General features: G+C 33.7%; 68 protein-coding genes and 5 tRNA genes (1 of these 73 only partly in view). 34 read left to right on the forward strand and 39 right to left on the reverse strand.

Translation table 11 applies throughout. From position 1 onward, the window contains the following. Nucleotides 1-734: 734 nt before the first annotated feature. Nucleotides 735-1,928 carry a hypothetical protein gene (locus CM19_RS08145; protein ID WP_048099968.1) on the forward strand — a complete coding sequence of 398 codons (1,194 nt, stop codon included), beginning with the start codon at nt 735-737 and terminating at the stop codon, nt 1,926-1,928. Here CM19_RS08145 and CM19_RS08150 read toward each other — a convergent pair. Further along, nucleotides 1,925-3,544 (reverse strand): thiamine pyrophosphate-binding protein, encoded by a 1,620-nt coding sequence (locus CM19_RS08150; protein WP_048099969.1) that lies wholly within the window; start codon nt 3,542-3,544, stop codon nt 1,925-1,927. The genes CM19_RS08145 and CM19_RS08150 overlap by 4 nt on opposite strands. 142 nt (nt 3,545-3,686) lie before the next feature. Then, nucleotides 3,687-3,797: transfer RNA gene (locus CM19_RS08155), tRNA-Cys, on the reverse strand. 60 nt (nt 3,798-3,857) lie between these two features. Here CM19_RS08155 and CM19_RS08160 point away from each other — a divergent pair. Continuing rightward, nucleotides 3,858-4,421 carry a nucleotidyltransferase gene (locus CM19_RS08160; protein ID WP_048099970.1) on the forward strand — a complete coding sequence of 188 codons (564 nt, stop codon included), beginning with the start codon at nt 3,858-3,860 and terminating at the stop codon, nt 4,419-4,421. Here the strand turns inward: CM19_RS08160 and CM19_RS08165 are convergent. Then, nucleotides 4,408-4,578, reverse strand: a complete 171-nt coding sequence (locus CM19_RS08165; RefSeq protein WP_048099971.1) for a 50S ribosomal protein L40e — start codon at nt 4,576-4,578, stop codon at nt 4,408-4,410. The genes CM19_RS08160 and CM19_RS08165 overlap by 14 nt on opposite strands. Before the next feature lie 66 nt (nt 4,579-4,644). On the opposite strand from CM19_RS08165, the gene CM19_RS08170 reads away from it, so the two are divergent. Both CM19_RS08170 and aspS read left to right on the forward strand, forming a co-directional pair. After that, complete coding sequence (locus CM19_RS08170) at nt 4,645-5,154, forward strand: transcription elongation factor NusA (protein WP_048099972.1); 510 nt, start codon at nt 4,645-4,647, stop codon at nt 5,152-5,154. Further along, on the forward strand, nt 5,155-6,444 hold the full coding sequence (gene aspS / locus CM19_RS08175; RefSeq protein WP_048099973.1) for an aspartate--tRNA(Asn) ligase: 1,290 nt from the start codon (nt 5,155-5,157) through the stop codon (nt 6,442-6,444). A 27-nt stretch (nt 6,445-6,471) separates the two neighbouring features. Here aspS and truD read toward each other — a convergent pair whose 3' ends face one another. Both truD and pth2 read right to left on the reverse strand, forming a co-directional pair. Continuing rightward, nucleotides 6,472-7,584, reverse strand: coding sequence for a tRNA pseudouridine(13) synthase TruD (gene truD / locus CM19_RS08180; protein ID WP_048099974.1), 1,113 nt, complete (start codon nt 7,582-7,584; stop codon nt 6,472-6,474). Then, nucleotides 7,575-7,973: a peptidyl-tRNA hydrolase Pth2 gene (gene pth2, locus CM19_RS08185; RefSeq protein ID WP_048099975.1), complete on the reverse strand. Its 399-nt coding sequence runs from the start codon at nt 7,971-7,973 to the stop codon at nt 7,575-7,577. The genes truD and pth2 overlap by 10 nt, the downstream gene beginning before the upstream one ends. 127 nt (nt 7,974-8,100) lie before the next feature. On the opposite strand from pth2, the gene CM19_RS08190 reads away from it, so the two are divergent. The 15 genes from CM19_RS08190 to CM19_RS08260 all read left to right on the forward strand — a co-directional run bounded on the left by CM19_RS08190 (nt 8,101) and on the right by CM19_RS08260 (nt 22,254). Further along, nucleotides 8,101-8,298 carry a zinc finger domain-containing protein gene (locus CM19_RS08190; protein ID WP_048099976.1) on the forward strand — a complete coding sequence of 66 codons (198 nt, stop codon included), beginning with the start codon at nt 8,101-8,103 and terminating at the stop codon, nt 8,296-8,298. A gap of 9 nt (nt 8,299-8,307) precedes the next feature. Then, complete coding sequence (locus CM19_RS08195; protein WP_048099977.1) at nt 8,308-8,583, forward strand: elongation factor 1-beta; 276 nt, start codon at nt 8,308-8,310, stop codon at nt 8,581-8,583. 53 nt (nt 8,584-8,636) lie between these two features. Continuing rightward, a complete protein-coding gene (locus CM19_RS08200; RefSeq protein WP_048100056.1) occupies nt 8,637-10,940 on the forward strand; it encodes a CDC48 family AAA ATPase in 2,304 nt (767 codons plus the stop codon). Between the two features lie 5 nt (nt 10,941-10,945). After that, entirely contained in the window at nt 10,946-11,173 is a 228-nt protein-coding gene (locus tag CM19_RS08205; RefSeq protein WP_048099978.1) for a hypothetical protein, read from the forward strand. Next, a complete protein-coding gene (fen, locus tag CM19_RS08210) occupies nt 11,173-12,228 on the forward strand; it encodes a flap endonuclease-1 (protein WP_081801250.1) in 1,056 nt (351 codons plus the stop codon). Before CM19_RS08205 ends, fen begins: the two co-directional genes overlap by 1 nt. Before the next feature lie 80 nt (nt 12,229-12,308). Continuing rightward, nucleotides 12,309-12,965 carry a precorrin-2 dehydrogenase/sirohydrochlorin ferrochelatase family protein gene (locus CM19_RS08215; protein WP_048099980.1) on the forward strand — a complete coding sequence of 219 codons (657 nt, stop codon included), beginning with the start codon at nt 12,309-12,311 and terminating at the stop codon, nt 12,963-12,965. Further along, nucleotides 12,949-14,208, forward strand: a complete 1,260-nt coding sequence (locus tag CM19_RS08220; protein WP_048099981.1) for a glutamyl-tRNA reductase — start codon at nt 12,949-12,951, stop codon at nt 14,206-14,208. Before CM19_RS08215 ends, CM19_RS08220 begins: the two co-directional genes overlap by 17 nt. Continuing rightward, nucleotides 14,123-15,133, forward strand: coding sequence for a porphobilinogen synthase (hemB, locus tag CM19_RS08225; protein WP_048099982.1), 1,011 nt, complete (start codon nt 14,123-14,125; stop codon nt 15,131-15,133). Before CM19_RS08220 ends, hemB begins: the two co-directional genes overlap by 86 nt. Beyond that, a complete protein-coding gene (gene hemL / locus CM19_RS08230) occupies nt 15,106-16,380 on the forward strand; it encodes a glutamate-1-semialdehyde 2,1-aminomutase (protein WP_048099983.1) in 1,275 nt (424 codons plus the stop codon). The genes hemB and hemL overlap by 28 nt, the downstream gene beginning before the upstream one ends. Next, a complete protein-coding gene (hemC, locus tag CM19_RS08235; RefSeq protein WP_048099984.1) occupies nt 16,377-17,258 on the forward strand; it encodes a hydroxymethylbilane synthase in 882 nt (293 codons plus the stop codon). Before hemL ends, hemC begins: the two co-directional genes overlap by 4 nt. Continuing rightward, a complete protein-coding gene (locus CM19_RS08240; protein WP_048099985.1) occupies nt 17,239-17,901 on the forward strand; it encodes a uroporphyrinogen-III synthase in 663 nt (220 codons plus the stop codon). The genes hemC and CM19_RS08240 overlap by 20 nt, the downstream gene beginning before the upstream one ends. 2 nt (nt 17,902-17,903) lie before the next feature. Continuing rightward, nucleotides 17,904-18,158: a hypothetical protein gene (locus tag CM19_RS08245; RefSeq protein WP_048099986.1), complete on the forward strand. Its 255-nt coding sequence runs from the start codon at nt 17,904-17,906 to the stop codon at nt 18,156-18,158. 3 nt (nt 18,159-18,161) lie between these two features. Beyond that, nucleotides 18,162-19,766, forward strand: a complete 1,605-nt coding sequence (locus tag CM19_RS08250) for an alkaline phosphatase family protein (protein ID WP_338028284.1) — start codon at nt 18,162-18,164, stop codon at nt 19,764-19,766. Continuing rightward, a complete protein-coding gene (locus CM19_RS08255; protein WP_048099987.1) occupies nt 19,763-21,154 on the forward strand; it encodes a (2Fe-2S)-binding protein in 1,392 nt (463 codons plus the stop codon). Before CM19_RS08250 ends, CM19_RS08255 begins: the two co-directional genes overlap by 4 nt. Further along, nucleotides 21,154-22,254 carry an NAD(P)/FAD-dependent oxidoreductase gene (locus tag CM19_RS08260; protein ID WP_048099988.1) on the forward strand — a complete coding sequence of 367 codons (1,101 nt, stop codon included), beginning with the start codon at nt 21,154-21,156 and terminating at the stop codon, nt 22,252-22,254. The genes CM19_RS08255 and CM19_RS08260 overlap by 1 nt, the downstream gene beginning before the upstream one ends. Here the strand turns inward: CM19_RS08260 and CM19_RS08265 are convergent. Together CM19_RS08265 and CM19_RS08270 are read right to left on the reverse strand one after the other, a co-directional pair. After that, on the reverse strand, nt 22,251-23,240 hold the full coding sequence (locus tag CM19_RS08265) for an MBL fold metallo-hydrolase (RefSeq protein WP_048100058.1): 990 nt from the start codon (nt 23,238-23,240) through the stop codon (nt 22,251-22,253). The genes CM19_RS08260 and CM19_RS08265 overlap by 4 nt on opposite strands. Before the next feature lie 27 nt (nt 23,241-23,267). Next, complete coding sequence (locus CM19_RS08270; protein ID WP_048099989.1) at nt 23,268-25,067, reverse strand: ATP-dependent DNA ligase; 1,800 nt, start codon at nt 25,065-25,067, stop codon at nt 23,268-23,270. 156 nt (nt 25,068-25,223) lie between these two features. On the opposite strand from CM19_RS08270, the gene dcd reads away from it, so the two are divergent. Further along, nucleotides 25,224-25,754, forward strand: coding sequence for a dCTP deaminase (gene dcd / locus CM19_RS08275; protein WP_048099990.1), 531 nt, complete (start codon nt 25,224-25,226; stop codon nt 25,752-25,754). Between the two features lie 176 nt (nt 25,755-25,930). On the opposite strand, the gene CM19_RS08280 is transcribed toward dcd, so the two are convergent. The 5 genes from CM19_RS08280 to CM19_RS08300 all read right to left on the reverse strand — a co-directional run bounded on the left by CM19_RS08280 (nt 25,931) and on the right by CM19_RS08300 (nt 28,769). Continuing rightward, nucleotides 25,931-26,596 (reverse strand): hypothetical protein, encoded by a 666-nt coding sequence (locus CM19_RS08280; RefSeq protein WP_048099991.1) that lies wholly within the window; start codon nt 26,594-26,596, stop codon nt 25,931-25,933. 89 nt (nt 26,597-26,685) lie between these two features. Next, nucleotides 26,686-27,378 carry a protein disulfide oxidoreductase gene (pdo, locus tag CM19_RS08285; RefSeq protein ID WP_048100059.1) on the reverse strand — a complete coding sequence of 231 codons (693 nt, stop codon included), beginning with the start codon at nt 27,376-27,378 and terminating at the stop codon, nt 26,686-26,688. Between the two features lie 38 nt (nt 27,379-27,416). Next, complete coding sequence (locus tag CM19_RS08290) at nt 27,417-28,085, reverse strand: TIGR00296 family protein (protein ID WP_048099992.1); 669 nt, start codon at nt 28,083-28,085, stop codon at nt 27,417-27,419. Continuing rightward, nucleotides 27,985-28,518: a Mut7-C RNAse domain-containing protein gene (locus CM19_RS08295; RefSeq protein WP_048099993.1), complete on the reverse strand. Its 534-nt coding sequence runs from the start codon at nt 28,516-28,518 to the stop codon at nt 27,985-27,987. Before CM19_RS08295 ends, CM19_RS08290 begins: the two co-directional genes overlap by 101 nt. A 2-nt stretch (nt 28,519-28,520) precedes the next feature. Then, nucleotides 28,521-28,769: a hypothetical protein gene (locus CM19_RS08300; RefSeq protein ID WP_048099994.1), complete on the reverse strand. Its 249-nt coding sequence runs from the start codon at nt 28,767-28,769 to the stop codon at nt 28,521-28,523. Between the two features lie 49 nt (nt 28,770-28,818). On the opposite strand from CM19_RS08300, the gene CM19_RS08305 reads away from it, so the two are divergent. From CM19_RS08305 to CM19_RS08315, 3 genes are read left to right on the forward strand one after another with little or no spacing between them, the layout of a single operon-like run. Then, a complete protein-coding gene (locus CM19_RS08305; protein WP_048099995.1) occupies nt 28,819-30,543 on the forward strand; it encodes an Rqc2 family fibronectin-binding protein in 1,725 nt (574 codons plus the stop codon). Nucleotides 30,544-30,573: 30 nt separating this feature from the next. Further along, a complete protein-coding gene (locus tag CM19_RS08310; protein WP_048099996.1) occupies nt 30,574-31,440 on the forward strand; it encodes an RIO1 family regulatory kinase/ATPase domain-containing protein in 867 nt (288 codons plus the stop codon). Then, entirely contained in the window at nt 31,437-33,263 is a 1,827-nt protein-coding gene (locus CM19_RS08315) for a DUF460 domain-containing protein (RefSeq protein WP_048099997.1), read from the forward strand. The genes CM19_RS08310 and CM19_RS08315 overlap by 4 nt, the downstream gene beginning before the upstream one ends. Here the strand turns inward: CM19_RS08315 and CM19_RS08320 are convergent. Next, entirely contained in the window at nt 33,237-34,451 is a 1,215-nt protein-coding gene (locus tag CM19_RS08320; protein WP_048099998.1) for a methionine adenosyltransferase, read from the reverse strand. The two genes, CM19_RS08315 and CM19_RS08320, sit on opposite strands and share 27 nt — an antisense overlap. Nucleotides 34,452-34,476: 25 nt before the next feature. Next, complete coding sequence (locus CM19_RS08325; RefSeq protein ID WP_048100060.1) at nt 34,477-34,746, reverse strand: U6 snRNA-associated Sm-like protein LSm6; 270 nt, start codon at nt 34,744-34,746, stop codon at nt 34,477-34,479. A 104-nt stretch (nt 34,747-34,850) separates the two neighbouring features. On the opposite strand from CM19_RS08325, the gene CM19_RS08330 reads away from it, so the two are divergent. Continuing rightward, nucleotides 34,851-35,162: an ArsR/SmtB family transcription factor gene (locus tag CM19_RS08330; RefSeq protein WP_048099999.1), complete on the forward strand. Its 312-nt coding sequence runs from the start codon at nt 34,851-34,853 to the stop codon at nt 35,160-35,162. Here CM19_RS08330 and CM19_RS08335 read toward each other — a convergent pair. Continuing rightward, entirely contained in the window at nt 35,129-36,721 is a 1,593-nt protein-coding gene (locus CM19_RS08335; RefSeq protein WP_048100000.1) for a CTP synthase, read from the reverse strand. The two genes, CM19_RS08330 and CM19_RS08335, sit on opposite strands and share 34 nt — an antisense overlap. 90 nt (nt 36,722-36,811) lie before the next feature. Here CM19_RS08335 and CM19_RS08340 point away from each other — a divergent pair, with 90 nt between their 5' ends. Together CM19_RS08340 and CM19_RS08345 are read left to right on the forward strand one after the other, a co-directional pair. Beyond that, nucleotides 36,812-37,507 carry an orotidine 5'-phosphate decarboxylase / HUMPS family protein gene (locus CM19_RS08340; protein WP_048100001.1) on the forward strand — a complete coding sequence of 232 codons (696 nt, stop codon included), beginning with the start codon at nt 36,812-36,814 and terminating at the stop codon, nt 37,505-37,507. Nucleotide 37,508: 1 nt separating this feature from the next. Beyond that, the gene (locus tag CM19_RS08345; protein WP_048100061.1) at nt 37,509-37,991 is read left to right on the forward strand and encodes a hypothetical protein; all 483 of its coding nucleotides are present in this window, start codon (nt 37,509-37,511) and stop codon (nt 37,989-37,991) included. 5 nt (nt 37,992-37,996) lie between these two features. On the opposite strand, the gene CM19_RS08350 is transcribed toward CM19_RS08345, so the two are convergent. The 5 genes from CM19_RS08350 to CM19_RS08370 all read right to left on the reverse strand — a co-directional run bounded on the left by CM19_RS08350 (nt 37,997) and on the right by CM19_RS08370 (nt 40,986). Beyond that, complete coding sequence (locus CM19_RS08350) at nt 37,997-38,410, reverse strand: DUF2153 domain-containing protein (RefSeq protein WP_048100002.1); 414 nt, start codon at nt 38,408-38,410, stop codon at nt 37,997-37,999. Between the two features lie 46 nt (nt 38,411-38,456). Then, nucleotides 38,457-38,849: a Trm112 family protein gene (locus CM19_RS08355; RefSeq protein WP_048100003.1), complete on the reverse strand. Its 393-nt coding sequence runs from the start codon at nt 38,847-38,849 to the stop codon at nt 38,457-38,459. Continuing rightward, nucleotides 38,846-40,213, reverse strand: coding sequence for a phosphoglucosamine mutase (glmM, locus tag CM19_RS08360; protein WP_048100004.1), 1,368 nt, complete (start codon nt 40,211-40,213; stop codon nt 38,846-38,848). Before glmM ends, CM19_RS08355 begins: the two co-directional genes overlap by 4 nt. A 110-nt stretch (nt 40,214-40,323) precedes the next feature. Then, nucleotides 40,324-40,398 (reverse strand) — tRNA-Met (locus CM19_RS08365). A gap of 36 nt (nt 40,399-40,434) precedes the next feature. Beyond that, nucleotides 40,435-40,986, reverse strand: coding sequence for a hypothetical protein (locus CM19_RS08370; RefSeq protein ID WP_052349502.1), 552 nt, complete (start codon nt 40,984-40,986; stop codon nt 40,435-40,437). 125 nt (nt 40,987-41,111) lie between these two features. Between CM19_RS08370 and CM19_RS08375 the strand changes: the two genes are divergently transcribed. Genes CM19_RS08375 through CM19_RS08390 form a run of 4 tightly spaced genes read left to right on the forward strand, consistent with a single transcriptional unit; the run spans nt 41,112 to nt 44,169 of the window. Then, nucleotides 41,112-42,014, forward strand: a complete 903-nt coding sequence (locus tag CM19_RS08375) for a DUF1464 family protein (RefSeq protein WP_048100005.1) — start codon at nt 41,112-41,114, stop codon at nt 42,012-42,014. Beyond that, nucleotides 41,993-42,871: a nucleotidyltransferase domain-containing protein gene (locus CM19_RS08380; RefSeq protein ID WP_235185657.1), complete on the forward strand. Its 879-nt coding sequence runs from the start codon at nt 41,993-41,995 to the stop codon at nt 42,869-42,871. Before CM19_RS08375 ends, CM19_RS08380 begins: the two co-directional genes overlap by 22 nt. After that, on the forward strand, nt 42,846-43,742 hold the full coding sequence (locus tag CM19_RS08385; RefSeq protein WP_048100063.1) for a triphosphoribosyl-dephospho-CoA synthase: 897 nt from the start codon (nt 42,846-42,848) through the stop codon (nt 43,740-43,742). Before CM19_RS08380 ends, CM19_RS08385 begins: the two co-directional genes overlap by 26 nt. Then, nucleotides 43,684-44,169, forward strand: coding sequence for a hypothetical protein (locus tag CM19_RS08390; protein ID WP_048100007.1), 486 nt, complete (start codon nt 43,684-43,686; stop codon nt 44,167-44,169). The genes CM19_RS08385 and CM19_RS08390 overlap by 59 nt, the downstream gene beginning before the upstream one ends. On the opposite strand, the gene rimI is transcribed toward CM19_RS08390, so the two are convergent. Next, the gene (gene rimI, locus CM19_RS08395) at nt 44,149-44,649 is read right to left on the reverse strand and encodes a ribosomal protein S18-alanine N-acetyltransferase (RefSeq protein ID WP_048100008.1); all 501 of its coding nucleotides are present in this window, start codon (nt 44,647-44,649) and stop codon (nt 44,149-44,151) included. The genes CM19_RS08390 and rimI overlap by 21 nt on opposite strands. Nucleotides 44,650-44,696: 47 nt before the next feature. Between rimI and coaBC the strand changes: the two genes are divergently transcribed. The 3 genes from coaBC to CM19_RS08410 all read left to right on the forward strand — a co-directional run bounded on the left by coaBC (nt 44,697) and on the right by CM19_RS08410 (nt 46,355). Then, on the forward strand, nt 44,697-45,923 hold the full coding sequence (gene coaBC, locus CM19_RS08400; protein ID WP_048100009.1) for a bifunctional phosphopantothenoylcysteine decarboxylase/phosphopantothenate--cysteine ligase CoaBC: 1,227 nt from the start codon (nt 44,697-44,699) through the stop codon (nt 45,921-45,923). 10 nt (nt 45,924-45,933) lie between these two features. After that, nucleotides 45,934-46,007, forward strand: a tRNA-His gene (locus CM19_RS08405). Nucleotides 46,008-46,280: 273 nt separating this feature from the next. Next, nucleotides 46,281-46,355: transfer RNA gene (locus CM19_RS08410), tRNA-Asp, on the forward strand. A gap of 314 nt (nt 46,356-46,669) precedes the next feature. On the opposite strand, the gene CM19_RS08415 is transcribed toward CM19_RS08410, so the two are convergent. Then, nucleotides 46,670-46,743: transfer RNA gene (locus CM19_RS08415), tRNA-Phe, on the reverse strand. A 124-nt stretch (nt 46,744-46,867) separates the two neighbouring features. Here CM19_RS08415 and CM19_RS08420 point away from each other — a divergent pair. Further along, nucleotides 46,868-47,191, forward strand: coding sequence for a hypothetical protein (locus tag CM19_RS08420; RefSeq protein WP_048100010.1), 324 nt, complete (start codon nt 46,868-46,870; stop codon nt 47,189-47,191). Between the two features lie 18 nt (nt 47,192-47,209). Here CM19_RS08420 and CM19_RS08425 read toward each other — a convergent pair whose 3' ends face one another. From CM19_RS08425 to CM19_RS08510, 17 genes are all read right to left on the reverse strand, one after another. Beyond that, nucleotides 47,210-47,629 (reverse strand): archease, encoded by a 420-nt coding sequence (locus CM19_RS08425; protein WP_048100011.1) that lies wholly within the window; start codon nt 47,627-47,629, stop codon nt 47,210-47,212. Nucleotides 47,630-47,901: 272 nt separating this feature from the next. Then, nucleotides 47,902-48,687, reverse strand: coding sequence for a DNA import protein CedA (gene cedA, locus CM19_RS08430; RefSeq protein WP_048100012.1), 786 nt, complete (start codon nt 48,685-48,687; stop codon nt 47,902-47,904). After that, the gene (cedA1, locus tag CM19_RS08435; RefSeq protein WP_048100013.1) at nt 48,687-48,923 is read right to left on the reverse strand and encodes a DNA import protein CedA1; all 237 of its coding nucleotides are present in this window, start codon (nt 48,921-48,923) and stop codon (nt 48,687-48,689) included. Before cedA1 ends, cedA begins: the two co-directional genes overlap by 1 nt. 51 nt (nt 48,924-48,974) lie before the next feature. Further along, nucleotides 48,975-49,496, reverse strand: a complete 522-nt coding sequence (cmk, locus tag CM19_RS08440) for a (d)CMP kinase (protein ID WP_048100014.1) — start codon at nt 49,494-49,496, stop codon at nt 48,975-48,977. Continuing rightward, entirely contained in the window at nt 49,493-49,756 is a 264-nt protein-coding gene (locus tag CM19_RS08445; RefSeq protein WP_048100015.1) for a 50S ribosomal protein L34e, read from the reverse strand. The genes cmk and CM19_RS08445 overlap by 4 nt, the downstream gene beginning before the upstream one ends. Nucleotides 49,757-50,242: 486 nt before the next feature. Beyond that, entirely contained in the window at nt 50,243-50,830 is a 588-nt protein-coding gene (locus tag CM19_RS08455) for an adenylate kinase (protein WP_048100017.1), read from the reverse strand. Between the two features lie 3 nt (nt 50,831-50,833). After that, the gene (gene secY / locus CM19_RS08460; RefSeq protein ID WP_048100018.1) at nt 50,834-52,228 is read right to left on the reverse strand and encodes a preprotein translocase subunit SecY; all 1,395 of its coding nucleotides are present in this window, start codon (nt 52,226-52,228) and stop codon (nt 50,834-50,836) included. 16 nt (nt 52,229-52,244) lie between these two features. Next, nucleotides 52,245-52,679, reverse strand: coding sequence for an uL15 family ribosomal protein (locus tag CM19_RS08465; RefSeq protein ID WP_048100019.1), 435 nt, complete (start codon nt 52,677-52,679; stop codon nt 52,245-52,247). Then, a complete protein-coding gene (locus CM19_RS08470; RefSeq protein WP_048100064.1) occupies nt 52,679-53,149 on the reverse strand; it encodes a 50S ribosomal protein L30 in 471 nt (156 codons plus the stop codon). Before CM19_RS08470 ends, CM19_RS08465 begins: the two co-directional genes overlap by 1 nt. A gap of 5 nt (nt 53,150-53,154) precedes the next feature. Then, entirely contained in the window at nt 53,155-53,799 is a 645-nt protein-coding gene (locus tag CM19_RS08475) for a 30S ribosomal protein S5 (protein WP_048100020.1), read from the reverse strand. After that, the gene (locus tag CM19_RS08480; protein ID WP_048100065.1) at nt 53,792-54,385 is read right to left on the reverse strand and encodes a 50S ribosomal protein L18; all 594 of its coding nucleotides are present in this window, start codon (nt 54,383-54,385) and stop codon (nt 53,792-53,794) included. Before CM19_RS08480 ends, CM19_RS08475 begins: the two co-directional genes overlap by 8 nt. A gap of 5 nt (nt 54,386-54,390) precedes the next feature. Further along, nucleotides 54,391-54,843, reverse strand: coding sequence for a 50S ribosomal protein L19e (locus CM19_RS08485; RefSeq protein WP_048100021.1), 453 nt, complete (start codon nt 54,841-54,843; stop codon nt 54,391-54,393). Then, nucleotides 54,843-55,244 carry a 50S ribosomal protein L32e gene (locus tag CM19_RS08490; RefSeq protein ID WP_048100022.1) on the reverse strand — a complete coding sequence of 134 codons (402 nt, stop codon included), beginning with the start codon at nt 55,242-55,244 and terminating at the stop codon, nt 54,843-54,845. The genes CM19_RS08485 and CM19_RS08490 overlap by 1 nt, the downstream gene beginning before the upstream one ends. Beyond that, the gene (locus CM19_RS08495) at nt 55,241-55,786 is read right to left on the reverse strand and encodes a 50S ribosomal protein L6 (RefSeq protein ID WP_052349504.1); all 546 of its coding nucleotides are present in this window, start codon (nt 55,784-55,786) and stop codon (nt 55,241-55,243) included. Before CM19_RS08495 ends, CM19_RS08490 begins: the two co-directional genes overlap by 4 nt. Nucleotides 55,787-55,800: 14 nt before the next feature. Further along, nucleotides 55,801-56,202, reverse strand: a complete 402-nt coding sequence (locus tag CM19_RS08500) for a 30S ribosomal protein S8 (protein ID WP_048100024.1) — start codon at nt 56,200-56,202, stop codon at nt 55,801-55,803. A 5-nt stretch (nt 56,203-56,207) separates the two neighbouring features. Continuing rightward, nucleotides 56,208-56,372: a 30S ribosomal protein S14 gene (locus tag CM19_RS08505; protein ID WP_048100066.1), complete on the reverse strand. Its 165-nt coding sequence runs from the start codon at nt 56,370-56,372 to the stop codon at nt 56,208-56,210. A gap of 11 nt (nt 56,373-56,383) precedes the next feature. After that, nucleotides 56,384-56,475: the 3' end of a 50S ribosomal protein L5 gene (locus CM19_RS08510; protein WP_048100025.1), read on the reverse strand. 448 nt of this gene lie beyond the right edge of the window; only the last 92 of its 540 coding nucleotides appear in the window; its start codon lies beyond the right edge, outside the window; it ends in the stop codon at nt 56,384-56,386.

Raw genomic sequence — 56,475 nt, forward strand, 5'->3', positions numbered from 1 at the left:
TTGCTTGTCTCCCTTAACTCGAAGAACTAGTAGCCCTCGGTAATGAAGTTCACTTATATTCTACCATTCCTTGCTAGCTTGTTAGTAACACGCTTTTAACTTATCTTGAGAAAAACCTCTACCCACCCTAACGTTGAAATTCCTCGGTAAAAGAGGTAAAAGATTTTGAACTTCTTGCTTTATCTTATAATTTCTTCGACCGCTCTGCAGATATACAAGGACAATATTTATCTTCCGTCTTACGCTTCAGAAAACCAACTTTTGTTCCTCCCAAAACCCCTTAACACTTCGTAATAGCGGCCAACAGTGTTTTGGACAGTCTGGGGTGTAGTTGTTTGTGTTCCTTATCCTGTTTTTCAGATACAGGAATAGTTTTCTTAATGTATTGTTTATCCCTTTTCATCCCTTTCATAGAAGTAGATTAATGTATACCGTTGTGTTGTACAACTCATACGCTTAACTGGACTTTTTAACTTACTGTTTGAGAATAAGTATAAGATCTAAAAGAGAGGCTACAGTCACCATCTGACTACTATCTAAATACTTTATATTTTTCAGAACGAGACAATCTTCCCTCACCTAATGGATGTGGTCTACCATCTCTTAACCTTAATGGACATAGAACTAAAATCATTTATTATTTATAAAAATATAAATATATTAGCTTTAGCTAAACTAGTTCAGACAGCGTATTGAAAACATAAATAAAATCCAATAAGTTAATCATTACTTCTATGACTAGGTTAGAAATAGATGGAAAAACATATACATTTGAAAATTGTCTAGTCCTTTATGGGTACCATGATGTCCAAAACGTTGTTAATTCGTTACAAATACTCGATACTTTAGGATATCAATCTATAAGACATAGAATTGCATGGGATATATATTTCAAGATATCTAGAGAATATTCGGATGATATAAGAACTCTCTATTTCACTATTTTCGAAATATCATCCATTTTTAGAGAGTTAAACTTTAGAAATATAGATCCTTCTTATGCGTTACCCTCTATAATATCAAATATTCCTATTTCGCTCAAGTTGAAGGTTGAGAATAATACTATATACTTAAGTTCACCCATTCATCTTTCAATAGAAGCGGATTTAACTAAAATGTTAATGAAGATGATAGGGAGAAGGTTACAGGATATTAACTTACCATACTCATCGAAGGTAACCATTCCTCTACAACAACTTACAGGTATAAAAGACTTTGAAATAATACTGGAAAATGACTATAATAATAATAAAATTAATATCAATTTAGATCTAAAATTACCCCTTTATTCTAGAGGATTAAAGAGAAACTTTAGTGTGGAAGACGCAAAGAAAATTCTAATCGTTACAGCAAATGAGGTTAATAGTAAGTCCTTCGATATGAACCCAATCTTTGAAGACTTCAGTGTTAGACTTATTGAAAGTTCAATAGAACCGGCTCTCTCAGCAATTAAGGATATTCTATCAAGTGAATCTGAAATCTCAGAAATTGTTTATATTCCAGCATTAAGACCGTTTCTATTAAACGCGGAAGAATCTGCCCTTTCTCAAGAAGAAATAGCCCAACTTTTCTCAGACGGTTGTGTAATGGCAATAAATAGGATAAGAGAAGGTAAAATGAGCTTTAAGAATGACAATTTTATTAGAGAGTTAAAAGTCGAAAATAAATCTCTAAAGTATAAGAATAACTCAATAGTCCTGGCTCCTTTACATGTAAAAACAATTTCAGCGATTTTATTAGAATTATTGGCAGCTAAAGATAATTCTTTGGTAATTATTGAAAACCCTGAAGAGTTTCTGATAGAAGAGGACAAAAATCTCGTAGTAAGTGTACTAAAGGACTTCCTACATAAGAATAACGATAAAAAATTGTTAGTTATTACTGGAGATCATTATATAGAAAAAGAGATAGGAAAAATATGTAATTAAATTCTATAGAGAACAATAGAATCATACGTTGGATCAATCTTAACGTTTATAACCCTAAGCTCATTTTGACTGCTTGATAATGCTGATTTAAGTTCACTATAGCTGTAAACCGTTATTGCACCTATAGATTTTTCAAGTTGTTTATCAACGTTCAAAGTTAGATTTGCCTTACCTATAACAGGGGTATCTGCTTTAGTAGTATCTAAATATGTTAGTCCTTCATCATTAAATATAATTATTGTACCCTTAGATTTTCTTCTTGCTTGCAATAATTGCATTGTACTAAACACGCCATGAATATCAGTTATACCTATGGCACTAGAGTCATCTTCTTGTATAACTCCAGAAACTCCTAATCCTTTAGCCATTATGCTTTCAGAAGTAAACCATATTGGCATATCTACTGGAAACCTTATCATATCAAAAGTGGGAGCTGAAAGATCTATAAATATCTTAGAAAATCGATAGTTCTTTAGAAGCCTGACTACGTCATATGGCCAAAGAGTAGAATGTGGACGTAACATTTGGTCTTTCTTTGATACATAGATCTCTTTTCTAATACCTCTATCTATATTTTGGATTTTCTGCTTAAGTAAGGCAATTAATTCCTTAATAAATAGGCCAGAGTCTGATACTATAGGTAAGTGAGGCATAATAACTTTGCTTACATCTTCGCCATCGATATTATTGAACATTGTAAAACCTTTAAACTTCATTGACCATCCGCCTGTGGAAAGCTGTGTTAATCTAGTACCTATGAAGAGTATAGCATCTGACTCAGCCATTATTTTGTTCCCTATATCTGTTCCCATTAAACCTAATCCTTCACCTGCAAATAATGGATGAGATGAAGGAAAACCTCCCTTTCCTTTAATTGTAGTTATGACGGGGGCGTCTATTAATTCCGCTAGATCGATTAGATCTTTGGATGAACCACTAGCTATTACCCCATATCCCGCTACAATCAATGGTAACTTAGAATTTGAGAGAACCTCCGCTACTTTTGCTACCGTATTCTTATCTGGAGTACGTTTTTCGGGCTTTTGTTCAGCTGGATTTAGCGGATATGCCTTCATCTTGAACAGATCTTCTGCGATCTCAATATACACAGGCCGCGTTCTATTGCTTAGAGCCTCCTTATTACCTTTCTCTATAGTAAAAACTATTTCTTCAATTGTAACAACTCTCTCTCTAAGTTTAGTTACTGGAGCTAAAAGAGACATTACATCATCCGGAGTTCTTAGCTCTCCTATCCGCGCCCTACCTGTATCTCTATACGATCTTAGACCTCCTATAATTAACAATGGAACAGATTCAATGAATGATTGGGCTACTATATCTACCGCTTCTAAAATCTGAGTAGAAGGAATTTGAATAACAACACCAGCAGAATTATTGCTCATAGCATAGGCTTGAGCTAGTAAGAAAGAATCTCTAGGCGTAACTGAAGTATCGATATTTATATTATATTGAAGTAGTCTCTCTCTAAGATTATCTGGTAAATTATATGTAGTGAATATTTTCTTAATTCCAATATCATTTAACGTAAATGCTATAGCTTCATCTCCACTCATCTCTTTACCTACAGTCTCCTCTTTCCTCTTTGGTTGACTCAATATGTCACCACCAATTTTTAGATACTTAAAAGATTTAAGAATTGCATATATACGATCTTAGAAAACCCTTCTCCTACTGGCTGTCATAGTTTAGATTTTAATAGAACATTAAATTGACTCACAATTTACTTTAGACTGAAAAAGCCGGGGACGGGATTCGAACCCGTGAAATAACGGGTCTCTGCAAGACCCACTGCGGCCCTTAGCGCTATCGATGGGATAGTGCCGCCTTAGTCCGCTCGGCCACCCCGGCACATAATTTTTGCCGTTAAAAATTATAAAGTAATTGTATGTCTTAGATTGTGATGCTTATTTGATAAGCTTCTTAGACGTAGGTAAAGTTCTTAAAGAGATTAGTGAACTTACTGATTTCGTAATCATAGGTGATACTGTAGTCGATCTTTTATTAAAGAGAAAAGGAACAGAAAGCGATGTTGATATCTTTCCATTAGAACTAAGCGCAGTAGCTGAGGAGGACAAAATAAGGAATTTTTCCGAGAATAATGGCTGGGATTATGGAACTACTCCAATAGACACGCCAAGACTATTAGTACCACTAGGAGATTCACAACTCCAAGTAGATATTTATGATAATATACAGGATTTCTTTGTTCCTGAAGAGATCCTAAAGAGCGCTATAGCTATGAGTATAGGTGATTCAGAATTCAAGGTAATCCGTCTAGAAGACTACATTCTCCTGAAAGCTAATGCTTATAGAGAAGAAGATGAAGACGAACTTAAAACAATCTTACATTTTATAGGAGAAAAAAAGCTTAAGATTGATAAAAATTATTTATACAAACATACTGAATTATTTGAAGAAAATTCTGAAAATATAAAAGAAAGACTTGAGCTGATTGGCTTTAAGCTTTCTTAGTTGGTAGTTCTTTCTTCTTAGGTCTAAGGTTTCTACTATGACATCTCCTGCATTTGGTAGCCCTTATAGGATTTAATGCTCCACAGTTTCTACATACTTTTTTCATGAATATTCTGTCTTGAATTATCTTGACCTTCTCTGGTTCGTTGATAGGCATTTAAGAACCCAGTACTTATATAACTGTCTGATTCAAAAATATTGCGGTAGAACGGAGAGTGATTGGATGAAAATTCCTCTAGATTATCTATGCGTTAAAAGCGGTCTCCTTTGCAACAGGTGCCAAAGTTTGGTCGATAGAGGTGAAGTAGAAAACTTTGAAATAAAGGTTATGGAGGCCCTTCTGGATTTAGAAGAATCACAGTTTAAAGAACTAAAAGAATCAACCTATTACAAGGCAATTAAGGTAAACAACAATCTCCTTATACTTTTAGTAGGCAGTGGACCTGGAATGACGATACAAAAGTGGGTAAAAGTAGCTAAAGCCCTTCAAGATAAACTTGGTATGAAGGTCAGAATAATGGAGAAAACAAACAACATAAAGAGTAGTGCTGTTCAGTTGTTATCTCCTGCAAGAGTTTTAGGAGTTAATACAGTATGGCTTCCTGACGGTTCAGTTCAATATGTGATTAGAGTTTCTAGAAATGAGACAAGATTATTACCTGCTGATACTCTCGTACTAGAATCGGCACTTTCAAAAATCCATGACACTCGAGTAAAGATTAGGGTAGAATAAATGTATAGAACAAACTTTATAGCAGATATTACACCAGAAATGGAACAAAAGGAGATTGTAGTAGCTGGATGGATTCATAACATAAGGGATCTTGGGGCAAAGAAGTTTATATTACTTAGAGATGCTACTGGAATAGGTCAGGTAATAATAGAAAGAAATACAAAGGCTTTTGAAGCTTCAAACGATCTAAGTCTTGAATCTGCAGTCCAAATTAGAGGTATAGTTAAAAGTGATAAGAGAGCACCTCGAGGAGTTGAGGTACATGCTGAGGATATAGTAGTCTTAAGTAAGGCTAAATCACCTTTACCTTTAGATGTTTATGGCAAGGTAAAAGCAGATATAGACACAAGGCTCAGAGAAAGATTACTCGATTTAAGACGAGAGGAAATGCAGGCAGTTATAAGAATAGAGTCTGAAGCTGTTAGGTCTTTCAGAGAGAACTTGTATAAAAATAGATTCGTAGAAATATTTACGCCAAAGATTATTGCTACGGCTACTGAGGGTGGAGCACAATTATTCCCTGTGATTTACTTTGGAAAAGAGGCTTTTCTTGCTCAAAGTCCACAGCTTTACAAGGAACTATTAGCAGGAGCCGTTGAAAGAGTATTTGAGATTGGACCAGCATGGAGAGCGGAAGACTCGGATACCCCATATCACCTATCCGAGTTTATAAGTGCGGATATAGAGATGGCATTTGCAGACTATAACGATGTAATGGGTATAGTTGAGGATACTATAATTACCATGGCTAATAAACTAAAGGAGAAATGTTCGGCAGAGCTAGAAACGCTAAATTATAGGCTGCCTGATATAAGTAAACCTATAAAAAGAATAACATATACAGAGGCAATAGAGACATTACAAAGCCTTGGAGTAAAAATAAAGTTTGGAGATGATTTAGCTACGCCAGAACTAAGAACTCTTAATGAACATTTAAAAACTGATCTTTATTTTGTAATAGACTGGCCAGCCGAAGCTAGACCATTCTACACTAAAAGAAAAGATAATAAACCAGAAATTAGTGAAAGTTTCGATCTGATATTTAGATGGTTGGAGCTCGCATCTGGAAGTAGCAGAAATTTTAGAAGAGAAGTCCTTGAAAATGAGCTTAGGGTTAGAGGACTTAACACATATAACTTCGAGTATTTCCTTAAATGGTTTGATTATGGAATGCCACCACATGCAGGAGTAGGAATAGGTCTACAGAGGCTTATGTTAATGTTTACTGGGCTTCAAAATGTAAAAGAGATATCATTATTCCCAAGAGATAAGAAGAGACTTGTCCCATAATTTTAATCTCTAATATAGTTTTATTTCTCACGTTATCTTTCTTGGATCAAGTCTAAGAAGTTCCTCTAAGACGATTGTAGCATACATACCTCTATCCAAAGCAAAAGATAACGTTTCGTCCTTAAATTTTATATCTCTCACTTTCATAAACGCTTTCCTCTTTAGATATGGTCTATTAACCTTAATCTCTCTAATATTGAATTGTTTTCCTTCTATTCCTTCCTCTTCAAAAACTAATTTACAATCTTCATCACACAAATTATCTTTACTGGATATTATTATTTCAACCTTATCTTTATCATTTATTACATTATTTAACTTTCTTGATAAAATTTTATTAAATATATAACTTTGATAGGCTTCCACATAAAAACTTAATGGAATCAAAGAAGTTTTCAAGGCTTGAAATGGGTTATTTGTCTTAATATAATTCTTAAGGATTGTTCGCTCTTGTTTGAAACTGATCGGAATCTCTTTTAATGCCTCTAAGAGTTCGCCATTCATTACCATTTTTCTGGCTTTTTTTATATTCTCAGATTCATCATCAAATGGATGACCTAAAATAAACATTATAGCGTTATACCAATCCCTTTTTACCAGATACTTACCAACTATATGAGTAATCGGTCTTCTACTTCCAAAACGTTGATAACCGAAAAATGCAGGTAGATAAGGATCTGACGAAATATCTGTTACCCTTTTGCTAAGTTTATCTTTATTTACTCTTTTTAGAACTATATTAAATATATTTCCTGTATGATTAAACTTGGAATCAGTATAACCTAGAAATCTTAAATTTATTCTATCTTCTTTATATTCTTGTATCCTTATTGGAGGTCTGATATAAATAAGCTGATAAGTATGAGCAGCCGAATCTTTTATACCTATATAATTTACCTTAGTTCTCAGCAAAACGTTTAATTTTCTTAATGCTGTAAAATGGTCAATATCATTTTTTTCTAATAGATAAACTGCATATTTCCCTATATTATTTTTACCTTTCCAATTTAAACATGATAAATAATCAATTTCTTCAATTACCTCAAATCCTTGAGGTCTTGGAATCTCTGCCTCTAATGGTTCCCAATCATGAATATACCTTTCAATCCCTATTGCTATATCTACTGGGCTTACAATAATTTCAGATCACCAGTTATTGGGTCAATTAGTCCATCTTCTGTAGGGCCTATTCCTGCACATGTAATCGTACCTGGTTCTATCTGCGTTTTGCCAGCATCTTCAATAACGGAAACCGGCAATCCTTTTTCTTTGGCCATTCTCACCTTTTTATATAATTCGTCTAAATCGTTAACTTTTACCACTATTTTCGGTTGCCCCTCAACAATCCAAGAGTCCAACCAAATTTTCCACTCTCTATTAGAAGAATTAATTATTTCTAAGACTAACGATACCGCAGCGTGGGCTACTTGAGCTGCAACTTTTCCTTTTCCTATTTTAATATCATTACGTACTAAAATAACCATTTTCACTTTTATCTTTCCCTCACTAAACTCAATGAAGTATAACATATTCTATAGGCTTAAATGATTTCGATTAACTTCTAACAGTTGTTTGGAAAAAAGATGATACAAAATATATAATATGCATCAAATGTCACTTTTTTAAACTCTGCGGATACTGTATAAAGGAGTTAGAATGTCAACAAACCTAAGCTTAAAAGAGGAAATAGTACCACCTGTATGTTCAAGTTGCGGAAGAATAATTCATCCTAAGGAAAGAGGAGTTGCATTTTATTGTCCAAACTGTGGACAAGTATTAATTCAGAGAGATATGTACTGTAGGCTCCAAGGAGTAGAGTATAAATGCCCAAATTGTGAGTTTATTGGACCTTAAGGTGTTATCATGACAGATGTTCTTGTGGTCTTAAAGGTATTCCCAGATAGTGATGAGATAGATTTAGATAAGTTAGCTGAGGAAATTGGCAAAAGACTCCCAACAGGCTACACTGTAGTTAGAAAAGATACAGAACCAATAGCTTTTGGTCTTAAGGCTTTAGTTCTGTATGTTCAGATGCCTGAACAGACAGAAGGTGGAACTGATGTATTAGAAGAAAAAGCGTCAGAAATAGAAGGAGTAAGTCACGCAGAAGTAGTAGGACTTACAAGGTTAGGTTTCTGATATAAGTTAATCTCTTTTAGCTAGTTTTCACAATAGATTACTTGGAGATAATATTGAGCACTAATTCTTCTGCTGAGCAACCGAGAAGGCGTGAACTTATATTAAAAGTAGTAGAAGCAAGACAAAAGGACGTTGGAAGAGGCAAGGTAAGGATAGATATAGATGCATTAGCTCAAATAGATGCCTCTGCTGGAGATGTAGTGGAAATAGAAGGCCAAAGGAAAACTGCTGCGATAGCGTGGGTCTTATCTAACGAGGATCTTATGGGTGAAAAAGACATAATAAGAATGGATGGTATAACGAGGAAAAATGCAGGAGTCTCTATAGGAGATAAGGTAATAGTAAGAAAAGCTAACGTGAAGTTTGCAACTTCTGTGAAGCTAGCTCCCTCCAATTTCTCTATAACTGTTGATCCTGGATTTGTAGCATATGTTAAGAAAAAATTGAAGGAATTCCCACTAGTAGAAGGAGATACTGTGCTAATACCTGTCTTAGGTCAAGCTATACCATTCACTGTTATTCAAGTAAGACCTGCAGGAGTAGTAATGGTCAATGATGATACAAGTATTAATATTAGCGATAAACCACTTGAGCAAACTAGATACCCTAGAGTTACTTATGAGGACATAGGTGGAATGAGAAATGTTATCCAGAAAATTAGAGAATTAGTAGAGCTACCTTTGAGGCATCCAGAATTATTTAAAAGACTCGGTATAGAGCCTCCAAAAGGAATTCTTCTCTATGGACCACCAGGAGTTGGTAAGACATTGTTGGCTAAAGCAGTAGCGAATGAGACAGACTCATATTTTACCTCCATAAACGGCCCAGAGATTATGAGCAAGTTTTACGGAGAGAGCGAACAAAGACTAAGGGAAATATTCGATGATGCTAAAAAACATGCACCAGCTATAATATTTATTGACGAGATTGATGCAATAGCTCCAAAAAGGGATGAGGTTATAGGAGAGGTTGAAAGACGAGTAGTAGCTCAATTACTGACACTTATGGACGGATTAGAAAATCGAGGTAATGTCATAGTAATTGCCGCTACTAATAGACCAAATGCCGTTGATCCAGCTTTAAGAAGACCAGGACGATTTGATAGAGAGATAGAGATACCTTTACCTGACAAGCAGGGTAGACTTGAGATCCTTCAAATACATACAAGGAACATGCCGCTATCTAAAGATGTCGATTTAGAAAAATTAAGTGAAATAACTCATGGTTATACTGGAGCAGATCTTGCTTCCTTAGTTAGAGAAGCCGCAATGAATACCTTGAGAAGATATTTACCTAAAATAGACATAACGCAGGACAAAATCCCTCCAGAAATATTAGAAATGATGGAAGTAAAGATGGATGATTTCATGAATGCTCTAAAGGAGATTGTACCAAGTGGAATGAGAGAAATATATATAGAAGTTCCAGAAGTAAAGTGGGATGATATAGGAGGTCTTATAGATATAAAAGAGGAGTTAAGGGAAGTTGCAGAATATCCTCTAAAATTTCAAGAATACTATGAAATGGCAGGAATTGAACCACCTAAGGGCATTCTAATGTTTGGTCCTCCTGGTACTGGAAAGACAATGCTGGCTAAGGCTGTAGCTACAGAGAGTGGGGCAAACTTCATAGCCGTAAGAGGACCTGAGGTATTGTCAAAGTGGGTTGGAGAAAGTGAAAAAGCAATAAGAGAGATATTCAGAAAAGCGAGAATGTATGCCCCTTCAGTTATATTCTTTGATGAGATTGATGCAATAGCTCCAATGAGAGGTATTTCGTCTGATACTGGTGTTACAGAGAGACTGGTAAATCAGCTATTAGCTGAAATGGATGGAATAGAAAAGCTGGAAAACGTAGTGATTATAGCTGCTACAAACAGGCCAGATATTCTTGATCCAGCTTTATTAAGGCCAGGTAGATTTGAAAAGCTCATATATGTACCTCCTCCAGATAAACCTGCAAGATACGAGATTCTAAAAGTTCATACTAAGAAAGTGGTCTTAGCCGAGGAAGTAAATCTTGAAGAAGTAGCGGAACGAACTGATGGATATACCGGAGCTGATTTAGCAGCGCTTGTCAGAGAAGCAGCCATGAGGGCTATAAGAGAGGGGATGAAGGGATGTATAGAGAAGGTAACAGAGATGTGCGAACCCATAGATAAGGATTGTAGGGATGTCAAGATGAAGGAATGTATAAAAGGTGTTAGTATTAAGGTAGAAACTAAGCACTTTGAAGAAGCTATGAAGAAGGTAAAGCCATCGGTAACGCAAGAAATGGTACAATTCTATCAGAACTGGGTAGAGAAAGCTAGACAACAATTACCTAAACAAACAGTAAAGCCTAGTACCTTCACGTGATTTAAATGTGGATGCAAGTTCCTCTTACTACGATAATCCTTGAAAAATTGAAGAAACTTAACGGACCAATCAAAGATGAAGAACTTTTTTCTGACTTAAAAAAAGAAACGAACTATGATATTTCTTTTAATGATTTTTTAAGAGCTTTGATGTCCCTGGAAATAAGAGGGTACATAAGCGTATCATTAATAAGGGAGAATTCAAGAATGATCACTTACATAGGTGAGAAGTAATAGGGGTAGATTTATCCGGACTAGTAGAGGATACAAAGAGAGAGATATCCTTAGCCGAAATTAAGGGAAAGAAGGTTAGTATAGACGCATATAACGCAATTTACCAATTTTTAACAGCTATAAGGCAACCTGATGGAACTCCACTAATGGACTCTCAAGGAAAGATAACTAGCCATTTAAGTGGTGTATTCTACAGAACGATAAGCCTTATTGAGGAAGGGATAATCCCCATTTACGTTTTTGATGGTAAACCTCCAGAGCAAAAGGGAGAAGAACTTGAGAGAAGAAGAAAGGTTAAGGAAGAAGCCGAAAGAAAACTTGAGAAAGCAAAAGAAGAAGGGTCAAAAAGAGAGATGAAGAAATACTCTCAAATGACAAGTAGACTTACTTCAGATATGGCAGAAGAGAGTCAAAAATTATTAAACGCAATGGGAATACCAGTAGTCCAAGCACCGTCAGAGGGAGAAGCAGAAGCTGCTTATTTATGCTCTATAAACAAGACATGGGGAGCTGCTAGCCAAGATTATGACTCACTCTTATTTGGTTCCACTAGACTTTTAAGGAATTTGACAATAACCGGAAAAAGAAAATTACCCAATAAGGATGTTTATGTTGAAGTAAAACCTGAACTAATAGAATTACAGAATTTATTAAAAAATCTAGGAATAAGTAGAGAACAACTCATAGACATAGCTATCCTTATTGGGACAGATTATGATCCAGAAGGAGTTAAAGGAATAGGACCTAAGACTGCATTAAAACTAATCACAAAATATGGAAATATAGAAAAGGCCGTAGAAAGAGGAGAGATTCCTAAATATATCCTTGAATTTAATATAGATAAAATAAGACAACTTTTCCTCAAGCCTCAGGTATCTGACGTTAATTTATCATTAGATTTAGGGGATCCAAATGTTGATGAGATTACAAGGATTTTAGTTGAAGAACATAACTTTAGTGAAGATAGAGTCAAGAATGGAATTGATAGACTAATAAAATCAAAAAAAGAAACTAAAGGGCTTTCGAGACAAACTGGATTAGATCAGTGGTTTTAACGGTATTAATAATGTAATTATAAAATAATCTAAATGTTAGGTGACTTAGGTTTAAATGTTACTATGTTAAACCTTAATTTGTGCAAGAAGCTAATTACTTACCTATATTCATTAGGCTTAACGGATTGCGTGTATTAATAGTAGGAGGAGGTACTGTTGGAAGTAAGAGGGCAAAAAATTTTTTAGATCATGGAGCAGACGTTACTGTAGTAAGCTTAGTATTTAATGAATATATTGAAAAAGAAGAAAATATAAAAAAAATTAGATTTGATGCCTCAACAATAAGCGAGAATTTTATTTCCGAATTTAACATTATAGTAACTGCAACAAACGATTTAGACATAAATCAGAGAATATGTGATATGGCTAAAAGATTAGGAAAACTCTGCAATAATCCCACTAATCCTCAAGACTCAAACTTTATCGTACCTATCTTTTATGCAGATAATGACTTATCTATAGCAGTAACAACATATGGAAAGTCAAGCATAGTTTCTAAGCTCATTTTGGAAAAGTCATTAACTGCACTAAGAGAGGAAAGCTATATAAGAGGTCTTATAGACGTTATGAGCAAAGTAAAAACATTAATGAAAGGATCCATAACGGATCCTAGATTGAGATATGAGTTATATCACAAGATATTTAATGATACAAATTTCGAATCTATGATTATAAAAGAGGACTATACAGGTGCATTAAGACGAGCAGAGGAGTTGATAAATGAGTATAATAGATGAATTAAATTCAAAGTTTTATGCAATAGTGTATACATATAAAACCGTTGGTATAGATAATCTTGCTCATCACTATTTGAGAGAAGAGGAAATCAAGGATCTCTATGGCCATTTTAAAGGAGAAATGAATGTAGTACAAACATGCAATAGAGTTGAACTTTATCTTTTTACGGATTATCACAATTATGATTCAATTTTAAGCTATCTAAATCACATTCATAACAAGGATATAACAAGGGATGCAACAATATTCAAAGGAACAAGAGCTGCACGCCACTTATTCGAAGTTGCTGCTGGTTTGGATTCTATGTCAGTGGGTGAATACGAAATATTAAGTCAGATTAAACTCAGTATACAAAACGCCAAAAAGATGAATATATCAAACAAATATATTGAAACTATATTTGAAAGAGCAATAAAAGTAGGAAGAAGAGTAAGACAGCTAACTGATATATCAAAGGGGAAAGTTGGAATATATTCTGTTGCAGTAGAAATGGCTAGAAACAGAATCAAAGATCTTGATAACAGAAAAATACTTATAATAGGTGCAGGGAAAATGGGGAACAAAATAGCCCAGATTCTACACAGTTATGGCTATTCAAATGTAACTATTATGAATAGAACTAAACAAAAAGGAGAGAGTCTTGCGACAAAATTTGGTTTTAGATATGAAAAATTAGACTTCTCTAAAATCAATGACTATGATATTATATTTTCTGCGATATTTTATCCTACTAAAATAAGTGCTAATAATACTTTGGTTATAGATATCTCCTCGCCAAATATTTTTGAGGGAAAAAATGTAATCACTTTAAAGGAATTAGAGGATTTCTCTTCCGAAATGAATAAACTTAGAGTAATGGAAACTTGGAAAGCTGAAAAAATCATAGAGGAGGGACTAAATGAATTAATAAGCGATTTAGCAAATCTAAAATATGATGAAATTATTTCGGATATACTGACGAGAATGGAAGAAATAAGGCAGAAAGAGGTTGAAAGAGCTTTGAAAGAGCTTAAAAAAAGAGACACCGAGGATGTCTTGAACTCAATGTCTAAAGCTATGCTAAAGAAGATTATGTCGCCTATGCTAGAAAAAGTAAGAGAGGCAGTAAAAAATGATGAGACAAATTACATTAACTTGATTTTAGAACTCTTTGATAATGGCAAACTTTCCCATAGTAAGACCAAGAAGATTACGACAGAACAAGCTAATGAGAGACATAATAGCGGAAACGGAGATAACTGAAAAAGACCTTATTTTACCGATTTTTATTAAGGAAAACCTTAGTGAACCTGAGAAAATAAATTCGATGCCAGGTGTTCTTAGATATCCTATAAATGACAATCTGCTAAAATTTATAGAAGAGAGCTATGGAAACGGTATACGTTATATAATCCTATTCGGTATCCCTTCTTATAAAGATGATATAGCTTCTTCAGCTTTCGCTAAAGACGGAGTAATTCAGAAAAGCGTTAAGATGATTAAAGATACATTTGGAGAGAAACTTATTATAATAACTGATGAGTGCACAGATGAATATGCGTCTCATGGACACTGTGGAATAGTTAAGGAAAGAAGAGGTACGTACGTCGTCGATAATGATGAAAGTTTAAAGCTTCATGCAAAAATTGCATTATCCCAAGCTGAGGCAGGATCCGATATAATAGCCCCCTCTAGTATGATGGACGGTGTTGTAGGTGCTATAAGAAAAGAACTTGATGAAAATGGATTTCAGGATACTGCCATTATGGCGTATAGCGCTAAATATGCTTCGACCTTTTATTCCCCTTTTAGAGAAGCAGCTTACTCTAAACCCGGGTTTGGAGACAGAAAATCTTATCAAATGGATCCGAGAAATGGATATGAAGCTATAAAGGAAGTAAGATTAGATATAGAAGAAGGAGCAGATATTGTAATGGTAAAACCTGCACATACATATCTGGATATTATAAGGCTTGTAAAAAGTGCTTTTCCAGAATATCCGCTTGCGGCTTATCATGTGAGTGGCGAATATTCCATGATTAAAGCTGCAGCGATTAATGGTTGGATAGACGAGCGTGTAGCAGTTATGGAAATAACTACTGCAATAAAGAGAGCTGGAGCTGATTTAATTATTACGTATTATGCGAATGAGATTGTAAAATGGATAAGAGAGGGAGTTCCATTTTGAGCCAGAGTTTATGGAAAGAAGCATTATCAATATTCCCTGGTGGGGTTAATAGTCCTGTAAGAGCTGCTGTAAAACCTTATCCATTTTATGTTAAGGAGGGAAAAGGTGCTTACGTTATTACAGAAGATAATAAAAAATATATTGATTTTGTATTAGGTTATGGGCCCTTAATTTTAGGACATGCATATCCTTATGTTAAGAAAAACATCTTTAACCAGATAGATAAGGGCTGGCTTTTCGGAATTCCATCTAAGGTTGAAATTGAGTTAGCAAAGAAAATATCCTCGCATATGAATTCGATTGAGAAGATACGATTTGTTAACTCTGGAACAGAAGCTACTATGAACGCAATAAGGTTAGCTAGAGGTTTTACTAAAAGAGAAAAAATCCTAAAGTTTGATGGAAATTATCATGGAGCTCATGACTATGCTCTAGTAGATGCTGGAAGTGCGGCTATGGAATTTGGAATTCCAAATTCTCTTGGAATTCCAGAGCAAGTTTTAAGGACAGTAAATGTGTGTACCTATAATGATCTTACATGTGTAGAAAATATTCTAAAAAAGGAAGATATTGCTGCTATTATAGTTGAACCTATAATGGGAAATATGGGTGTTATACCACCACAGAAGGACTTTCTTTCAGGACTAAGAGAACTAACTAAAACTTATGGTTCGTTGCTGATCTTCGATGAAGTGATAACTGGATTTAGAGTAAGTATTTCAGGTGCTCAAGGATATTATGGAATCGAACCAGATATTACAACCCTTGGCAAAATAATTGGTGGAGGATTTCCAATAGGCGCAATAGGCGGAAAGAGACAGATCATGGATTTTCTTACCCCCTCGGGTAAAGTATTTAATGCAGGTACATTTAATGCTAATCCAATATCAATGATTGCCGGTCTCTCTACTATAGAGGTAATAGAAAAGGAAAACGTAATACACAAAACATCTCAATCTGCAAAGGAAATTGCAGACGAGTTAGATAAGATTGGTACTCCACATGTAGTAAATAGAGTAGAGAACATGCTTCAGATATTCTTTGGAGTTAGTTCCGTAAAGAATGCAGAAGACGCTAGGAAGGCCAATAAGGAATTATACAATAAATTTCAGCTAAAGTTACTTGACGTAGGTATATTCTTCCCACCTAGCCAGTTTGAGACAGTCTTCACATCATTGGCACATGACGAGAATGTAATGCAAGAAGCTATAGAAGGTATAAAGAAAGCTAAAAGTGAGTTTAATTGAAAATTAGAATAGCTACTAGAGGTAGTAAACTTAGTCTTATACAGACACAAAAGGTTGAAAAATTCCTATTAAAAAAGGGATTTGACGTAGAAGTAATTAAGGTCACAACTAAAGCAGATCTCTTCTTGAATGAACCTTTACAAAAACTAGGTAAAGGAGTCTTCGAAAAAGAAGTAAATAGGCTTGTAATGGAAGGGAATGCTGACATTGCAGTTCATAGCATGAAAGACCTTACTTCACAGTTAGATCCAGGTCTAGAAGTTATAGCAACACTAAAAAGAGATAGTCCTTATGATGCACTCGTTGCGGATTCTGAATTATTTAAATTAGAGAAGGGTTCAATAATAGGTACAAGCAGTCTTCGTAGAAAAAACATAATTAGCTTCTTCAGAAGTGATATTAATGTAGCTGATATCAGGGGAAATATAGACACAAGACTAAGTAAGGTTAAAACTAGCCAATATGCAGGGATTATTATTGCTCATGCGTCCTTACAACGTTTAAATATAGAAACTAAGTATTTTGTTTTCTCCCCATATGATTTTACGCCAGAAGTTAACCAAGGTATAATTGCAATAGTAAGTAGAAAAGATAATATTGAAATGAAAAAAGTATTATCAGAAATAGATGATAAGGAAACTCATAGTATAGCTGAGGCAGAAAGAACAGCCTCTAATATAATAGGAGGAGGATGTAATTCTCCATTTGGCATATTTTTCGAATTTTACGATAAGGAATTTCATGGAATAGCGACTTTTTCAGATTCGAAGAAAAAAATTACTGTTGAAACATGGTCAAGGGAAAACGAAAAGATAAGTGGAGAAAAATTAGGTAAAACATTACTAAGGCAGATGAAAAATGAAGGTATTATTCTTTAGATCTGAACCGGTGAATATTTCAGGATTACCATCCATAGAGATAATAAATGTTCCTATTTTTACTCCTTTTTGTGTAGATTACAGTATTGAGTTAGATAATTTTGAGAGCGTAGCTTTTACAAGCAAAAATGCAATAAGATGTTGTAAGGATATTAATAGAATCAAATCTATGAAAGTGTTCTCCATAGGTCCTGCAACTGCCTCAGAATTACAAAAACATGGAATAGAAAGTATAATTCCCGATAAGTTTGATAGTGAAAATCTAGGAAAAACTATCATTAATTATGGAGTAAAGTCTTTGGTATCTTTTAGAAGTAAAAAGGCAAATGATACTCTTAGGAACATATTGTCAGATAAAATTAAATATGAAGAGATTTACAATTATGACATAATTTTAAATGAGGAGATGCTAAAGAAGGCTAAAGAGTTCCTAGACTGCAACGTTGACGTTGTAGTTCTAACTAGTTCTGAGATTGCTAGAGTAACATCTCCTTACTTAAAGAAATGTTACAAGATTATATCCATAGGACCTGTTACATCTTCAACTCTAAAGAAGAATAGACCAGATCTAGAGATCATTGATAGCAAAAAATATGATTTGGAAGGAATCATAGAAATACTTGTTGGTTTGGATAGTGATTAGAAATGGATGATGTAAGAGATTTTATACTCAATTTCCTAAGGAAGAGAAATCCTACTTTGAAAGAAGATAGCCTTGATATTAAGTTTATACAACAAGGTAAAAATAGATATGATGTATTTGGTCAATTCAGAGATGAAAATGGAATCTTCGAATTTGCAATAAGTTTTGATTTTAAAGGGAAGATTGAAAGAGAGCATATAAATATGATAGAACCTTCTAAACTTAGAGATGAGCTAGAAAAGAGGTTAAGAGAATAAGGTGTGACGTTTTTGAAAGTTATACTAACGATAATTGATGGAATGGCGTTTCACTTAATGGAAAGATTCTCAAAAGACCTGACATGGATTAGCAAATTAATTACTGAAGGTTCTTTTGGCAGATTAGAGAGTTCATATCCTTCAATTACGCCAGTGGCTCTTGCATCACTTTATACTGGGCTATTGCCTAAAAATAACGGCGTGGTATCTTCAAAAATTCATGTAAAAGGGAAAAAACTATCTAATCCTATATCAGCTTTCTCTAGCTCGGCTTTACTTGTAGAACCCATCTGGACCATATTAGCTAAGAAGGGATTTAATGTTCTTGTTAGTTCTGCACCTCAAGCTCTTCCGGATAAGTGGAAGAAGATAGGACTTACTCTTTTTGATCCATATAGGACTAAGATTAAGAGATTATCTAAGGGAACAATCCTTAAGGAGGGCGAAAATAATTCCTATGGAATAATGTGGAAAGTTTCAGACAAGGGAAACTTTTTCGAAATAGAAATAGGAAATAATGGAGATAAATCTCTGCTAAATAAACAGACCTGGAGCTCGCCCATAGAGTTTACCACTTATTTAGGAAACAAGGAAATAAAAGGTGTAACAATTTTACATGCGAGAGAAAATGAGATTTATGTCTCACCTCCTGGCTTTTTAACAGAATGGGGTAATAATTCAGAACTCTTGAACAAAATATGGAGTAACGTTATAATTAAAACTGGAATATTATTAGATGGGGACTATAAGTCCCTAAACGCTGGATTAATTACATTTGAGGAATATATTAGGACTGCTGAATTATCATTTAATTTCTTTATGGAATACACAAAGTTTCTATTGGAAAATGCTTCATGGGATTTTGCAATAACGTACCTGCCCACTGTCGATAATTTCCAACACTTACTTTATGGTGTTAACGACGATAATGCTAGAAAATATATATTTAAAGCTTATACTATGGCTGACGAATTTATAGGGGTTAATTCTAACTATGCTGACATAATCTTTATCTGTTCGGATCATGGAATAGCCAAGGTAAAGGAAATAGTTTATATTAATAAAATACTCGAAAAAATAAATATTGTAAAAAGGAAAAATGAACATGAATTAGATTGGAAGAGAACTAAAGCACTCTATACTGGAGGTGGAACTATAAGAGTTAACCTAAGGGGAAGAGAAGATAATGGAATAGTGAAACCAGATGAATATCCAAAGCTTGTAAACTATATTGTAAAGAACCTTGAGAATGTTGTTAACGATGAAGGAAAAAAAGTGTTTATGGCTATATATCAAAATCAAATACCAGCAGGAGATAGAGAAGGCGATATCAAAATCACAGCTAATGAAGGATTCTCTATAAGTGCCAATAATGAAAAAGAAGTAGAAATTGAAAACGTTTTACCTTATAGAACAATTACAGCAGATCACGGATATTATAGGAGGGAGGACCTATACGGAGTCGTAATAGCTTATGGAAAGGGGATATCAAAGAATAGCAATATAAATGCAAAGATAATTGATATTACACCTACTATACTAAAAATATTCGGAATTCAGAATAATAAGACTGATGGAAGAATTCTAAGTGAGGTATTTAAGGATTGAAATACGTAAGGAGTAAAAGACATCGTCGATATAGAACTCCAAAGGATTGCGAATTAGGTCTTCCTTATACTGAAGTTATTTATAAAGGTAAGAGAAAAAATTTATGCGATGAAATATCAGTTATATCACAGTCTATCAATTATTTTCCTAAGTTAAAAAATACATTTATTAACTCTCCCGTTATGAGAAATGAGTTACTTTTAAGTCTGTCAGCCAATTTTATTAATGTACCAAATAAATACGATAAAAATATAAACTCTTCTAGTCAAATAGATATCTTACAGATAGAGAAGTTAATAATTGGGGGAGGAACTGCTGGATTTTCTATGCTCGAGGAGTGCAGAGATTGTCTACTCATATCTAATGAAACAGCAACAGATATTTTCTACGATCCTTTAACATCAAATGAACTTAAAGAAAGAATTAAAAAAATAATCAAACAAAATAAAGAAAGAATAATAAAAGGCATAATATTAGGTAAATTCGATGAAGGAATTGGAGTATTTATAAGTGGAAAACATGTAATCCTTAAGGGAGTTAAGGAAATTATTTTCGCTCATGGAGGTAGATATATACCACCATTATTTGCTAATAATGATCTGCCTGGTATAATATCCAGGAGATTGTACCTTAGTCATTTTTCTCACGCCGAAAAGGCGATTATAATGGGTTCAACAGATGAGGCTATAAGAACGGCTTATGTAGGAAAAAGAAAAGTATTATATAGAGAGGGAGCCTCACTCTTTACTAAGATAGGTCTAGAACTAGCGGAAAAAGAAGGTATAGAACTCATCCCTGTAAGAAAAGTATACGTTAAGAGAAAAGGAAATAAGTTAATTGTAAAATATGATGCTAACAGTGAAGAAGTAGATATATTAGTATTTGATATTGTAAAACAACCTAAACTTGAAATAACTTATAATCTAGGTATAAATTATAAATTTTATAAGAAAATGCATATTTATAGTCCAACGCATAACATCCTAGGGGAGTTTGAACAATTCAAAATAGTTGGAGGTTCTAGAGGAATATATGATGATGAACTATCTTTTTTAAGCAGTAAAGCAGCTTTAGGAATATATGTGGATGATTTTATTTCAAAATTAAAAGAAACACCACTTTATGGGTTCTATAATAATGACTACTCTGAAATTCCATCACCATATATTTTTGATGACACTGGTTACTTCTGTGAGTGTGAGGATATAACTGCAGATGATATTATTCCCAAATTAAAAAAAGGATATACCGATGTCGAGAGTATAAAGAGAGTTACTGGTGCCTGTACAGGGAAATGTCAAGGTAAATTATGCGCATACTTAATAGGGAGTTACCTGAAATCAGAAAGACTGATAACTTTTAGATCTCCAATTTACTCGATAGTTTAATGATAATTATAGGGGCAGGAGGACATGGTCTAAGCCTCGCATATCACTTAAAGGAAAAAGGAATAAGTGAAGTCACAATTATTGAAAGTCATAGAGTAGGCTATGGTTCGAGTGGTAGAAATGCAAGTAGATATAGATATCACTTTTACAATAAGGATAACGTTAGATTCGCACTTGACGGAATAAATTATTTAAAACGAATAAAAAACAAATTAAAGTATAATCCTTTTATTTATACAACTGGATATCTATGGCTATTAGATGAGAGAAATAAGGAACTTTTTAAAAGCCTAGATTCGATGTGGAAAAGTTTTGGAATTGGAGGAAAATTTATGGATTGTTCAAACTTTGGTTTCCTTAAGAGAGAAGGAGAATGCTATTTTGCACCCCAAGATGGAGCTTTTCATCATGATTATATTTTATATAGTCTTTTCGAAGAAATTAAAGATTCGTATAATATACTATATGATCAAGTAGACAGGATTCAAATATCATCAGGGAAAGTAAAAGGAGTTAGACTGTCTAGTGGAAAGTTTATACAAGGAGATGTTATAGTTACAGCAGGCGCATGGAGTGGTAAACTCCTACAGAACGCCGGAATTAATGTTCCAATAGAACCTGAAAAAAGGGAAATATTTATCACTGAAGATCTAAAATTTAGAGTAAAGCCGCTAGTAATAGATCTATCTAGTGGAGTATATTTTTCACATACGCTCAAGGGAGAAATTATAGGAGGAATAGATTTAGAGTACCCCAGAGGTTTCTCTGATTTTTCGATATCTTTATCAAGTTTACTAAAATTTAGAATGTATGTGGCAAATCTAGTTAAGGGGGCAGAAGGAATAGGAATATTGAGAGGATGGAGTGGATATTATGAGATGACACCGGATCATTCACATATAATGGGATACTCAGAGAACTGGCCCGAAGGATTATATATAGATTCTGGCTATAGCGGGCATGGAATGATGTTTTCCCCATATTCTGGAAAGATTATGGCTGATCTAGTTGCAGACAATAGAAAGAGTGAATTTATAGATATTTTCTCACCATCCAGATTTGAATCTGGAAAAACTATAGATGAAAAAATGGTAATCTAATCTCCTGGTAAATATATTGCAGTTCTATGCATGTGTCTTTTGACATAACTAACTAATTCTTTAGCATACCCTTTTCTGCTCCCATCTACAATAATTAGACGCGCTAAAGAATTATCTATATAATAAACAGTGTCATCGAAATCCGCATGATCACTCATTGCTACAACTTTAGTTCTTGAGTCTATAGATCTAATTGGCTCGCCGAATTCCCAACCAGATAGTATATAGTTCATATACCTTCCATCTCGCTGTTTAGATTTATTAAAATGCTCAAATTCAATATACCATCCTTCTTTAATTATTTCTTTACCTTCTTCAGATTCTGACGTAAAAATATCATCCTTAATATAGCCATATTTTTTAGCTATTTCAGTAACTTTTCGTATCTTGTCGTCAACTATAAAGGGGGCTACAACACCGTATTTTCTCAATACCCTCATGGCTTCCTGGATTTTACCATGATATGCAAAAATTTTTACCGGCCCGCGAGTTAATGAATCATTAACGTGATCAGCAAATAACATTTCTATATCATTTTTAAAATTCCTTCTAAACATAGGACTTCCATAAGTACTATCTATAACTAGTATATCTACATCAAGTATTGGTGTTCCATGTCCTGGATTCTTAAAATCTCCAGTATAACCTATTTTTTCACCTTCCTTATTTGATACTACTACTTGCGAAGAACCAAACACATGATCTGAGGGTTGAAGAGATAACTCTTCATCCTCTACTTTCATCTTAATTCCATAATTTATTCCAAATCTTTTTTTAAATGGTATATCATAACCTAAAACTGAGAGAACATCTATTGTAACGGGAGTTGAAATAAGTCCTATGCATTCGCTTATACTCTTCTTAAGTTGGGCTATATGATCAGCGTGAAAGTGAGTTATAACCCTAAAATCTCTAGAGTAATGACCATCAACAACAAACCTCTCCCCTAAAAGTATTGCTCCATTCTTTAGTATATCTATAGACATATAATCCTTAACCACAACAAAGAAAAATTATAAATTTTCGTCAGTAGTTTTTTCCTCTATCTTTTTAAGTTGTAGCTTATACATTTCCATAATTTCTTTCGTAGTAGTTGCATCTTCTGGCGCTTTATCTGGCCTCCAACGTATGAACCTAGGAAACCTAATAGAAAGACCGCCCATAGGATTTTGATCCTTGCAACAAGTATGTTGCGGGGAAATAGTTATTTCCGCCCCTATAATTTCCGCAACTAATGATGGGGTTAACCATACATCTGGAATCATTGTAGAAACTACCCTAGGATGGGGTTCGCTTCTCCTTAGTTCAGCTACTTTTTTCTGTAAGTCATCAAGTTCTTCGTCACTAAAACCTGAAGCAACCTTAGATACTGTCTCAAAAACATCCTTATCTGGATTATAGGCTGCCATTAATATAGAACTAAATTTTCCTCCTCTTTTTCCTTTACCGTAAAAGACGCCAACTGGGACTAGGTCAACAGTATCTGCCATTTCGCTTTGATAGTCCCTTTTGAACTTTATCCATAACCATCCCCTTGAGCCGGCTTGATAAATTGAATCCGGTGCAATCGATTTAACCATAACACCTTCGGCTCCATCTGAGATTGCCTGATAAAAGAATTCCTTTAGTTTTTCAACATTATCCGTTTGTATATGCGTAGCTATATGAATCTTTTCATTATTAGTAATTATACTTTCTAGAATATTCCTTCTTTCCTGTAAAGATTTTACAGTTAGATCCTCCCCTTCATAATACATTATATCGAAAAGAAAGACATTTACTGGATACTCTTTTATAGCTTCATGAATTTCACTCTTTCTTTTTCTATGCATAAGTTCCTGAAAAGGACGCATTTCACCGCTTCCTGGGTCTATTGGAACTATTTCTCCTTCAACGATAAACTCGTTACCTTTGATAAATTTCTCAGCGTACTCTACTACATCTGGATACTGTGATGTTATGTTTTCTAATCTCCTTGAATATATATATATATTATTATCTTTTTTATGTATTTGCCCTCTTTCTCCATCATATTTATAATCAACAAGAGCGTTTTTGCCTACTTTCTCAAGCATTTCTGCTGGATCTGAGAGTCTCTCAGCTAGCATTGGTCTTATCGGTATACCGGGTAGAGGCTTAATTTCCTTAATTTTTCCTATTCCTTCGCTAGCAATTACCTTTGCAATATTCCCTAAATCTGCTCTCAAATTATAGGCTCTTTCGACTATAGGTCTTGCTGACTGATCTCCACCATACGCTATAGCTAATGCGTCCATTACGGTAGCATCGCCTATACCTAGTCTTAATCTACCATCTATGAATCTAACAATATATTTTGCCTCTAATGGAGATGCTTTCTTGAGTAGACCGACTAAAAGCCTTATCTTGATGTCTCTACTATTTTCCCCCGTAGTTGTGGCAATCTTTACAAGAGTTGTATAAGTTTCATCTACGGTTAGTGTTTTAGCAGAGCTTGCTCCCAAAAATGTTAGAATTGACGTTCCTTGTTCATTCTGCTTAAGTTGAAACGTGGCTTCTCCTAGGTCCCCTATTTGCTTGAATAATTTATCAACTTCCTCTTCCCTTTTACCAGTAGCTAGAGAAATAGATTTAACAAGAAATTTTTCTCCCAGTCCTATTTCTGGCATTCCACTAAAATCCGGCCATAATTTCCCTTGGATTAAATAGACTACTTTATCTATACTCTCTTTATCGGTTTCCTTAAATAATTCAGATAATAAAGAAGTAAGTTGTATCCTAGATGATATCTTTTCTAGCTTATCGAAGTAATCAGCTATAATTTTAAACTCCATATATGATCTTTGATAATATACCTAATTAAAAGGCAATGATGAGACATAATAAGCGGAATAGATGAAGTTTCAGAGTTACGCTGAACTTTGATAGAGCGTAGCAGATAAGATAATGAGCCATAAGACCTTTAGGTTCTATTACTATTTAATTAATTAATGATTCTAGGTGACAGAGATCTAAAGTATTTCCTCGAGAAAGGATGGGTGAAGATAGAACCGCTAAAGGAAGATAGTATAAGAGAAAACGGTGTTGATCTAAGAATAGGAGAAGAGATTGCTCGTTTTAAACAAACTGACAAAATATATGATGGAAAAATTGATGATTTCTACATCAAGGAAAAGGGAGAGGAGTTTGTGATCCACCAAAACGAACATGTTTTACTAGTAACGGAGGAAGTAGTCTCTCTACCTCAAGATATTATGGCGTTTGTTAACTTGAGGTCTTCTCTAGCAAGACTTGGTCTATTCATTCCGCCTACGATAGTTGACGCAGGTTTTCAAGGTCAACTAACAATTGAAGTTATAGGTTCAGCATTTCCTGTTAAAGTGAAGAGGGGAGATAGATTCCTTCATCTAATCTTTGCTAGGACTCTAACACCCGTAGAGAAACCTTATAGTGGAAAATATCAAGGGCAAAGAGGAGTAACGTTACCTAAAAACGATGGAAAAATTTCAAAAAATTTTTAATTTATTTTTTAAACTATAATATACTAAAATATATTCTTATTAGATTAGATATTTTGAAGAGTATAAAGTTAGTAATATTTGATACATATTAATGGTATTAAATTCAATCTATAACATAAAATATGCCCTATAATTAAAATTAATTTATCTTATATATTATACTTTTATATAAATTATTAAATATTGATTTTCCACGATCTAGAGATGCCATCAAACACTATCCCACCTACAGTCCTTAGCTTCTGGAATAGTTTATACTCTACAGGGGAAAGAAACTTTTGAGCTTCTACCTCATCCGATGTATGTATTTCTCCTAATTTCTTTACGAATTCTTTATAGAAAGACGGATCGATAGCTATTCTTTCCTTTTCTGTTGGTATAACTTGACCACCACTATTCTGTATCTTATCAAAGAACTGATCGGGGTTTCTTAATTTGCCAAGTTCACTCTCATAAATAACTTTCTTCTCTCTCAAAATATCCATAACAGTCTTTCTTTCCTTTTTCTCTTCTTCTTGTTTCTCATATTTAGGATAAGACTTTTGGAAAACCTGTTCACGAGGTCTTTCAGAATTTTTTAATTCTTCTATATCCTCAGTCAATTGTGCTACTCTTTGCTTCAAATTTTCTATTTCTGCAGTAAATGGATTAATTAAATCTTGAATTTTTCGTTCTAGTCTTCTTAAATCCTCTTCCCCTAGTGATGCGGACTTAGATTCATTTGTAGCGCTAAATAACTTATACCTAACGTATTCCGACAATAGTGTAAAGCCTTCTTTCCTAGCAGAATCCTCTAATTCCCTATATTCCTCTTCATTAACCTTTATAGAGATAACCTTCATGTTTTCATCTATTTCTTAACTTTCTACAGTATTAAAACTTCACAGCCTAGAGTACAATTAAATTAAATAAGAAGAAGGAAAAATAAATATTACTTTTGTTTATCAAGAAGAGTACTTATAAAATTCTCCTCGTTGGGAACTCCTATAAATTCCACAGACTCATTAACCGCTAAAGTTGGAACTGACATAACTTGATATTTTTCAGCAATATCTTGATTCTCGTATGCCTCAACAACCTCAGAGATAACGTTACACTTATCCATTTTACACGCTTCATACGCAATCATATGAGATAAAAGTGCAGCATAAGGACAATAAGGACATGATGGTGTAACTATAACTTCAACTCTTACTTTTCCATTCAATTTTTCCTTTAATGCACTAACTGTTTCTGAACTTAAGCCACTGTCTCCCTGAGAAAGTCTAACGATTGTTTCAACTAAAGCTCTGATTTCTTCACCTACTGGAGCGCCAGTCCATCTTATAAACCCCTTCATAAACGCTACTGTAGGCACTCTACTAACGTTAAACTCTGAAAATAATCCAGGATCTTTTGACTTATCTATAACGTTAACGTTAAGTAAACTCTTACCATCAACCTTAGGTGTTGCATCGCTTACAAAGTTCATCAACTTCTCAGTTAGGCTACAGTAATTACACGCTTTATCATTAGAATCTATAAAAACATATACATCAACTGGATTTTTCATATCCTTTAGTGCATCTTTAAGAGCTTCTTTTACATCATCTGTAAAAAGTTCTGCATATTCTTGCTCTGCCATTATTCTCACTGTTTTATCTTTGCATTTAGCCTAAAAAGTTATTCTAATATTTCTTCACTTTTCTTGCATTTTATTTGATCCGGAGATTTCATCAAAATATCCTCTGATCCAGGATATTTCTCTCTAAAAATAACACCATAAAATCTTCTTATCTTAACTTCATTCATTAACCAACAATCTGGAGAAAGTCCAGCCTTCACACAGGTTTCTGCTAGAAAAGTTTCTTCGTCCCAACAGTACTCTTTAGGAACTTGAGGCAAAAGTAATCCGCTATACATTATTCCTTTCTCTACAATTAAGCCGTCCCTTCCCACTTTTATCATTTTTGGAAGATCAAATCTATCATTTACATAAACTTCTTCAGGTTCTGTAAGAACAGTGACCTCAATTACTAGTTCCTTAAATTCTTCCTTAGAAATTGGTGGGAATCTAGGATCAGAAAAAGCTGCTGCTACAGCCGCTTTTTGAACTATATCCTTTAGGGGTGCTACTGCTTGAACATAGCCAATACAGCCTCTAAGTGAATATGTAATACCATTAAAGGATTCGATAGTAACAAATGCCAAGCCTCTTTTGTTTATTATAGGATCATTAACTAAAATATCGTTATTTGATAGTCTTAATTTCCTCTCTATCGCTCTTCTTGCTAATTTGACTAGAATCTTCCCCCTCTCTAGATCTAGTTCTTGGATGCTTATACTGCTCATACATTTTTTCTCTTTCTTTTTGAGCTTTAATAAGTATCTCTGGTATTGTGCTCCAATGCTTTCCTTTCCAATACTCTTTATTACAACTAGTACATAACCATTTGTTCTTTTCTACTTTTCTTAAAATTCCATTGCAAACAGAACATCTTGAGGCATCTAGATTGACTGAGAGATCTATGTCATATTTAAGAGATAATTTGGCTAAAGTTATTATTACGCTATCTGCTGGTAAAGCCAAAAAACACTCTATTCCTATTTTTAAAGCTCTTGCACATAATCCTCTATCTCTTGTAACAATAATCCTTTTCTCATTTTGAGCAATTTTTATAATTTTCCAGTCTTCATAAGAATTGTTATATAAAGTGTCATAACCCAATATTCTTAACCATCTAGCTAGCCTTCCCATCATTGCATCTAATATAAACTTCTGCATCGTTAGACAATGATGTTATATATAACCAGTAGTATTAAAAACCACGCTATTATCAAGGTTAATACTCCCTTTCCTAACAAATTCCACTTCTTATCTGGATGAAATAAAATTGCTACAACAACTATACTTATAATATATCCTATAATAAGATATAGCAACGCTAAAATAAACGTATTAACAAAGATTGAAATTAACCCAGCTATTAGACCTATTATTCCCCTTAATAGGAGAATTTTATCTTCTCTATTCACATTATGATCTTGTGGACCTATGCCTTTAAAGTTGACAAGAAAGAGTTCTATGAGTTACATAGATCTTTTAGCATGGATAGTAGAGAATAGATCTAAAATTATCGGTTGTAGAATAGACAATATTTATTCTGTAGGAAATTTGGAAAATTTATTTCTTCTTAGAATTCATTGTAAAGATGGAGATAAATCGCTTATCCTAGAACCAGGTGTTAGAATTCACTTAACAAAATATGAAAGAGAGAAAACTTTATCAAATAAAGCAAAAATATTGAGAGAATTAATTAGGGACAGAATAATAAACGATATAAGTGCTGTAAATGAAGAAAGAATAGTTAAAATATTGTTATCAGATGGTAAAGAACTCATATTAGAGCTCCTTCCTCGCGGATTATTGGTTATAACGGATAATGGTAAGATCAAATTCTCAACACAATACAAGGAGTTTAAGGATAGAATAATAAAACCTGGTCTACAATACATTCTTCCTCCTCAAAAAGGCGGGAGGTCTGATTCATTAGGTGTTCCTAAAGAGATTTTACAAGCATTAGGAATTACGCAAAATAATCTAGATGATGTGAAAAGTAAAGTTGAAGATTTAAAAGAAAAGATTATAGAAGGGAAAATAACTCCATGTTTAAAAACTGGGCAGACTTTTATGCCAATAAGATTTGATGATTGTATAGAAAAGAATACATTTAATGATGCTATAGATGATTATTTTATTGAAATCGAAAAAGATCAATTTACTGAAAATACATCACAGGAATTAGCAAATAAAAGGGGGAAAATTGAGAAAACTATAGAAAATATCGAAAAAACTATAGATGAATATAATAAAAAAGCTGAAGAACTAAGGAAAATAGGTAAAATACTAATGGAAAATTATGTTTATGTAGAAAATGTACTAAAATCAGGAAACAGAAAGATGAACATAAGTGATATAGTTATAGAATTAAACCCTAGACTTTCAGCAATTGGAAACTCTTCAATGTATTTTGATATGGCAAAAGAATACGCTCAAAAGGCCAAGAGAGCAGAGGAAAAATTAAATGAAATGAAACAAAAACTGGTAAAAATCGATCAGGAAATGACTCAAACTAAGGGAGGAACTAGTCTAACTATAAGGAAAAAAGAGTGGTATGAAAAGTATAGGTGGAGCATCACAAGAAACAACTACGTAGTAATAGCTGGACGGGACGTGGATCAAAATGAAAGTTTAGTTCGAAAAATTCTTCAAGATAATGACATTTATATGCATGCTGATATACAAGGGGCTGCTACAACAATTATAAAGGATCCTAAAGGTATAACCGAAGAAGATCTTAATGATGCTGCTAAAATTGCAGCTTCTTATTCTAAGGCATGGAAGAGCGGTCTTGGAGCAGTAGATGTGTTCTGGGTTTATGGAAGTCAAGTTTCGAAATCTCCTCCAACAGGTGAATATTTGCCTAAAGGATCTTTTATGATATATGGAAAAAAGAATTTTATAAGAAATGTTAAACTTGACTTAGCAATAGGGCTAGAAGTTAGTGATAACATAAGAGTAATTGTAGGTTCTGAGGAATCTATAAAAGAAAAGTCCGCATCATATGCTGTAATAGCACCAGGGGAAGAATTTGAAAGAACGGCAGATAGATTAGGAAGAATACTATCTCAAGCTTATGAGTTAGGTACTATAAATCAACTTAGAGACGAAATAATCAAAATATTACCAGGTAATTCCAAAATTCTAAAGGTAATAAATAACAATAAAGGTAGAAACGAGAAACAATAATAACCCTAAATACTTTTATATTATTAACCTATGCCAGTTTTAGCATTAGCCGAAAGAGTTTCCCTAGTAACACCAGAAGAATACCTAGCATTAAGAGTGTTTATTGAAAACAAGGATAAATACGAATATTTACCAAAGAATATTCTTAAAGATAGATTAGGGTTAAGTAGTAGAGAAGTAGATACTATACTCACAAAACTTAGGACAGTAAAAGCAATAGACACAGAGAGAATATCTGGAGAAATTATGTTCAAAATAACTTTTACTGGCATAGATATCCTAGCAATTAAGTCATTATATGCAAAACACGTTGTAAAAAGTCTAGGTCAATCCATTGGACAAGGAAAAGAAAGTTCAGTTTATTATGGATATGATTTTAATGGTGAGTTAATAGCTATAAAACTCCATAGAGTTGGAAAAACTAGCTTCAAAAATGTAAGAAAATTAAGAGAATTAAGAAGAGAAAAAAGCTGGATCTCCATAACGTTAGATAATGCATTAAATGAATTCAGTGCTCTGCAGTGTGTCAAAAGTAATTTTGGTAACGTTCCTTCACCTCTAGGATATGCTTTTAATGCAGTTACAATGGAGTTTATAGAAGGCGTTCAGCTAGCCCATGCTGAGTTATCTAAACCGTCAGAAGTGCTTGACAAAATCTTAGCCACAATGAGAATTGCATATACATATTGTAAAATTGTTCATTCGGATCTAAGCCCATATAATATAATTATATCTACAAATAATGAGGAACCCTTTATCATTGATTGGCCCCAGGCAAAGCATTCTGATATAAATCTTTATAGAGATATTAAAAATATCCTTGATTTCTTCTATAAAAAATACAAAATAGAACATAATATGGAAAAAATTTCGGCATATGTAAAGGGGGAATCATGAAGATAATGGGTATAGATATAGAGCCAGGAAGTAGTCCGTCGTCTATCTATCAAGCAAAATATGCTGTTGCATTAGTTGATGAAAAAGGCGATTTAATTAATAAATGGGAAGAGATAGGATTAGCTAGAATTATAAGATTAGTCTGGGAAAGCGATGTAAATCTAATAGCTACAGATAACGTCTATGAATTAGGAGAAAATGATAGAGATGTCATAAAATTTGTATCTCTTCTCCCCGACGGGACTCAATTAGTCCAGGTAACATACAAGGATGGCAGATTTTACGATCTAAAGGATGTAGCTAAAATGTTTGGCGTAGACGTTCAAGGAAAACCAACTTCAAGTAAAACCGCGTATCTTGTAGCTCTTTTAGCAAGTAAGGGAGCAGGTACAAATCTAAAATTAACAGAGAATAAGACTAAAATAATAATATCTAGAGGAAGGCATCCTGGACATGGTGGAATGAGCGCTAACCGATTCAAGAGACATATAAGAGGATTATTGTTAAGAGTTTTTAAGGAAACAAAAGAATCTCTGGATAAACATAATTTTGACTATGATGTAATAGTCAAAAGAACTAAAGCCGGCCTAGAAAGTGCTACTTTTATAGTATACACATCCAGAGAAAATCTATATGGCATAGTAAAAAGAATGACTGGTCATGATCTGAAAGTAGATATAAGACCGGTTTATAAATCTAGAATTGAATTTGAAGTAAAAAGAAGGGTCAAAAAACCTCTTATAGTAGGAATAGATCCGGGTTTAGAAGTAGGCATTTCTATTATAGATATCCATGGAAATCCGATAACATTAACTACTAAAAGATCTATAGATAGAGAAGAGATTATATCTTTAATTTCAGAAAAAGGAAATGCGGTAATAATTGCTACCGATGTTTATCCACCTCCAGATGCTGTGAAAAAGATCAGTGGAATTTTGAAAGCAAAGATATACTATCCAGAGAAATCAATGAGTGTCGAAGAAAAGCAGGAATTGCTTAATTATTTCTGTTCTAAGTTTGGCCTTTCAATAACAGATGTACATATTAGAGATTCTCTAGCAGCAGCACTAAAGGCATATCGAGAGTTAGAGAGGAAGCTAAATCAAACTAGTTCTATTCTTGAAAGACTTGACTTAGACCTAGATAACGAAGCCGTATATAGATGCGTTATAGAAGGGAATACAATAGCTGAGTGTGTAGAAAAGGAAATAGAGAAAAAAATAGATTTCGATAAAAACAACATAATAGAGAGAAAAGTAGTCCAAGAAAATCGACCAAAATCTCAGAGGACTAGTGACTACGATATTTTAATGCTTAGACATGAAAATAACAGACTTCGAAGAACAATTTCGGCACTATTCAAGGAAAAATACATACTAGAAAAAAGAATAGATGAATTAAAATCTGAATTTAATGTTGAAATACAAAGAGATAGAAAAGTTTACCAATTAACATTAGAAATTGAACAAAAAAATAAAGAAATAGAAAATCTTAATAAATATAAGAATAACTTGGAAAACGAATCTAAGAAGTTAAGGGAAGTAATAGAAAATCTTGTAGATGGAAAAGCAACAATAATAAGAAATCACGGAATTATACATCTAGAGAATGGTAAGATTAAAGCCTTGGAAGAAGAAATAAACCCAGCTATAGTTGAATTCATGAACAACGAAATTATTATAGTAGATAATAATCTAATAAGAGATCTAAAAATTCTTGAAAAAGAGAAAGAGAATAATATAGAAATAGACAACAAAAAAATGAAAAACATAATCGACGAATACAGAAAAGAAAAACTAAAACATGGAAACTTTACCGTCTAATATTAACTCTGTAACCTTTGTATAGGAGTCTAGATATTCGTCAACTATACCACTAATCTCGTTCTTTATATCATCAGTTAATTTTCCATCCTCAGCACTTACTTCCACATTTATTACCAAAGGATCATTTATAGGCCTACCTATTTGACCCAATACTTCTACCTGCACGTTATGAACTTTAACGTTCTGCTTTATTTTTTGAGCTATTAATGAAGCCATAATGTTATAAATCTTGCCAACATGATTAACTGGATTCTTTCCAGCAGTAGCCTCAAGAGACATTGGTCTCATTGGTGTAATTAGACCAACTCCTCTATTACCTCTTCCAGTCATTCCATCATCTCCGTGCTCAGCAGAAGTACCAGTGACAGTTAAGTAATAAATACCTTGTTCTATTCTATCTCCTGTATTGATATTTACTTTAACATCAAAATTAGGTGCTAATTTTGATGCTAAATCTAGTACCTTTTGCTTTACTTCGTCCTTAACTGCCAGATAATGATTAACGTCTTCTACTAATTGGCTTATTGTAGCCATAGCTACTGTTAGATATATTTCCTTTTCTTTCCTTAAGCCCATTACTTTTATATCTTCTCCTACTTCAGGATGCTTCATCTTAAAATCTCTACTATTTAAAAGTCTCTCCGTTGAGTATACCATATTCTCCAAAGTGGAAAAAGGATAGAAACCAACACCAAAACTCGTATCATTAGATAATGGAATCGTTTTTTTGCCTTTATCGAATATACCTATTAAGTCTGTAGAACCTTTTCCTATTTTATAATCTACTACTACATGTTTCTCAGGATCAAGATATCTGAAGTTGTTTTTTATCCACTCCTTAACGCTTTCTATTACTATTGTACCTACTGGTACGTTGTCTACTCCATCATCCGTCCTAACCTCTGTCGTTGCCCTGCCAGCTACAATTACATAGATAGGTTGTAAAACTTGTCCACCCTTAAATATAGGCGTTGTCTGACCTCCAACAACCAAAGTCTTATCTAGATTATGATGAAGAATTATCCCATATTTCTTCAAATAGTAAAGAGATAACTTTCTACTTGATTCCTCCGAGGCAGAATCTGCAATATAGTCTGGATGTCCTGTTCCCTTTCTTTCAGCGAGTTCTACAGGCAACTGATCCATATCCTGAACTCTCGCTAATTCAACAACCACGTTTTTCATTACAACTCACTGAGCTATTTGGTCTTTAAATTTTTTTATCCTTATCCATTATTGTCTCATAATCTACACTAATAAAGAGAATGTTACTTCCTCTAATAAGAACTCTACCGTATTTGGCAACAGGATCTGAAGTTCCCTCCCTAAGCTCTAAACAGTCTCTAAGGACTAAATTCATCGTTCCATCTGTTTGCTCAAGCTTTCCTATGTATTCTGAACCATCCTTTAGTTTCACAAGGACCACTCTATTCATTGCTGTTTTAATATTCTTTAGAGGATTCTCTACTTTTGCTTGCAAAATAATCCCTCTTTCATAACAGATCATTAAAACTCATATAAAAGAATGACTTACCATAAATCAGCCAAAAGGCTTATCAACACTAAATCAAACCACTCGTATTCATGGAACTAGTAGTAACAGATCCAGAGGATATCTTAAATATCGTCATTGCACTATCTTCCATGACTAGGATAAATATACTTAAACTTGTAGCAAATGAACCAAAGAGTATAACAGAAATAAGCGACGAATTAAGAATGACTAAAGGCAATATTAGCTCTCAGGTAGCTAACCTAGAGCAAGCTGGATTAATCGAAATAAACTATGAAAACGGAAATAAGGGAATAAGGAAAACTATAAAAAACAAATATAATAGAATAGTTATTATAATAAATGAAAATCAAGTTGATGATGCTGCTATCAAAAATCCTTGAAACAGAGGGGCAGGATTTAGTGGTCTACTCTTAAACTCTGGATGTGCTTGTGTAGCTACAAAGAATTTGTGGTTCTTAAGTTCTATCATTTCAACTAATCCTGATTCACTTACACCAGATATTATAAGACCTGCATCTTGGAGCTTATCCACATATCCTGGATTAACTTCATATCTATGTCTATGCCTCTCATAGATCTCATGATTTCTGTATAATTCATAAGCAATTGTGCCTTCTTTTAGAATTATTTTTTGTGCTCCTAGTCTCATTGTACCACCTACCTGTATGACTCTCTTTTGCTCATCTAGAAGTGTAACAACAGGATGAGAAGTGTTTGGATCTACTTCTGTTGTATTAGCATCTTTTAGACCTAATACATTTCTAGCGAATTCCACAATTGCAAGTTGTAGACCATAACAGATTCCTAGATACGGAATATTGTTTTCCCTAGCGTATTTAATCGCGTTTATCTTTCCCTCAATCCCTCTTGCACCAAATCCTGGAAGAACTATAATCCCATTAACCTTTGATAAGACTTCTGCAGGATTCTTAGTCTCTAGATCAGTAGACTCTATCCATATAAGATTTGGCTTAATTCCTAAGAAAGCTGCAGCATGGTATAAAGCCTCTTTAATGCTTAAGTAGCTATCCTTTAATCTTGTATATTTGCCTACTAAAGCTATATTTACATTTTTTTTCCCATCATTCAAAGATGCTACAAAACTATTCCATTGACTTAAATCTACAGATTTTTCTGGATAATTAAGCTTAAAAAGTATTTTTAATGGTAAGCCCTCTTTTTCTAGGATAAGTGGAACTTCATAAGCTGATTTCACATCGAAGTTAGAGAAAATATACTCTGGTTTGACGTTAGTAAATAATGCTATTTTTTTCTTAGTTTCATCATCTAGTTGCACAGTAGATCTACCTATTATTATGTCAGGCTGTATTCCTATTCTACGTAGCTCCTGGACACTATGTTGTAGTGGTTTTGTCTTAAGTTCGCCCGTAACTTCAAGATATTCTACAAGAGCAACATGGACAAAAACTATATTTCCCTCTTCCTCTTCTAATTTCATTTGTCTTACTGCCTCTAAAAATGGTAGACTCTCAATGTCTCCTACAGTACCCCCAATTTCAACTATAACAATATCTACATTTTCTAAGTCAGTTACATTGCGAATCATCCTTTTAATCTCATCGGTAACGTGAGGAATTATCTGTACTGTTTGTCCGAGATATTGACCTTCGCGCTCTTTTCTTATAACTTCAAAGTAAACTTTACCTGCCGTAACATTGTTATGTTTACTCATGTTTATATCTAGAAAACGTTCGTAATGGCCAAGATCCAAATCTGTTTCTGCACCGTCATCGGTTACAAATACCTCTCCATGCATGTACGGATTCATAGTACCGGCATCTACGTTTATATAAGGATCTACTTTTACAACAGTTACTTTATAGCCTCGTTGTTTTAAAAGTAGGCCGATCGACGCTGCTACTGTACCTTTTCCTACACTAGAAAGTACTCCACCTGTTACTATAATGTATTTAACCACTTAATAATCACAGTAATGAAGAATCTCAAGTCTAGATTAAAAATTCTTTTATAGATTAACTTAATTATTACCATATCCTCATTTACATCGATGAGAAGGGAAGATCTTTTAAACTTGTTAAAGTCTAAAAAACATCTGCAGGTAGCATTAGACTTTATCAATATTAACGATGCAATAAGGGTAGCGGATTCCGCTAGAAAAGGTGGAGCAGATATAATAGAAGCTGGAACTCCTTTAGTTAAGGCTGAAGGAATCCACGGACTTTTAACGTTAAGGGAAAATCATAAGGATGCTATTTTATTAGCAGACACTAAGACAGCCGATGCAGGAGACGTCGAAGCCGTTATAGCTTATAAAGGTGGAGCTAATATAATGACGGTACTCGGATTAATGGATGACTCCACTATTGAGTCTGCCGTAAAAAAAGCTAAGGAACTAAACCTTCTAGTACAAGTTGATCTAATTAATATAAAAGAACCAATCGAGAGAGCTAAGGAAATTAATGAACTTGGGGCGGATATAGTGGGCCTTCATGTGGGTTTAGACGTGCAAAAATCAAGAGGAATTACGATAACATCACTTAAAGATGAAATAAGGGAAATAGGGAAGTATTCGATAGTATCAGTTGCTGGTGGAATAAATGAAAAAAATGTGATAGACCTAGTAGACTTACCAATAAGCATTTACGTAGTTGGAGGCGCGATAACCAAAAATCAGAATCCAACAGAGGTCACAAAACATATAGTTAATATAATAAATGGGAATACTAATAATAAGGGGGATTAGATTGTCTCAGCCAGGTCAAACAACAAAATCCAAGGAACTTAAAACTATAACTAAACAAGTAATTAGTCCAGGAGTTATAAATGAAGATAAAAGAAAACTAAAATTACTATATATTATAAATATATTTGGGGGGGTAACAGAAAGAGCACTCATTAGCTTTTTGTATGAAGCCTCTCAAAAGGGCTTAAATATGGATTATACGTTCAATGTTATTGGAAACAATATATTTAGTCCCTCTGTGAAAGAGGATATAACTTCTCTACTCTATTTAGGTTTGATAGAAAGTGAGCCAATAGCTAAAAAATTAAAAGTTTCCGCAAATGGAATGGAAATATTAGAGGCTAATCAAAATAATATTGAGGAAGAGTTTAAAAAACAGTTAAACCAAGTTCTGGAGGAACTAAAAGCAAAAATAACAGCAATAGACGAAGAACAGTCACTTAAACTCAAGTCCGAAAGAAGAAGAAACTATTATAGAAGATAAATTTTTTACATCGTAGTAAATGTTCCTCTTCTATTTTGCGTCTGTTGCTCATCTACTAGTGGCCTAGACCAAATTAGCGGATCTAATTTTCCTTCTTTTCCCAACTTCGTTATGAGTTCTCTAGCTTCGCTTGTATGCCTAACATCTAGCTCTAACAATTGCTCTAATATTCCCCAACTTGTTCTCTTTACATCTTCTAACATTTCTTTTGGCATATGCTTAATGATCATAGGATCTTGAAGCCATTGATCGAAGGCTTTTATAGTCCTCATCATATGTTGAAATGCCACCCTAGAAGCCAATATTAAATCTAATCTATCCATATCTTTCTCGCTTTTCTCCATATCCTTTATTGTGCTTAGCAACGTCTTCTGCATCTTTATCCATTCATCTAAGTTAGATAGAAAGGAATTCTCCAATGGTTACACCATTTTACAATTCGTTTTCCACATTAATAAGCTCATTCTAATTCGTCTTTTCTGTTAAATTAAATGGTAAACCTTTATTCGTTATGTAGTCAGGAAGATGTTCCTTATTTTTTCTCAGGAATTCGAGGTCTTCGTTACGGTTTCTTAGTTTATCCGGTAACATACGAGGAATTTCATCCGAGATTGGATACCATCTCCCACATTTCTTACAATATAAAACTCCCTCTACAATTTCCTTACGTATACACTCTTCGCAGGGCGGATTAGGAACATTTTTTACATCAGTTTTCTTATATGCACAATATAATTCACAAAATGGCTTCTTTTGATCTATTGTCCTATTTACTTCTCGCTCTGAAAATACTATTAGATCTAATGGAAAGTCTTTACATATAGGACATGCTAATATATCCATTAATCTATACTTCAAGTCATTCCACCTAATACTTTTACTAGTTCATTGGCTAGATTTCTCGCTTTTTCTTCATCTTTAGCCTCTACCATTACTCTAAATATTGGTTCCGTTCCACTCTTTCTCACAAGGAACCAAAAATCGTCTGCCATTACTTTTATTCCATCGATAGTAACTATCTGACCTTTATCTTTATATATACTGGCTATTTCATCGTAGACTTTTGATGATTGCACATCCTTATTAGTTATGTTTACTTTGGTCTTAACCATATAATATTTAGGTAACATATCAAATAGTTGTGCTGACGTAATTCCTTCTATAGCCATCATCTCAAGCATTAATGCAAAGGACATTGCTCCATCTCTAACGAACTGATGAGCTGGAAATATAAACCCTCCATTCTCTTCAAATCCTGCTATACCACTCTCTTTCATCAAAGTATGAGCAATATCTACGCTTCCAACTTTAGTCCACTTTACTTCAATTCCGTACTTTGAAAGGAATTGTTGAACTAAAATAGAGCTAGAAACAGCAGTAAAGATTCTTCTTGGATATTTTTCTTTTGTTGAAGCCCAATAAGACAATAATGTTCCGCTCCTATCCCCCCATTGAACTCTACCTAAGGAATCAATAAAAATAGCTCTATCGGCATCTCCATCATGCGCTACCGCTAGATCAACTCCTAACTGTTTTGCTATTCCAGCTGTCTCATTAAGACTCTCAAAAGTCGGTTCTGGAGTTCTAGCAGGAAATAATGGATCTATATTTGCATTTACAGTGAAGATCTTGCAACCTAGCTCCCTAGCTACTATAGGTGTTGAAATTGAGCCTACACTATTAGCTCCATCGATCAGAATTTTAAACCCCTTTGACTTAATTTTTTCTACATCAACGTGAGACAATATTCCTTTTACATATGTGTCTATTATTCTATCATCTTTTTTTACATCATAAGTAAGTTTTTTCCAATCCTGAACTAAGAACTTATCTGAGAAAAATATATCTTCGATTTCATTTTCTTTCTCCCTAGAAACTTCAACTCCATCTCTATCAATAACCTTAATCCCGTTATATTCTGCAGGATTATGGCTCGCTGTTATAATAACACCTGCATCATAGCCTAAAGTCTTTACTCCATATTGAATTGCCGGCGTAGCTCCAAATCCACCTTCAAATATCTTAACCCCAGTACTTAGTAAACCACTCTCCACTGCTCTACTTATCATATCTCCACCAGCCCTCGCGTCCCTACCAATCAATATAGTTGAGTCAGAACCAAAAAATGTTCCAACCGCTTTCCCTATCTTAGTTGCAAGTTCAACAGTTAATTCCTTGTTTATTATTCCTCTAACTCCATCTGTTCCGAATAATTTTCCCATACGATAAATAGGCTAGAATTACTTTTATATATAACTCAGTTTTTCCAGCGATAATCATGTATCATTCGACCCTCTTTTCATCATAAGAAATGGAGGCTGGAGATAATAAATAGCGGCGCCTGGATTTGAACCAGGGACCTCAGGGTTATGAGCCCTGCGGCCTTACCAGGCTGGCCTACGCCGCTACTCCATCCAGCCAATACTTACATATATTCTTTCTGTTATAAGTCTTTCTTATCCTCAATAACTCTAATTCTTACGCTTCTATTCCCCATTTTAATTTCTAACTTGATTCCATCTTTGGTTAAAACTTCTTCCATCCCTTTAAATATATTAACTAGTTTTTCTATGTTCTCTTCATTAAGAAAGGGAGAAATTATTTGAAAACCATTCTCTTCAGCCTTCATTTCTCCCAAAAATACAGCAAAAAATGAGGCTAGTGATATTACAGACTCTTTCAGTGATTGTCCAGGAACAAATCTCATTATTGTCATAAGCGAAGCCCCAAGGTCTTTCCATGACTCAATGCTATTCTCGTTAACTGGGGATATCATAAAATGTCCCTTATAGTTTTGAGTTATTTTCCCCAGAATTATAACTAGGTCCTTTATATTTCTAAGACTTATTCCTTGCTCTTCTATTTGAATTGCGTCACTCAAAAGTTCGTTTGTATACTCGTATAAACGATTTCCATTATACCTAGCTAATTCTGCAAGTCTTTCATAAACTCCTTCATCCATAAAACACGGATGCCTTTTCTTATTCTGTTCCATATTGTATACGAATGTATACTAATTTATAAGTTATTTAGTTCAGTGGCTGCCCACATGAATCACAGTTCTTTTAGATTTGTATCATCATCTAGTGAATATTAAACCTTGAAGTTAATATGTTTACTATGCTTTTTGCTGGAGTTGATCCCGGGTCTGAAAGCTATGCGTTTGCCGTATGTGATGAACTAGGAAGAATAGTAAAATACTTTGAGATACCATCTGATCTTATTTTACATGACTCCTTTAGACTTACAAAATATCTAGCTAATTTTAGACCATCATTAATAGCTCTTCCTTCAGGGCATGGTTTACCTTTCATAAAAGCTAGAGACCTCAATAATAGAGAGATCTTTCTATTAACCTTATCTAATCCGGAAAAAGAAGGAAATTTAAGGGAATTTCTGAAATCTTCTAAAATCTTACCGGGAATTACTATACCATCAGTGATAGAGTTGGAATCTGTTCCTGAATTTAGGAAAATTAATCGAATAGATATGGGAACTGCAGATAAGGTATCTACAGCTTTTTTCTATAGAACTATGTACGATAACTTTGTCTTAGTAGAAATGGGAAGGCATTTTTCAGCAATAATCATAGTTAAAGATGGGAAAATAATAGATGGATTTGGAGGAACAGAAGTTCCTGGAATTATTTCACCTGGTTCGATTGATGGAGAGATTGTGTATCTGCTACAAAAATATTCCAAAATTTCAAAGGAAACTATATATAATGGAAGTAACAAGAGAAGAGCGATAGAGATCATTAGAATTATAGCAGAATGGTATAGCGAAAAATATAAACTCAAAATAATAATTTCTGGTCCAAGCAAAGATGAAATTTCATTTGGAGAAAAAATGAACTTTAAATTTAAGGAAGCAGCAGTAGGTGCTTCATTCATAGCAAATGCGATAGGTGGAGGAGAATTAAGAAAATTTGCTGATATGCTTAATAGTAGTGGAGAACCAATAAATTACGTGAAATTAAAGGGATGGGAAGAAGTTATTTCTTGGACAAAGACATTGTTATAGACCGAGATAATAATGTTTATTTAGTTTATACAAATTTCAATCCTCCTGGATATATTTTTGCTTTAAAGAAATATATTTTCAGTGGAAAAGGATTATGGAAAGGCTATGAAAGAAATCTTAAACAATATGGAGCAATAAATTTAGCTCAATCATCTCAAGATTTTAATGAAGAACCTTGTTATGGAGCCTCCTTTCCAATTTTGCTCAAGTCAAGAATTCTTATTCACCTTAAACCTGAAGAATTTGCAAGAGAGTTGCTCAAAAGATCGCCTAGAGATGGAATTGAGGAAAAAATAATACAAATATATGGCGATCTAGGTATATTAAATTTTGGTGTTACAGGTTCAGTATTAATTGGTATTCAGCATAAGGATTCAGATATTGATATAGTAATTTATGGAAGTAAAAGCGCTGAGGAATTTATATCCAATTTCGAAGGCTATGAGCCAGATACAAGTTGGCCAATACAAGCTAGTAAAGATTACTCCATTCCTATAGATATGGCAAAAAAAATTTACGATAAAAGGACAAGAGGAATTTTTAGAGGAATAAAGTACTCTTTTCTCTTTGTTGATGAGAAACCTAGAAAATACTGTGAAAAAGTTTGTACACCATTAGGCGAATTTAGAGATACGGGAGATTTAGAAGGTGATGTAAATGCCTTATTTTATCCATCAATAGCTAGCTTTACTTCGACTAACATAGAAGCTAAAATAGTTTCCTATGAAGGTATATATAATATTATAATGTACGGTAAGAGGAAAGTTAAAGTGAAGGGAGTACTCATGAAATGTGATGAAGAATATAGCATATTAGTAGGTGATAAGAAAATTGGAGGATATATATTACCTCTGTGATCTAGCTTCCATATCGCTTTCTAGAGCATCAATAATCGAAAGTATTATACCAAAACCTGGAAATGCTTCAAGAGTTCAAGATATAGACTCTGTAAATTTCCAATCTATATTAGAATCTGCATTAGTTACTTTTCCTTCCTATAAGGAAGTATGCGTTAGAGGATCAACATCTAAGAAACCTATCTATGATACATTATATAATTCTATTTTAGAATCTAATTTACTCGGAATAAAATATTCAATTTTCGGAACGAGTTTAATGTTAATACCTATAGCATATTCTTTTACTAATTCCTATGATATTAATTCACTTATTGAAAAAGTATCACAGGTTGTTCTAAGCTTAGATGATAACGATGGTAGATGGTTTCTCTCTGCATTAAGGATTCTATCTCCCAGTTACTTAGGTAAAAGAAGTTCAATGGATTACAGAGAATTAAATAACGTTAGTCTTCTTAGGATCCTTCAAGAATCATCAACCACTGATAGTGTAGCTAAAAATATGCTCGAACATTATAAATACTCAGTTATTGTATATGAAATTATAAAACAGAAAAAATGCGGATTCGCTAAAGATATACAAAAAGCTTTTATAAAGATCCTTTCTCAACTACCAGACGGTCTAATTCTAAGAAAACAAGGAGCTAGATTAGCGCTTTCTATATCCACAATGGTATCAAAATTCTCTGATTGTCCTACTGAAAATGAATTAGCAGAGCTTAATAGTTTTTTAATAAGCAAGAAAGCAAATCCAGGATCGACAGCAGATATAATAGCATCTGGTATAGCATTATATCTCCTTGAAGGAATATATGAAAGTAGGGTTAGTAACAAATTTCCCTTGCGACATGGATGCGATAGAGTATATTAATAACCTAAAATTTGATGCTGTAGTAGGTTTAGGAGATGTAGAGTGTCCCCAATATATTAGTAATTTTATGGGGATTTTAGGCGAGATGGAAAGTGTATATATTATGAAATATTTAAAGACTAATAAGAGATTAATTGAAGGAAAATACTTGAACCTATCAACAGATTTTTCTACAGGAATTCACATAACTCATTTCCCTCCAGAGGTAAATACTTCAATTCTAAACGTTAAAGTAAAAAATGATGAAATTAGATCTATAATATTAAAGAATTCGCCAAAAATTGTTATTCATGGACATTCAGATAGACAATGTACATATAATCTAGGTAAGACTACAGTTATCTCAATAGGCTCATTTAAGGCTGGCTATTATGCAGTATATATTCCAGATAAAGAGGAAATCATATTAAAGTGGGCAAGCCATTAGATAGGCATCTTCGCCATCAGCATAGTAATGAGATAAATTCTTTATTTTCCTAAAATTCAACTTCTCATATAATGAAATCGCAGAATAATTACTAACTCTAACTTCTAGATACACTTCCTCTGCTCCATAATCTTCTTTCATGCTTTTTAATGATGATTTAAGTAGACTAGTACCTATACCCTTATTCCTAAATTCATCAAGAACTGCAATAGAAACTACGTGACCCTTTCTAATTAGAGAAGGAATTGTTCTGATATTACTAAATCCTACTTCAATCCTAGGCATAATATAGCCTACGACTTGGTTATTATATTCAGCAACAAAAAATGCTTTCCAATACTCTTTTGCATGTTCGACAAAGAAATAATATGGATAATTTTCTGGAAGGGTTAATCGATTGATTCTAATTATTTGATCTATATCATCTAACCTTACATTGCGTAACTCATACTCCCTCGATTTATCTGTACTTTGCTCCATAATGTGACACTTTATAACTACATATTTAAATACATTTTGAGGAACTTATGGTCCATCCTTCAAGAAAAATAATTTCATCTATTTCGTCCGAACTAGAAGGTTATAAATTACTTTTAGGTGTTTCTAGTAGTATATCGTTATATAAGACCATTGATCTATGTAGAGAACTGATGAGAAGAGGTGCAGATGTTAAAGTCATAATGACAAAAAGTGCAAGTAAACTGATTTCACCTGATGTTTTTAAGTGGGCTACGGGTAATGAGGTAATAACGCATCTTACTGGAGGTATAGAACATGTTGAATTAAGCGAAGAATTCAATGCTTTAATCATAGCACCAGCAACAGCCAATATAATAACAAAGATGGCGTATGGCATGGCTGATAATGCACTTCTAGCGACAGCTCTCAATTTTATCGGAAAAAAGAAACCAATAATATTAGTACCAGCAATGCATCTCCCAATGTATGAATCACCTCAGGTTAGAGATAGTATTCAAAAACTTAAAGATTTCATAGAGATAATTGAACCAAGCATTGTTAATGATTTAGCTCATTACCCTGATCTTGAGTATTTGATATCAAGAATTATACCTTACGTATTAAGGGGAAAAGATCTAAAGGGAATGAAGATCATAGTGACTGCAGGTCCAACAAGGGAATACATGGATCCTGTAAGATTTATATCGAATCCAAGTAGTGGAAAAATGGGAGTGGCGATAGCAAACGAGGCGGAAGCTAGAGGTGCAGATGTAATACTTATCCATGGACCTATATCTACGGAAGTTAAACCTTTTGTATCAAAGAGCATAGCAGTGGAAACAACAGAGCAAATGGCTGATGCTGTTTTGACAAATGTCGAAAGAGGATATAGAATTGCCATATTGGCTGGAGCCCCTGCTGATTTTAAATTTAATAGATATTTTACAGAAAAAATTAATACACATTCTAATATTCCAAAATTAGAACTCGAATTAACGCCTAAAATATCAAGTGTTATTAGAGGAAAGGCATTTATTATTGGTTTTTCAGCAGAGACAGCAGAAAATGATCAACAACTTATAGAAAAAGCAAAAATAAAGAAAGAAAAACACGGATTTAATATAATAATAGCTAATAATGTATCACGAAAAGATATAGGATTTTCATCGAATAAAAATGAGGTTATAATTATTAGTAAAGATTCTATAGAGAAAATTCCTAAATCATATAAATCAGAAATTTCAAGGAAAATCCTAGATTATTTAAAGGAAGAGTTTAAAAAAGAGTTCGCATAATCCATATTTGGCTCGGGTAGCTCAGCTTGGGAGAGCGCTGGGCTGTGGACCCAGCGGTCCCGGGTTCAAACCCCGGCCCGAGCCCATTTTCGAGAATCTCAAGATCTTTAGTTTAAATTATTCGATAACATTGAAAATATATAAATAAAGTAAATTAAAAAAGAAAAATGCATTAAATGTTATATTTTATAAGTTCATTATAATCCCAAATAAACTATAGAAGAGTTGACTACTATATTACAGATATTAATATTATTTAAATCATTAATCTGGAAAACATATTCAATGCTCAAAAAAATTTTCATCTTTACGTTATCCCTGGCAAACTTTAAATATCAGAAGGAAAAAAATCATAGTGCCGCAGTAGTCTAGCCCGGTCTAGGATGAGGGCCTGTCGAGCCCTTGACCCGGGTTCAAATCCCGGCTGCGGCGTGCGTGACCGGGCATTTTAGTGATCTAAATTACAAAAGATTTTAAGTAATTTGTAGGCATATTCAGATATTAATAATTAAGTTAACATACAGGAAAATATTTGACTTTAGAATATTATTTGCAGGTCTAGAGGAGAGACAACTTATCTATCACAATACCTATAAATATGTCGACCAAATTTTACAGAAAAAGCAAGTAATACTATCTTTATAATTTGGAAATAATAATCTATAATAGATAAACTTACATATTATTTCACTGATATTATCAAAACTCACTATAGATTGAAAGATGAGAGAAATACAAGCTAATTATGCCACCGCGGGGACTTGAACCCCGGACAGCCCGGTCTTCAGCCGGGCGCTCTCCCGAGCTGAGCTACGGTGGCATATAAAGATGATACAATACAAACTTAAATTTTTCGTAACCTATTTATAATGGGGACCAGGCGACACTCTATTAAGAACCCTTTTTAGGGACTCTATGAAATAGAGTCTCCAGAGGTCCCTACAATGAAAGTACTTTTATGCTTAATTAATCAATCAAATAAAAATGTTTTAGAGAAAATCAAGGAAAAATTAAGCCAATATACTGATACGTTTATTTTTCCTGAATTACTTCATACTTCTATCTTAGGATTTGATTGGAAGAATGAGTGTTATACTTATTCGGCTTTCACAAATATTTTCTCTAGATTGGATCTATTACCATTTGAAAGAATAGTTCTATTATCACCGGTAAATTTCTGTGATAATAAAAATATACCATATAAATTTAAAATAGTTAATTTAAACGAAGATATTAACACTATAATAAATACTATCATAAATACCTAGAATTCTAGGATTATTGGACTATATATCCACAACAAATTCCAGAATATATTCATTATCGGTTTTTTTTATACTCATCTGGCTATATGTTATTGCCTTAACGAGAGTTCTTTTCTCATGCTTTCGACTGTCAAATTTTTCTCCCCATACAGTTGCATTTAAGCTCATCAAGTCCTGGTTTATATTTACTTTAAATTTACTAAATAATAATAGTTCTGAATCATAAAAGACCAGTAATGCCTCAAGCCATCTGTATAACAAGTTTTCCAAGTCTATTCCATCTACATTAATCTCTCTTTTCTCTTTAGGGCTAACTTTTTGCGTATCAGTCATAACTTCAAACATTGCGAGAGCCGCATTTTCAAAAGCTTCATTTAAACTATTTCCAAAAGCTCTTATACCCACATCAGCTGTATTATCAACAAACTCGAATTTTTTCATCAAAAGATTTTAAGGCTATTAATTTTAAACTCTATTGATTACATATGGGTGGAAGACAGAAGACAACTCTATTCATGACAAAAGAAATTAAGAAGGAAAAAAAGACTACTGCTCCTCAGTCCTCTTCGAAATAACATAAACTGCAACATTCAGTCCAATAGCGATACTCGTTCCAATAGCTAAAAATAGAAAGTTTTTTGTTAATCCATATACCATCAAAGAATTTAATAAAATTAAGATTGACATTAGATCTTTGCTTTTCATACTTCTCACTAGAATATCTCTATTGGAAAAGGCAATCTGGCCGAGCTCCCACTTATCGCTGAGCCTAATCCCAGCGCTAACCCACTAAGTATAACTAAATAAGCGCTAGGCATTACAAGTATTCCTTCGACGTAAATAGGTACTACTTGAGTTGCCATAGAATTCACTAAACCTCCGGCATTAGTATTTGATGGAACTCCATTAATCAAAATATTAACTCCAAGTTGAGAGAGAAATCTGGGTAAATAAGGCAATCCGATATAAAACACAATCGAAAATCCTATTAACGCACCACCAATCGCTCTTCCTATTCTAAAAGGTAAAGATATAAATAAAATTCCTATTGCTATAAATACTCCTGAATAATCATAAACTACATAGGATAATATTATTATTGTCTCGACGACAGCTATTAAACCTGATAATAATGAAAATAAGGACATTAACGGTGCCATTAAAATACTTAATCCAGGATCATCAGAAAACGAAGCCGCTACATATGCTGTTTTAACGAGTGTAGATACTGTAATCTGAACTTGAAGTATCTGGTATAGCCATGAGAAAAAATTAGGCCAACTAGCACCCAGTATTGAACCTATATATTGACTGGCGTAAATTATTAATGCATAAATATTTATTAGAACTGTTGCGTAAATTCCATCAAGAATGAGTTTAGTGCCCCACTTCTTAACTCCATAAACAGGTAATGGAAGGCCCATAATCAAAGTACCTATAAAGTAAGTCAAACTAGCTAAACTTGATGAAATGAAAAGAAAATAGCCTGGACTGTACACTAAATTTCACCTGCCAAGTATGAAATTAAGCTAAACACAGTAGTTCCAATAGCCAACCAGAACGCAGCCATAATTGCGTCCTCAATTATTGTCTGTCCTTCCCTTTTAAGTCTAAATATAGGTATGGGAGATCCTCTGATTGCCCATCCTATTGCCCACGATAATATAAACACTGACCATGCTGTAGCGGTTATCTGCGTAGTTAATGATTGTACAAGAGTTTCTATTCCTGACATTATATGCACCAAAATTAGATAAGAACTTAAAGAGGAGTGAGGTAATCAAAATTAATCATTACGTATATACATGGAAATCAGATTAATTATCATCTCAGGTGACTTTCCCTGTGTATTAATTACTAGATCAAAAACTGATTCATCAAAAATATCTATACCGTAATACTTCCAAAATCTTATATGATGGCTTTGCTCTCTTTCTATAATTTTTTCTATCGCGTCACTATAAGTAAGTCTATCTCTAGATGCTATTCTTTTTGCCCTCTCTTCAAGTGGCGCCCATAAATAAATCGAATAGTCGGCTATACCTTTAAGGATCCATCCAGCAATATGGGACTCAATGACAACATCTCCCTTTAAGGCTTCTTCTAGCATTTTTGAATCAATTAATTTATCAATATTGAATAACTTTTCAGCCTCTCTATTAAACTGGATGATATCTTTGCTTTCTTTTAAAGCTAAAGATCTAAAAAACTCACCACCTGATATATATCTGAGATTGAATTTTTTACTAACAATCTTCGCTATTGTAGTTTTACCACTTCCTGATGGTCCGCTTATAGTTAAAATCATGAAGTACCTCTCATGGAAAGTTTTATCAATTCTTCTAAGCATTTATGGCAAAGATAACCTCCATATTGTCTTTCAGGTCTCTTCTCCTTTCTAGAATACTTATTTACTTGATTTGTAGGTACTGCTCTAAGAGGCTTATGACAAATTGCACAATGAGCTACTCCATTCCTTTTCCTCTCATAATGTACTATAGTTTTTCCAGAAGGAAGTCTTACTTTTATTTTTCTAAAGGAATTAGATCTAAGGAATGGCTTAGGCATGTATCTCCACTTCCTTTTCTGAATTTAACTGGAAGTTTATATAACCTTCGGGCGCCTTAAAGATAAAGGAGTAAATAAAACAAATGATAGAATAAAAAGAATAAGAGTACTTCCTAACAATAAGTGCTGTCCATTCTTTGTTAAAGTCAATATTGGTATTTCAAATGGTAAATATAAATTAACTTGAAAATGACTTATCACGATATAAAGATCGATCATGTAAATTACTATTAGAAGAATTGATTGTAACATGGAATAGAAGTAAAGACTCGAATTATACGATTTTATTTGCTTAGAAACTTTATTATATATTCTTTCTCTTCTTTTTGAAGAAGAAATTTTATTTAGTCGTTCATCATATTCTCTCAATTTAACAAGAATAGATTCTATTTTTTTCCCTAGAAAAGCCTTATATACAAGAAAAATCAACATATTAGATAAAAAAGATATTAAAATAATCAAAAATATATCTATCTGCATAGAGATCTACGACATAGAAGATATGATCTCTTTAGCCGCTATAGATGGATCTCCTTCCCTATTATTAACTACTTTAACTGATGCCCCTACCAATACTGCAGAAGCTACTGCGGCATATCTTGCAAAGTCCATTGTTTCAGAGATTACATTTATATCATTATAATCTGATCTGATTCTTTCCCTATCTTTAGATTGCCTATTTATAATATTTTGTGGATCACTTTCTAATAGAAATATAACCCTAGGTGACAATATTTCTACTATATGTCTTGGTAAACCTGGCAGATATCCTGATGGAGTTTTTATTATCGCGTGAGTATCTACAAAGGCTATACCCTCCTCTCCAAGAGTTATACTTTCTTCAACAATCTTCTTTGCAGCTATTAGTTGAAGTTCTCTTTGAGTTGATAATGGAAGTTTTCTCATTTCGTCCCTATTACTTACATATTGTCCTTGCAATGCAGAATTTAACATATAATCACCATAATTCATTATCTTGAATCGAACTTTATTCTCCTTTAGTATCTCAGATACTTTAGATAATACAGTTGTTTTACCTACTCCTGGTATTCCAGTTACAATACCTATTTTCATTCTTTACTCACCCACTATTCTCTTTAATAGAGGATACATCTCTAATGATCTCTCATATGCTAATAAACTATAATATTGCATAGCTATCGTAACAGCTAAAAGTATACCGACTCCAGTTCCATATACACCTAATATAGTTGCTCCTACGGCTATTACACTAACTATAACAGAACTAAAGAATGCCAATGGATAAATATACTTTGCCAAAAGTCCTTCAATTATTTTTGTATTGCTTCTCATCCCTGGTATCTCAATACCAGCCTCCACAAGGTTCTTTGCCTGTGTTGCAGGATCTAATCCAGCTACTTCGACCCAGACCAATCCAAACAATATACCAAGCACAATGAAGACTATACTATATTCAACTGCACCTAATGGATCTAAAACTACAGCATAAACGCTGTGAGGAATATTTGCAGGTGGATATATAAAGGCTGACTCTATCGCACTTAAAATTCCAGATACAGATGGAGATACATAAGATGCCATAGATGAAAATAGTTGTATATCAGCCCCTAGTACGCTTACAAATATTACTGGTATGCTACTAACATATAAGAAGTTAAGAGGGATCGTTCTTCTTATTCCCCTTAGCTTTTGCGAAGTAACTGGTATCTGTATATTTATTGATGTAAGATATACTATAAGAATTATTAAAGATATAGTTGTTATTAAACCAACTAAATCAGGTTCGAATACTTTAGTAGTGTTCACAACAATAGATAAAACATTACCATGAGAAACCAAAATTGAGATAAGATTTGGGAAGAATCCTACAGGCAAGTCTTGAGAACTTACTGTTACTACACCAAACATATACCAAAATATAATTTTCATAACACCTGCCAATATAAATAAGCTAACACCAGATCCAAGTCCCCAACCTTTTTGGATCATCTCATCTAATAGCAAAATTATAAATGTTGCAAGAACTAATTGACCAGCAACTATAAGCCCTAGATCTAATGGACTTCCGGCTGAGCTGCCTCCTCTTGTTAGAACATATCCAAAGAGAAATGATTCTACTAGAATAAACAGAAATGCGAGACCTTTTTGTGCTTCAGTAAATTTGGCCTTACTTTCCTCTGTGTTTAAATCTATATTTAATAATTTAGAACCAACTAAGATTTGCATTATCAAACCAGCAGTTATTATAGGACCTATACCTAACTGCGCTAATGTGCCGGCCGTTGAGGCAAAAATAACTTCTTCTTGTAAAAAATTCCCTAATATTGAACTACTTGTAACACCATACAAAGGCACTGAAGCCATAACTAAATATATAACAACAGCAATTATCGACCACATTAATTTCTGACTTAAATTAGGCTTTTGCGTAGGCTTAGCTACTGCAGGTAAATATTGGCCTAATGATGCTAGAAAGTCGGTAAACGACATAAAAGCTCAAAAAGAGTTACTTATTTGTGGTTAAAATAACTTCTCCACCGTTTTTCTCTATTTTCCCCTTTGCCTTATCTGTACAATAATCTACAACAACAACTATAGGCTCATTTATTTTTCCAGATCCCAAAAGTTTTTGATATCCCATCTCCTTCAGATTTACCATTTTTTTACCATCTTTAACCTCAGCTTTTAATTTACCAGACTCAAGCATTTGAGCTAATTGTTGTATAGATATTGAGCTAACAACTTTAGTTGTTGGATTTACGAAACCATGCTTACCATACCAACCTTTTCCATACTTAACAATCCAAGACCATTTATGCTTATGCATGCCAATTTGCCTTCCTCCCTCTGAACCACGATCACGATGCTGCCCTTTTGTTCCCCAGCCCATATTTCTATGACCACGGAATTTCCTAGTTTTCTTCTCTCTTCTTACTACCATTATACCATCCTCCTCAAAAGTTCTTTTATATACGAACCCCTGTAACCATATTCTCCACCATTTTTGAAGTGAACGCTTACTTTTCCATAGAACCCTTCTCTTGGTGGATGCAAGGATATTGGTAAATTAAATAACTTTGAATATTTATTGATTCTTAATTCCCCAGATACAATCTTTTGCTTAAAATCATCAATATTCATGTTTAAATTGATCTTCAGTGTTTCATCATCTATCTTCTTTCCTTCTCTAGTTTTCATTCTATTCAGCAACATATCAATGCCTTCTTCGTCCAACTCGCCCCAGGTAATATATGCCTCTACTTTTCTTATCATACCTTTAATTTCTTCGCTATATGGATATACCATTGCAGAATAACGTCTATTTAGCCTTAATAGCCCTAAAGTCTGCTCTATTCTCCAATCTCCTCCAGCTCTCCCTCTTAATCTAATTATTACAACTGAGCTTGACATTAGCATCACCTTTTCCTTGCCCAATCTATAGGAGTAACAAACCTATATGTATTATAAAGAGCCATATATCCAGCATCAATGAAATTCTCCGTAGTTCGTGTTTCACCATTACTAAAAGACCAAATATCCTTAATACCCGCATAATTAAGCAACACTTTAAGTACTCCACCTACTACTAAACCAGTTCCTTTAGGAGCTGGCCTAAGTTCAACCTTTACACTTCCAGCCATTCCAGAGACAGAAAATGGTAAACTATGAGGTTCACCACAAGTACATTCCCAACTACCACAACCTCTTCTTACTGGTATTATCTTCATCTTCGCGTCTCTTACAGCCTTCTGAATAGCAACCCTTAACTGCTTAGCTTTCCCCTTTCCAATTCCAATATAACCGTCATAATTGCCCATGATTACTAGTACCTTATACCTTGATAACTCACCGGCATCAGTTTGCTTCTGAACCATTTTTATATCAACTACCTCATACTTTAGATTAGGAAGTAAAGCGTCTATTATCTCTGGCTCGTTTATAGATAAATTCTTCTCAAATATTTCCTTTATTGATGTAATTTTCCCTTCTTTGACTAACTGTCCTACTTTAGTTCTTGGCTTCCATTCCTCAATATTTGATACAGGAACCTCTTCAGCCATTCTTCTCACCTTTCATTTTGCTTAAAACTTCACTAAAATGTGATGGAAGATCTTTTGGATTTAAACCTCTTTGTATGTACTTTGAAAATACTCTGGAAAACATTTCAGGATTCTCCTTCTCTAATTTTTGAGCATAATTAGATATATGTTCACCTTTTAGTCTTGACTCATCGATACCTACATCTCCTATAGGTATATCTAAACCTGCGTCTATAGCGCCCTTAGCAGCATAGAAAATCCTAGCACCGCTCGTTGGAGTAAATAAACCTATATCCAACACAGCAGATGTTATTCCTTTATTTTTAGCTCTTATCCCTGCTAAATAACCTGTTAGATATAATGCTGGAGTGTTGTTAGTATCGCCTTTCCAACCATATTTCTTCTGCAATTCTATAGAATGAGCTGATACTAAAGTCTTATCTCCGGCAGGATCAAAATCTATCACAGAAACTATCCCATAATTATTTGTTATTCTAACTACAAGCCTTCTTGCTCTAGACATCACATACGTATATCTTCTGTAATAATTTGTCTTCCCTTCATTCCTTCTCTCAAATTTTAGCTTATAATTTGGACCTAAACCCATAATTATCATCCTTTTATTTTACCCATTTGTATCAACTGGGCTCTAACCTCATTCAGGTTATTATAAGCCCCACCTTTTGACTTCTTATACATTTGCCTATATGTATGAGAGTCTATTACATTGTTATCTCTTAACCACTTAAGATATCTTCTTATTTTTCTTATTTTATTAACCCATAAATGATTACCTTGTCTAGCAGACTTCTTACCATTTCTACTTCCTTCGCCTTTTCTCTCACTCTTAAGTTTCATCTTCTTAGATCTTTCCTTAAAGCGACCTCTACTTACACGATGCCCATGCTCAATTATTAATTTTCCCTCTCTTATCAACTTCCTAACATCAGATCTTGTTAAGGCTTCACTAACTTCATCTAAGTGCTCCTGAGGAATTTTAACGTTATTCTCTCCAACTTTACCTATCTTTGCAGCTAGTCTCCTTTGTAACTTTAGATCTGCCATCAATATTCACCATTAGTTACTTCTATACCAAGTTCCTTTGCTTTATTTATAATTTCCATTTTCTTTTTAAGGCCTATCCTGCCATCAATTGTCACTATTACCTTACTTTTTAACTCATTATCTATCCTTTCTAAGTCTCTTAAAGTGGATATCCTTAGCTGTAAAAGACCTGATGAGTGCAGGTTTCTAATATTTTTAGGCTTTCTATAACCTATCTTAACTAACTTTGGATATCCTCTTAATCCTAATCTTGTCTTATTATCAATACCTCTAGGATGTCTCCATTTATCCTGTCTCTCTAACTTAAAGTACCTATCCCAATTATATCTATGAAATTCCGGTAGTATCTTGTTATATTTAATCTTTTTATCCCTAATTTCCTTTAATTCTTTGTTTGTCATCCAATCACCTCTTTTTTGAATATATAAATACCATCCCCGAAAACTCTTCTATCAAACCCAATTATCTTAGAAGCATGCTCTATATTTGCTGCTGTCTGAGCTACCTTCTCTAGGTCTATGCCTTCCACGGTTATATCTTCCCCCTTAACTGTAACTTTAACACCAGGATATATGCGTGCTCTTCTAACATTTTTCTCACCAATAAGATTTGTTATTTGAAGTTCATTTCCAACTACTTTCACAGAAACAGGGAAATGGCTATAGATTATTTTAAGATAATAAGTATAACCCCTCGTTACTCCAGTTATTAAATTCTCTACATGTCTCTTTATTGTATAAACTAAAGACTTTTCCCTCTTATTTAGAAAACTACCCTCTATTATTAAATAATTATTAGAAACATATACAGTAATACTCTTAGAACTAGGTAGATTTCTCTCAATTTCCCCTTTAGGTCCTTTAACCTTTATAGAGTTATTATTTACACTAACAGTTATCCCTTCAGGAATTTCAACTTTCTCCAAAATATAGGATGTTAACACGATATATCACCTTCTTAATATACATATCCTAGAGCTATACCCCCTAGCCTGGATCTAGCTGCTTCCTTATGAGACATCACTCCTTTAGGAGTAGACACTAGGATAATCCCAATCTCTTTCGAGGGAAGATATCTCCTGATATATAGAGGTAAATTTATCATCTCTCTATAGTTTAACGAGTACCTAGGGGTAATTGGACCACAATTATTAACTCTACCCAATAACTGTACTCTAATTTTACCCCATCTACCATCATCAATATATTCAAATTCTCCAATATATCCTTCTTTCTGCATTGCCCTTAACACACTAATTATAAGTTTCGAGGCAGGCATGATCACAGCTAAGTTGTTTCGCCTAATCTCATTATTATATATACTCGTTAACGCATTAGATAAAGTGTTTGAGACAACCATGTATATCACCTTAACTTCTTAAATCCCAAAGGTGAAGCTACCTCTCTAAAGCATTGCCTACACAAATAAATATCATACTTCTGAATTACTGAATCTCTACTACCACATCTCTTACATACCTGAACTCCTCTTCCGTGTTTCCTTTCCATAGGAGGCTTGTATTTACCCATAATTATCACCTTTAGATAACTGTAACACCAAATGTTTCTCTTATAAAGTTCACCGCGTCCTCCTTTGATATTTTATGTCTCCTCGGTACTCTTGCCGTCTTTC

This window comes from Candidatus Acidianus copahuensis (assembly GCF_000632495.1).
GTDB lineage: Archaea > Thermoproteota > Thermoprotei_A > Sulfolobales > Sulfolobaceae > Acidianus > Acidianus copahuensis.

Coding starts and splice junctions, on each gene's coding strand:
- rimI (WP_048100008.1), bottom strand. CDS start 44,649: ATGGAGCAAAGTACAGATAAATCGAGGGAGTATGAGTTACGCAATGTA.
- CM19_RS08330 (WP_048099999.1), top strand. CDS start 34,851: ATGGAACTAGTAGTAACAGATCCAGAGGATATCTTAAATATCGTCATT.
- CM19_RS08145 (WP_048099968.1), top strand. CDS start 735: ATGACTAGGTTAGAAATAGATGGAAAAACATATACATTTGAAAATTGT.
- secY (WP_048100018.1), bottom strand. CDS start 52,228: ATGTCGTTTACCGACTTTCTAGCATCATTAGGCCAATATTTACCTGCA.
- pdo (WP_048100059.1), bottom strand. CDS start 27,378: ATGGCAGAGCAAGAATATGCAGAACTTTTTACAGATGATGTAAAAGAA.
- CM19_RS08310 (WP_048099996.1), top strand. CDS start 30,574: ATGCCAGTTTTAGCATTAGCCGAAAGAGTTTCCCTAGTAACACCAGAA.
- CM19_RS08425 (WP_048100011.1), bottom strand. CDS start 47,629: ATGAAAAAATTCGAGTTTGTTGATAATACAGCTGATGTGGGTATAAGA.
- CM19_RS08270 (WP_048099989.1), bottom strand. CDS start 25,067: ATGGAGTTTAAAATTATAGCTGATTACTTCGATAAGCTAGAAAAGATA.
- CM19_RS08190 (WP_048099976.1), top strand. CDS start 8,101: ATGTCAACAAACCTAAGCTTAAAAGAGGAAATAGTACCACCTGTATGT.
- CM19_RS08290 (WP_048099992.1), bottom strand. CDS start 28,085: ATGAGCAGTATAAGCATCCAAGAACTAGATCTAGAGAGGGGGAAGATT.
- CM19_RS08475 (WP_048100020.1), bottom strand. CDS start 53,799: ATGGCTGAAGAGGTTCCTGTATCAAATATTGAGGAATGGAAGCCAAGA.
- glmM (WP_048100004.1), bottom strand. CDS start 40,213: ATGGGAAAATTATTCGGAACAGATGGAGTTAGAGGAATAATAAACAAG.
- CM19_RS08370 (WP_052349502.1), bottom strand. CDS start 40,986: ATGGAACAGAATAAGAAAAGGCATCCGTGTTTTATGGATGAAGGAGTT.
- CM19_RS08465 (WP_048100019.1), bottom strand. CDS start 52,679: ATGGTAGTAAGAAGAGAGAAGAAAACTAGGAAATTCCGTGGTCATAGA.
- CM19_RS08195 (WP_048099977.1), top strand. CDS start 8,308: ATGACAGATGTTCTTGTGGTCTTAAAGGTATTCCCAGATAGTGATGAG.
- CM19_RS08260 (WP_048099988.1), top strand. CDS start 21,154: ATGATAATTATAGGGGCAGGAGGACATGGTCTAAGCCTCGCATATCAC.
- CM19_RS08505 (WP_048100066.1), bottom strand. CDS start 56,372: ATGGGTAAATACAAGCCTCCTATGGAAAGGAAACACGGAAGAGGAGTT.
- CM19_RS08500 (WP_048100024.1), bottom strand. CDS start 56,202: ATGGTTGTCTCAAACACTTTATCTAATGCGTTAACGAGTATATATAAT.
- hemL (WP_048099983.1), top strand. CDS start 15,106: ATGGATAAGAGAGGGAGTTCCATTTTGAGCCAGAGTTTATGGAAAGAA.
- CM19_RS08485 (WP_048100021.1), bottom strand. CDS start 54,843: ATGGCAGATCTAAAGTTACAAAGGAGACTAGCTGCAAAGATAGGTAAA.
- CM19_RS08445 (WP_048100015.1), bottom strand. CDS start 49,756: ATGCCTAAGCCATTCCTTAGATCTAATTCCTTTAGAAAAATAAAAGTA.
- CM19_RS08295 (WP_048099993.1), bottom strand. CDS start 28,518: ATGCAGAAGTTTATATTAGATGCAATGATGGGAAGGCTAGCTAGATGG.
- CM19_RS08280 (WP_048099991.1), bottom strand. CDS start 26,596: ATGAAGGTTATCTCTATAAAGGTTAATGAAGAGGAATATAGGGAATTA.
- CM19_RS08390 (WP_048100007.1), top strand. CDS start 43,684: ATGAAAGTAGGGTTAGTAACAAATTTCCCTTGCGACATGGATGCGATA.
- cmk (WP_048100014.1), bottom strand. CDS start 49,496: ATGATTTTAACTATAAGCGGACCATCAGGAAGTGGTAAAACTACAATA.
- CM19_RS08375 (WP_048100005.1), top strand. CDS start 41,112: ATGCTTTTTGCTGGAGTTGATCCCGGGTCTGAAAGCTATGCGTTTGCC.
- CM19_RS08470 (WP_048100064.1), bottom strand. CDS start 53,149: ATGTCAAGCTCAGTTGTAATAATTAGATTAAGAGGGAGAGCTGGAGGA.
- CM19_RS08265 (WP_048100058.1), bottom strand. CDS start 23,240: ATGTCTATAGATATACTAAAGAATGGAGCAATACTTTTAGGGGAGAGG.
- CM19_RS08320 (WP_048099998.1), bottom strand. CDS start 34,451: ATGAAAAACGTGGTTGTTGAATTAGCGAGAGTTCAGGATATGGATCAG.
- CM19_RS08490 (WP_048100022.1), bottom strand. CDS start 55,244: ATGACAAACAAAGAATTAAAGGAAATTAGGGATAAAAAGATTAAATAT.
- coaBC (WP_048100009.1), top strand. CDS start 44,697: ATGGTCCATCCTTCAAGAAAAATAATTTCATCTATTTCGTCCGAACTA.
- hemB (WP_048099982.1), top strand. CDS start 14,123: ATGGCAAACTTTCCCATAGTAAGACCAAGAAGATTACGACAGAACAAG.
- aspS (WP_048099973.1), top strand. CDS start 5,155: ATGTATAGAACAAACTTTATAGCAGATATTACACCAGAAATGGAACAA.
- CM19_RS08305 (WP_048099995.1), top strand. CDS start 28,819: ATGAGTTACATAGATCTTTTAGCATGGATAGTAGAGAATAGATCTAAA.
- CM19_RS08245 (WP_048099986.1), top strand. CDS start 17,904: ATGGATGATGTAAGAGATTTTATACTCAATTTCCTAAGGAAGAGAAAT.
- CM19_RS08220 (WP_048099981.1), top strand. CDS start 12,949: ATGAGTATAATAGATGAATTAAATTCAAAGTTTTATGCAATAGTGTAT.
- CM19_RS08165 (WP_048099971.1), bottom strand. CDS start 4,578: ATGCCTATCAACGAACCAGAGAAGGTCAAGATAATTCAAGACAGAATA.
- CM19_RS08455 (WP_048100017.1), bottom strand. CDS start 50,830: ATGAAAATAGGTATTGTAACTGGAATACCAGGAGTAGGTAAAACAACT.
- CM19_RS08205 (WP_048099978.1), top strand. CDS start 10,946: ATGTGGATGCAAGTTCCTCTTACTACGATAATCCTTGAAAAATTGAAG.
- CM19_RS08315 (WP_048099997.1), top strand. CDS start 31,437: ATGAAGATAATGGGTATAGATATAGAGCCAGGAAGTAGTCCGTCGTCT.
- CM19_RS08170 (WP_048099972.1), top strand. CDS start 4,645: ATGAAAATTCCTCTAGATTATCTATGCGTTAAAAGCGGTCTCCTTTGC.
- dcd (WP_048099990.1), top strand. CDS start 25,224: ATGATTCTAGGTGACAGAGATCTAAAGTATTTCCTCGAGAAAGGATGG.
- cedA1 (WP_048100013.1), bottom strand. CDS start 48,923: ATGTCAGGAATAGAAACTCTTGTACAATCATTAACTACGCAGATAACC.
- pth2 (WP_048099975.1), bottom strand. CDS start 7,973: ATGTTATACTTCATTGAGTTTAGTGAGGGAAAGATAAAAGTGAAAATG.
- CM19_RS08480 (WP_048100065.1), bottom strand. CDS start 54,385: ATGGGTTTAGGTCCAAATTATAAGCTAAAATTTGAGAGAAGGAATGAA.
- CM19_RS08240 (WP_048099985.1), top strand. CDS start 17,239: ATGAAGGTATTATTCTTTAGATCTGAACCGGTGAATATTTCAGGATTA.
- CM19_RS08340 (WP_048100001.1), top strand. CDS start 36,812: ATGAGAAGGGAAGATCTTTTAAACTTGTTAAAGTCTAAAAAACATCTG.
- CM19_RS08420 (WP_048100010.1), top strand. CDS start 46,868: ATGAAAGTACTTTTATGCTTAATTAATCAATCAAATAAAAATGTTTTA.